Below are 56,262 nucleotides of genomic sequence, written 5' to 3'. Positions count from 1 at the left end.
GGCCGAGAAGAGGCCGCCCCTCGCCGTCCTCGACGTGGCCGACCAGCTCGCCAAAGGCCCCCTCAAGGGCCTCGGGGTCGAGGTCCTGCACGGCCGTATGCACCCCGACGACAAGGACGCCGTCATGCGCCGCTTCGCGGCCGGCGAGACGGACGTCCTGGTCGCCACCACCGTCATCGAGGTCGGCGTGAACGTCCCCAACGCCACCGTCATGGTGATCATGGACGCCGACCGCTTCGGCGTCTCCCAGCTGCACCAGCTCCGCGGCCGGGTGGGCCGTGGCTCGGCCCCCGGCCTCTGCCTCCTGGTCAGCGAGATGCCCGAGGCCGGCGCGGCCCGCCAGCGCCTGAACGCCGTGGCCTCCACCCTGGACGGCTTCGAGCTCTCCCGCATCGACCTGGAACAGCGCCGCGAGGGAGACGTCCTCGGCCAGGCCCAGTCCGGCGCCCGCACCAGCCTCCGGGTCCTCGCCGTCATCGAGGACGAGGAGGTCATCGCGGAGGCGAGGGAGGAGGCGACGGCTGTCGTGGCGGCCGATCCGGAGTTGGCCGGCCTCCCCGGCTTGCGTACGGCCCTCGACGCTCTGTTGGACGAGGAGAGAGAGCAGTACCTGGAAAAGGGTTAGAGGTGAGTACCCAGGGGCGCGGGGAACTGCGCGACCAGCCACAATGAACCGTAAAGTCGCCCACGAAGAAGGACCCCCCAATGACCCGCGTGATCGCCGGCGCAGCCGGCGGACGCCGCCTGGCCGTCCCGCCGGGAACAGGCACCCGGCCAACATCAGACCGCGCACGCGAGGGCCTCTTCTCCACCTGGCAGTCCCTCCTCGGCGGCCCCCTGGACGGCGAACGGGTCCTGGACCTCTACGCGGGCTCGGGCGCCGTAGGCCTGGAAGCCCTCTCCCGGGGCGCCGGCCACACCCTCCTGGTCGAGGCGGACGCCCGAGCGGCCCGTGTCGTCCGGGAGAACGTGAAGAACCTGGGCCTTCCCGGCGCCGAGGTCAGGTCGGGCAAAGCGGAACAGATCATCAAGACCCCGCCGCCGGCCGAGCCGTACGACCTCGTGTTTCTCGACCCCCCGTACGCCGTCTCGGACGACGATCTTCGCGAGATTCTGCTCACACTCCGCTCGGAGGGCTGGCTCGCCGACGAAGCACTCGTCACCGTGGAGCGCAGCACCAGAGGCGGCGAATTCCGGTGGCCGGACGGCTTCGAGGGCCTCCGGTCCCGTGGCTACGGCGAGGGAACGTTTTGGTACGGTCGCGCCGCCGCTACGTGCGAAGACGCACGATGACCGGACCGGAGAGCGAGGGATCACAAGTGCGCCGCGCCGTCTGCCCCGGGTCGTTCGACCCGATCACCAATGGACACCTCGACATCATTGCCCGCGCCTCCCGTCTGTACGACGAGGTCTACGTCGCGGTGATGATCAACCAGGCCAAGAAGGGCCTGTTCGAGATCGAGGAGCGGATCGAGCTGATCCGCGAGGTCACCGCCGACTACGGAAACGTACGGGTCGAGGCCTTCCACGGCCTGCTCGTCGACTTCTGCAAGCAGCGGGACATCCCGGCCATCGTCAAGGGCCTGCGCGCGGTCAGCGACTTCGACTACGAGCTCCAGATGGCCCAGATGAACAACGGCCTCACCGGCGTCGAAACCCTGTTCGTGCCCACGAACCCCACCTACAGCTTCCTGTCCTCCTCCCTGGTCAAGGAGGTCGCGGCCTGGGGCGGCGACGTCTCCCACCTGGTGCCGCCCGCGGTCCTGGACGCCCTGAACCAGCGCCTCCGCAAGGGCTGATGGGGCTACAGTCGTCCCGTCCGTCTCCAACACAGCTGTAGAGAGTGGCGAGCACAGGTGGACGTGCAGAGAAAGCTCGACGAGATCGTCTCCACGGTCTCCGGCGCCCGGGGCATGCCGATGTCGGCATCGTGCGTGGTCAACCGCGCCGACCTGCTCGCGATGCTCGAAGAGGTGCGTCAGGCCCTGCCCGGCTCCCTCGCGCAGGCGCAGGAGCTGATCGGCGACCGTGAGCAGATGGTCGAGCAGGCCCGCATGGAGGCCGAGCGGATCATCGGGGACGCCCACGCCGAGCGCGGCTCGCTGATCTCCGACACCGAGATCGCCCGCCGCTCCCAGGCCGAGGCCGACCGGATCCTCGCCGAGGCCCGCAAGGAGGCCGAGGAGGTCCGAGCCGAGGCCGACGACTACGTCGACTCCAAGCTCGCCAACTTCGAGGTCGTCCTCAACAAGACCCTCGGCTCGGTCGGCCGCGGCCGGGAGAAGCTCCTCGGCACCGGGCCCGGCCTGGACGAGAACGGCTACGAGGACGAGGACGCCCCCGAGCGCAGCCAGGACCCGGAGACCCTGCGGCACAACGCCGACGCGTACGTCGACGCCAAGCTCGGTGCCTTCGAGGCGGTGCTCGCCAAGACCCTGGAGGCCGTCGGGCGCGGCCGGCAGAAGCTGCACGGCCGGATCGCCACGGACGACCTCGGCGCCCTCGCCGAGGACACCACGACCTTCCAGCACTCCAGCGACGCCGACTACCTCGCCGACCTCGCGGCCCTGGCGGACGCCTCGGACGACCGTCAGACCCAGTCGCAGCAGTCGCAACCGCCACAGCAGGCGCCGTACGAGCAGCAGCCGGCATATTCCCCCGCCTCCGGCTACGCCCCGGCGGGCGGTGCCCCCATCGAGCAGCAGGCGGACCCGTACGCCGGCTACGCCCAGCAGGGCGCGTACGGCTACCAGCAGGCGGATCCGTATGCCTACCAGGGCTACGACCCCCAGCAGGCCGCCTACGACCCGAACCAGGCCGCTCAGCAGCCCCACCAGCCCCACCAGGTGCCCCAGCAGGGCTACGCGCTGGACGAGACGAGTCTCTTCGACACCAGCATGATCAGCGCCGAGCAGCTGCGGGCCTACGAGCAGGGCCGCGGGCTGTAACGCGGGGGCGCCGGGGGACCGGATTGGGACCTGAGCGCAAGGTCCAGTATCCTGGCTCTTCGGTCGCGCGTACGTCCGCGATCAACGCTGCCCGGTGACACCTCCGGGGCGGCGTCCCTTCGAGTGTGAAGACCGAAAGCAGGAATGGCTTCCAACGCCCGCCTCGACCACCGCAACCCCCTCGTGATCGACACGCACGAGCTGGGTCGGCGTCCTGGTGCGCTGCAGCGCCTGACCCGCACGGTCGACGCCCCCGCGGACCTCGGTATCGAGGGGGTCATCGGAGTGCCGCAAGGCACCCCGCTGGAACTCGAACTCCGCCTTGAGTCGGTCATGGAAGGGGTGCTTGTCACATGCACCGCCCGTGCACAGGCCGAGGGGGAGTGCGTAAGGTGTCTGGAGCCGGTCGAGCTGTCGCTCGAAGCGGACTTCCAGGAGATGTTCTCGTACCCTGACGCCGACGGCCGGGGCCGCGTGATCGCGGAACCGGGCGACGACGCCGAGGACGACGAGGACAGGCTCTTTGTCGAGGACGGTCTGATCGACCTCGAACCTCTGCTGCGCGATGCGGTGGTGCTCGCACTGCCGATGCAGCCGGTGTGCCAGGAAGACTGCCCGGGTCTGTGCTCCGAGTGCGGAGTGCGGCTCGCGGACGACCCGGACCACCACCACAACGCCGTCGACATCCGTTGGGCGGCTTTGCAGGGACTCGCCGGTTCGCTCGAACCCGGCGAGAAGGACGAGATGAGCGGCGCCGAAGCGGGCGTCGACGAGAAGCAGGAGAAGTAGCCGTGGCTGTTCCGAAGCGGAAGATGTCGCGCAGCAACACGCGCCACCGCCGGTCGCAGTGGAAGGCTGCGGTCCCCACCCTGGTTGCGTGCGAGCGCTGCCACGAGCCCAAGCAGCAGCACATCGCGTGCCCGTCTTGCGGCACCTACAACAAGCGCCAGGTCCTCGAAGTCTGAGCGGGCTGGTGAGAGGCACTGTGTCCAGTCCCAAGAAGGCGGAAAACCAGGCCTCGTCCCACACGCTTCTGGAAGGGCGGCTCGGCTACCAGGTCGAGTCCGCCCTTCTGGTGCGCGCGCTGACCCACCGTTCCTACGCGTACGAGAACGGCGGTCTGCCGACGAACGAGCGGCTGGAGTTCCTCGGGGACTCCGTGCTCGGCCTCGTCGTCACGGACACGCTGTACCGCACCCACCCCGACCTGCCCGAGGGCCAGCTGGCCAAGCTTCGGGCCGCGGTGGTCAACTCGCGTGCGCTGGCGGAGGTCGGCCGCGGCCTCGACCTGGGTTCCTTCATCCGGCTCGGCCGCGGTGAAGAGGGCACGGGCGGCCGGGACAAGGCGTCCATCCTTGCCGACACCCTGGAAGCGGTGATCGGCGCGGTCTATCTCGACCAGGGCCTCGATGCGGCGTCCGAGCTGGTGCACCGGCTCTTCGACCCGCTGATCGAGAAGTCCTCGAACCTCGGAGCCGGCCTGGACTGGAAGACCAGTCTCCAGGAGCTGACCGCGACCGAAGGGCTCGGTGTCCCCGAGTACCTGGTCACGGAGACCGGCCCCGATCACGAGAAGACCTTCACTGCTGCCGCCCGCGTCGGAGGCGTCTCGTACGGCACCGGCACCGGCCGCAGCAAGAAGGAGGCGGAGCAACAGGCCGCCGAGTCCGCCTGGCGCTCGATCCGCGCCGCCGCGGACGAGCGGGCCAGGGCGGCCAAGGAAGCCGTCGCGGGCGACAGCACGTCGCCGTCCGCCACCGCCTGACAGAGCAGCACCGAGCGCCCGTCCCGCCCTTCGCGTCGGGGCGGGCGCTCAGCCATCCCACGGTCCGTCCCCACGGGGGTTTCGATGCCCGAGTTGCCCGAGGTCGAGGTCGTCCGGCGGGGCCTTGCGCGCTGGGTCGCCCACCGCACGGTCGCCGACGTCGAGGTGCTGCACCCACGTGCGGTGCGCCGGCACATCGCGGGCGCCGACGACTTCGCGCACCGTCTCAAGGGCCACCGCATCGGCATGCCCAGCCGGCGCGGCAAGTACCTGTGGCTGCCCCTGGAGGACACGAACCAGTCGGTCCTGGCCCACCTCGGCATGAGCGGCCAGCTCCTGGTCCAGCCGCACGAGGCGCCGGACGAGAAGCACCTGCGCATCCGCGTCCGCTTCGCCGACGCCCTCGGCACCGAACTCCGCTTCGTCGACCAACGCACCTTCGGCGGCCTGTCGTTGCACGACAACACTCCCGAGGGCCTGCCGGACGTCATTGCGCACATAGCCCGCGACCCCCTCGATGAACTGTTCGACGACGAGGCCTTTCACCAGGCCCTGCGGCGCAGGCGGACCACCATCAAACGGGCTCTGCTGGACCAGTCGTTGATCAGCGGCGTCGGCAACATCTACGCGGACGAGGCCCTTTGGCGCGCCCGCATCCACTACGAGCGCCCGACGGCGAACTTCACCCGCCCGGCCACCGCCGAACTCCTCGGCCACGTCCGGGACGTGATGAACGCGGCCCTCGCCGTCGGCGGCACCAGTTTCGACAGCCTGTACGTCAACGTGAACGGCGAGTCGGGCTACTTCGACCGCTCCCTGGACGCGTACGGCCGTGAGGGCCTGCCCTGCAAGCGGTGCGGCACGCCCATGCGCCGCCGCGCGTGGATGAACCGCTCCAGCTACTTCTGCCCGAAGTGTCAGAGGGCGCCGCGCGTCTCGTCGTAACGCGCGCGGGCCGCGAGGACGTCGTCCATCGCGCCCTCCACGCAGTGGATGAGCGACAGCAGCCGTTCGGCGACCGAGCGGCCCAGCGGGGTCAGTTCGTAGTCGACACGGGGCGGGTTCGTGGGCTGTGCCTCGCGGTGCACCAGACCGTCGCGCTCCAGCGCGTGCAGCGTCTGGGACAGCATCTTCTCGCTCACCCCGTCGACCCGGCGGCGCAGCTCGTTGAAGCGCAGCGAGCCCTCGTACAGCGCCCCCAGGGTCAGTCCGCCCCAGCGGCCGGTGACGTGCTCCAGCGTGCCGCGCGAGGGGCAGGCCTTGGCGAACACGTTGTAGGCGAGGTCGTCCTGGTCCTGGGTGCCGACAGTCATGGCTTCAGAGTACGGCAGCGCAGCGCTAACCACCAGCTTGCACTAACCAGAAGTTAGTGCTTTCCTGTGGTCACTGCTGCTGAGCTGCTGTTCCGGCGTGCTCACGTGTTTCAAGGAGTAACCATCGTGACCAGCCCTGTCGTGTCCATCGCCTACCACTCCGGCTACGGCCACACCGCCGTCCTCGCCGAGGCCGTCCGCGCCGGCGTCGCCGACGCGGGCGCCGAGGTGCACCTGATCAAGGTGGACGAGATCACCGACGAGCAGTGGGAGACGCTGGACCGCTCCGACGCGATCGTCTTCGGCTCGCCCACCTACATGGGCACCGCCTCCGGTGCCTTCCACGTCTTCGCCGAGGCGACCTCGAAGCGCTGGATGGGGCAGGACTGGAAGGACAAGCTGGCCGCCGGCTTCACCAACTCCGGCTCCAAGAGCGGCGACAAGCTGCACACCCTGCAGTTCTTCCAGATCCTCGCCGCCCAGCACGGCATGAACTGGGTCAACCTCGGCCTGCACCCCGGCTGGAACCACAGCGCGGGCTCCGAGAACGACCTCAACCGCCTCGGCGTCTTCGCGGGCGCGGCGGCCCAGACCAACGTGGACGAGGGTCCCGACGCCGTGCACAAGGCCGACATCGCCACGGCCGAGCACCTGGGGCGCCGGGTGGCGGAGGCGGCGCAGGCGTTCATGCGGGGGCGTGCCGCCGCGTAACGGGCTGCCTCAGAAGCCGAAGTCCTCGGTCCACCATGGCCCGCCCGGCCCGAAGTGCACACCCACACCAAGGGTGTTGAAGTCGCAGTTCAGTATGTTCGCGCGGTGGCCGGGGCTGTCCATCCAGGCCTTCATGACCGCCGCCGGGTCCGCCTGGCCGCGCGCTATGTTCTCGCCGCCGAGGCCGGTGATGCCGGCCTTCGCGGCCCGGTCCCACGGGGTGAGGCCGTCCGGGTCGGTGTGGTCGAAGAAGTTCCGCGCGGCCATGTCGTCGCTGAAGTCCTCGGCCAGCTCGCTCAGCGAGGAGTTCGCCGCCAGCGCGCTGCACCCGGCCTTCGCCCGCTCCTCGTTGACGAGCTGCAGCACCTCAGCCTCGGCGGCGGCCTGCGTCGGCACCGTCACCGGCGTGGAGGCCGGCGCCGGTGCCTTCGTCGCCGGGTGGGACGGGGCCTTCGTGGGCTTCGCCGAGGGCGTGGCCGTCGGCACCGGCTTCGCGGACACCCGCTTGGTCGGCGTGGGCGACGGCGAGGCGGACGCGGAGGCCGAGGTGGAGGCGGACGGGGACATGGAAGGGGTCGGGGCCGGCGGGGTCGTCGAGCGCCGGGTGCCCCCGCCGCCCGTGGTGCCCCCACCCCGGTTCTCGGCGCTGCCGGAGGTGCCGCCCTGTGCGGCGGCGGTGTTGCTGGGGGAGTCCGCGGCCTGCACCCGGTCGCCGCCGGTGGTGCTGGTGACGCCGCCGAGCCTGTAGTTCTGCAGGCCGGGCACCACGCCCGTGGCCACGGCTGTCACGCCGAGGGCGACCGCCGCCGATATGCCGAGCAGGCTCGTGCGCACCGGCTTCGCGGGGTTCGCCTTGCGCCGGTGGGTGCGGGGCAAACCGCCGTCGGGGGTGAAGCCACCGCCTTCGGGAGCGCCCTCGGCCCCGTCCGCGCCCATCGCGTACAGGTAGGCCGTGCTCTTCGCGTTGGCATCGGCGTACGCATCGGGGTTCAGGTACGGCGCGACGCCCTCGGGCCGTCGCTCGCCCGCGTACGAGTCCTGGGGGTCGTCGCTCCCCGTACCGGAGAGGTGCGTGCGCGTGACCCCCGTGGCGCGGCTCTTGGCGGCGCGGCCGGCGGCGGAGCGTCGGTGGCGTCCCATGCCCTTGCCCTCTTCCTCGTGCTCGCGGTCGACCGGCGCCTCGCGGCGACTGACTCCTTCTGGCCAACCCGACTCACTCGATCGAGTGAGTTTCATATGAGATGTATCGGGTGGGGACGGTACCGCATGGGCCGATGCGGGAAGTGCCCCGTGCGACGGCGGCCGGTTAGGTTGCACCCATGAGCGAGGAAGTGCGACTGGTCGCCTGGGTACGCGGATACGTGCAGGGCGTGGGTTTCCGCTGGTTCACGCGTGCCAAGGCGCTGGAGATCGGTGGTCTGAGTGGTTTTGCTCTCAATTTGGCCGACGGCCGCGTCCAGGTGGTCGCGGAGGGGGCCCGCGAGGGCTGCGAGGGGCTGCTCGACTGGCTCCAGGGAGACGACACGCCCGGACGCGTGGAGGGCGTCACCGAGATCTGGGACACACCCCGCGGCGGCTACGACGGCTTCGCCATCCGCTGATCCGCTTCCGCGGAGCCGTGCCGGCCGCCGTGCGGTGAGTTGCCCGGGGCCCCGTCCACAGCAGAAACGGCCTGGTGGTTGCCAAGAACCGCTCGGCATGGCAGGCTCCGCAGGTACAGAAGATCGTCACGCCCTGTGGGCACCGCTGGAGTCACAGCGCCGCCAATTCTTCCGGCCGCGCACCCCGGTTCGCCCCCAATGCAGGGCGTGATCGTGTTGACCGTCAAACTTTTTGGTGAGACGCTGAAAGCCCCGCGCACCCTAGCTGTTTGGCATGGAGCAACAGCAGAGCAACACTCGGATGTGCCAAGCACCGCGGGTGCAAATCCCTCACGACCCACACCGCATCGGTCGGTCACTCAGTGTGGAGGACCATCCATCATGGCAAAGGCGCTTCTCGGTTACGTCGGCGGCTCCGACCCTCGACTCCTCGCCGAGATGCGACGGCTGCAGCAGCGTGTCCAGGACCTCGAATCCGAGCTCGTGCGGATCCAGGCCGAGAACGACGCGCTGACGGCTGCCGCCTCTCAGGACGGGATCATGGAGAGCATCGACGCACACCAGGCGGAGCCTGCGCTCACCTGATCACTGCATTGCTTCACGACAGCACTCGCAGCGGTTGGGCTGCCCGTAATCAACCGCAAAAGTTGTCAGAGCTACAAGGAGTTGCAAGGGACGCTTCGGCGTCCCTTCGTTCTTTCCTCCGCGCACTCTCCCCTGTTCCGCCCCCGTATCGCCCCGGTTCCTTTCCGCTGCGCACTGTCCCCCGCGCATCCTTTCAGCCTCTTTAACGTCTGGTGTGCCCTGCATGTTCAACGGCGAAACCGCGGGGTTGCGGGCATTCGTGGAGTGAGCTAAGCGCGGCGGGTAGAGTCCAGCGACGTGCACCTCAAGGCCCTGACCCTGCGCGGGTTCAAGTCGTTCGCCTCGGCCACCACGCTCCGGTTCGAGCCGGGGATCACCTGCGTGGTCGGCCCGAACGGCTCGGGCAAGTCCAATGTCGTGGACGCCCTCAGCTGGGTCATGGGGGAGCAGGGTGCCAAGTCGCTGCGCGGCGGCAAGATGGAGGACGTCATCTTCGCCGGCACCACCGGGCGCCCGCCGCTCGGCCGCGCCGAGGTGTCCCTGACCATCGACAACTCCGACGGCGCCCTGCCCATCGAGTACGCCGAGGTCACCATCACGCGGATCATGTTCCGCAACGGCGGCAGCGAGTACCAGATCAACGGCGACACCTGCCGCCTCCTGGACATCCAGGAACTCCTCTCCGACTCCGGTATCGGCCGCGAGATGCACGTCATCGTCGGCCAGGGCCAGCTCGACTCCGTCCTGCACGCAGACCCCATGGGCCGCCGCGCCTTCATCGAGGAGGCGGCCGGCGTCCTCAAGCACCGCAAGCGCAAGGAGAAGGCGCTGCGGAAGCTGGACGCGATGCAGGCCAACCTCGCGCGCGTACAGGACCTGACGGACGAACTCCGAAGGCAGCTCAAGCCGCTCGGCCGCCAGGCCGCGGTCGCGCGCCGCGCCGCCGTCATCCAGGCCGACCTGCGCGACGCCCGCCTGCGGCTGCTCGCCGACGACCTCGTACGGCTGCGCGAAGCCCTCAAGGCCGAGATCGCCGACGAGGCCGCGCTCAAGGAGCGCAAGGAAACCGCCGAGCAGGAGCTGAAGAAGGCCCTCCAGCGCGAGGCCCTGCTGGAGGACGAGGTACGGCGGCTCACGCCCCGCCTCCAGCGTGCCCAGCAGACCTGGTACGAGCTGTCCCAGCTGGCCGAGCGCGTACGCGGCACCATCTCGCTGGCCGACGCCCGGGTGAAGAGCGCCACCTCCGCGCCCCCGGAGGAACGGCGCGGCCGTGACCCCGAGGACCTGGAGCGCGAGGCCGCCCGCGTCCGCGAACAGGAGGCAGAGCTTGAGGCGGCCCTGGAGGCGGCCCAGCACGCCCTGGACGACACGGTCGCCCACCGCGCCGAGCTGGAACGCGAACTGGCCGTCGAGGAACGCCGGCTGAAGGATGCCGCCCGCGCCATCGCCGACCGCCGCGAGGGTCTGGCCCGGCTGTCCGGGCAGGTCAACGCGGCCCGCTCGCGCGCCGCGTCCGCCCAGGCCGAGATCGACCGGCTGGCCGTCGCCCGCGACGAGGCCCAGCAGCGCGCCGTCCAGGCCCAGGAGGAGTACGAGACCCTGAAGGCCGAGGTCGACGGCCTCGACGCCGACGACGCCGACCTCGCCGAGCAGCACGAGGCGGCCAGGCGGCAGCTCGCCGAGGCGGAAGCCGCGTCGAGCGCGGCGCGCGAAGCGGCCACCACCGCCGAACGCCGGCGCGCCGCGACCCAGGCCCGCCACGAGGCGCTGGCGCTGGGCCTCAGGCGGAAGGACGGCACCGGAATACTGGTGGGCGCCCGGGACCGGCTCACCGGAGTCCTGGGCCCGGCCGCGGAGTTGCTGACCGTCACCCCGGGCCACGAGGTCGCCCTGGCTGCCGCCTTCGGCGCGGCGGCGGACGCCGTCGCCGTGACCACCCCGGCCTCGGCGGCCGAGGCGATCCGCCTGCTGCGCAAGCAGGACGGCGGCCGTGCGGCCCTGCTCCTGGCGGGGGCCCCGGAGGAGCGGGCGCCGGCCGCACCACCTCAAAGAGGTACGGGGCCGTGTCTGACATGCGGCGACCGCCGCGCGGGCGCGACCAGCCACGACGAACCCGCAGACGCCCGACCTTCCGTCACCACACTCCCTGCGGAGCGCACGGCACTTCCCGCGGAGCGCTTCGCCGCCGACCTGGTGCGCGGTCCCGCCGAACTCATGCCCGCCGTACGCCGGCTGCTGCGCGGGATCGTCGTCGTGGAGAGCCTCGAAGACGCCGAGGACCTGGTCTACGCGCACCCCGAGCTGACCGCCGTCACCGCCGAAGGCGACCTGCTCGGCGCGCACTTCGCGCACGGCGGGTCCGCCGGGGCGCCCAGTCTGCTGGAGGTGCAGGCCTCCGTGGACGAGGCCGCGGCGGAGCTGGAAGAGCTGGCGGTGCGCTGCGAGGAACTCAACGAGGCGCAGCGGGCGGCGGCCGAGCGGCGCACGGAGGCCGCCGCGCTGGTGGAGGAGCTGGGGGAGCGGCGCCGGGCCGCCGACCGGGAGAAGTCGGCCGTGGCACAGCAGCTCGGGCGGCTCGGCGGACAGGCGCGCGGGGCCGCCGGGGAGGCCGAGCGGTCCGCCGCGGCTGCCTCGCGTGCGCAGGAGGCGCTGGAGCAGGCCGTACTGGAGGCGGAGGAGCTGGCCGAGCGGCTGGCCGTCGCCGAGGAGATGCCCGTGGAGGAGGAGCCGGACACCTCCGTGCGGGACCGGCTCGCGGCCGACGGCGCCAACGCGCGGCAGACCGAGATGGAGGCCCGCCTCCAGGTCCGTACGCACGAGGAACGGGTCAAGGGGCTGGCCGGCCGGGCCGACTCCCTGGACCGGGCCGCCCGCGCCGAACGCGAGGCACGCGCGCGTGCCGAGCAGCGGCGGGCCCGGCTGCGCCACGAGGCGGCCGTGGCGGAAGCCGTCGCCTCCGGTGCCCGGCAGCTGCTCGCGCACGTCGAGGTGTCGCTCGCCCGCGCCGGCCAGGAGCGGGCCGCCGCCGAGGCCGCGAAGGCCACGCGCGAGCAGGAGCTGGCCGCCGCGCGGAACGCCGGGCGTGAACTCAAGTCGGAACTGGACAAGCTGACGGACTCGGTGCACCGGGGCGAGGTGCTCGGCGCCGAGAAGCGGCTGCGGATCGAGCAGCTGGAGAGCAAGGCGCTGGAGGAGCTGGGCGTCGAGCCCGCCGGGCTCGTCTCCGAGTACGGCCCCCACCAGCTCGTACCGCCCTCCCCGCCCGCCGAGGGCGAGGAGCTGCCCGAAGACCCGGAGCACCCGCGCAACCAGCCGAAGCCGTATCAGCGGGCCGAGCAGGAGAAGCGGCTCAAGGCCGCCGAGCGGGCCTACCAGCAGCTCGGCAAGGTCAACCCGCTGGCGCTGGAGGAGTTCGCGGCCCTTGAGGAGCGGCACAAGTTCCTCAGCGAGCAGCTGGAGGACCTGAAGAAGACCCGCGCCGACCTGCTCCAGGTGGTGAAGGAGGTCGACGAGCGCGTCGAGCAGGTCTTCACCGAGGCCTACCGGGACACCGCCCGCGAGTTCGAGGGCGTCTTCAGCCGGCTGTTCCCGGGCGGTGAGGGGCGGCTGGTCCTGACCGACCCCGACAACATGCTCACCACGGGCGTCGACGTCGAGGCGCGTCCGCCGGGCAAGAAGGTCAAGCGGCTCTCCCTGCTGTCGGGCGGCGAGCGGTCGCTGACGGCCGTCGCGCTGCTGGTGTCGATCTTCAAGGCCCGGCCGAGCCCGTTCTACGTCATGGACGAGGTCGAGGCCGCCCTGGACGACACCAACCTCCAGCGGCTGATCCGGATCATGCAGGAGCTGCAGGAGGCCTCGCAGCTGATCGTGATCACGCACCAGAAGCGCACGATGGAGGTCGCCGACGCGTTGTACGGCGTCTCCATGCAGGGTGACGGTGTGTCGAAGGTCATCTCGCAGCGGCTTCGTTAGCCGACTCTCAAGATCGACTAACTCCACGTTCAAGAAGTGAACATGGAGCCCCTGGCTGTATCTCGTATCTCACAGCAGCTGAAGTATTGACTTCGAAACTTGAAGGCATAGTCTCTGCAACGTTGCTTTTACCTTCAGGTGTCAGCGCCTGAGAGGGCTCACCCCCCCCACCCGCGGCAGCGTTGCCGCGGCCCGAGGAGATACACGTGACCAGCAGAGTGCAGGCACAACCGTCAGGAGCCAGGACGGCTCAGCCCGAACACCTCGGGCACGTCATCTTCATCGCGGCTGCCGCGGCCATGGGCGGCTTCCTCTTCGGGTACGACAGCTCCGTCATCAACGGCGCCGTCGAGGCCATCCGTGACCGCTACGACATCGGCTCCGCGGCCCTCGCCCAGGTCATCGCCATCGCCCTGATCGGCTGCGCCATCGGCGCCGCGACCGCCGGCCGCATAGCCGACCGGATCGGCCGCATCCGCTGTATGCAGATCGCCGCCGTCCTGTTCACCATCAGCGCCGTCGGTTCCGCACTGCCCTTCGCGCTGTGGGACCTCGCGCTCTGGCGCGTGGTCGGCGGTTTCGCCATCGGCATGGCCTCCGTCATCGGCCCCGCCTACATCGCCGAGGTCGCCCCGCCCGCCTACCGCGGCCGGCTCGGCTCCTTCCAGCAGGCCGCGATCGTCGTCGGCATCGCCATCTCCCAGCTCGTCAACTGGGGCCTGCTCAACGCCGCCGGCGGTGACCAGCGCGGCCACCTGATGGGCCTGGAGGCCTGGCAGGTCATGCTCGGCGTCATGGTCGTCCCGGCCGCCCTGTACGGCCTGCTCTCCTTCGCGATCCCCGAGTCCCCGCGCTTCCTGCTCTCCGTCGGCAAGCGCGACCGCGCCCGGGAGATCCTCGCCGAGGTCGAGGGCAAGGACGTCGACCTGGACGCCCGCGTCGCCGAGATCGAGCACGCGATGAACAGCGAGCACAAGTCCACCTTCAAGGACCTGCTCGGCGGCGGCTTCTTCTTCAAGCCGATCGTCTGGGTCGGCATCGGTCTGTCGGTCTTCCAGCAGTTCGTCGGCATCAACGTCGCGTTCTACTACTCCTCGACGCTGTGGCAGTCGGTCGGTGTCGACCCGACGCAGTCGTTCTTCTACTCCTTCACGACGTCGATCATCAACATCGTCGGCACCGTGATCGCGATGATCTTCGTGGACCGCGTCGGCCGCAGGCCCCTCGCCCTCATCGGCTCCGTCGGCATGGCCGTCGGACTCGCCCTGGAGGCCTGGGCGTTCAGCCACCACCTGGTCGACGGCAAGCTGCCGCACGCTCAGGGCCTGGTCGCCCTGATCGCCGCCCACATGTTCGTCCTCTTCTTCGCCCTGTCCTGGGGTGTGGTCGTCTGGGTCATGCTCGGCGAGATGTTCCCGAACCGGATCCGCGCCGCCGCCCTGGGTGTGGCTGCCGCCGCGCAGTGGATCGCCAACTGGGCCATCACCGCGAGCTTCCCGTCGCTGGCCGACTGGAACCTGTCCGGCACGTACGTGATCTACGCCGTCTTCGCGGCGCTCTCCGTCCCGTTCGTCCTGAAGTTCGTCAAGGAGACGAAGGGCAAGTCGCTGGAGGAGATGGGCTGATCAGCCCCCGAACCCGAGGAGAAGGGCCAAGTCCCCGCTGCCCCTCTCCTCGCACCGTCCGCCGCCCCTGGTCCGGTCACTGCCCGGACCGGGGGCGGCGGTCCTGTGCGCACCGGTCACCAGATGAGGACGCCACCGCCGATCTCCAGGGCCTTGTGAGCGCCGGCCTCGATGATCCCCAAACGGCACTCGATACCGCCGCGGTGCTCCTGAAGCGTCCGGGGCCGCTCCGTCCCTGCGGCGACCGCGTCCAGGTTGTCCCGCAGCAGGGCGACCTCGCGCAGCAGATCCGGCACTTGCTCGTGCTCCACATAGAGATCCCTGTCGGCCAGCACGGGCAGGAGGCGGGCGCCCAGCGAGCGCACGAACTCCGATCCCCACACCGTCGTACGCCATGACTCGAAGCCGCCGGACTGGTACACCTCGTCCGGCACATCGAGAATCCGCAGTTCCCCGTCCGGCTCGCGGACGAACACATCCACCAAAAGACTCATGACGGGCAGTGGACCACCGCCGGGCCCGGCCCGGCCAGCGATTTCGCCGCAGGTCAGCCGCCCAGCGCCGGAAGCACCCGCTCCGCGAACAGCCTCAGGCTCCGCCATCCCTCCGCCACCGGCATCCCGCCCGCCAGCGGATGCAGGACGAGACTGTCGAGCCCCAGCCCCAGCCCCACGCACTCCTGCGGCGTGACGATCCGGTACACGCCCTCCGCGCGCAGTTCCCGCACCGTCGTCGCCGCCGACCGCACCGCCGACGTGATGTCACCGGACTGCCAGGAGGCGTACGTCCGCGCCTCGTGCAGGAAGTGCTCGCCGTACTCCGCCCACGCCCGGTCCGGGTCCTCGGCGAGGTGGAGGAGCGGGGTCTCGGCGGCCGGCATCAACGCCCAGCCCTCGGTGCCGTACTCGGTGAGCTTCTCCTTGTAATACGTCTCCAGCTCCGGCAGGTGCGCGCTTGGGAAGAACGGCAGGCCGAGCCGGGCGGCCCGGCGGGCGGCGGCCTTCGAGGAGCCGCCGACCAGCAGCAGGGGATGCGGATCGGTGTACGGGCGGGGGGTGAGCCGTACCGTACGGCCCCGGTAGGTGAACTCCTCGCCGGTCCATGCCCGCAGCAGCGTCTCGAGCAACTCGTCCTGGAGCCGGCCGCGCCGCTTCCAGTCCACGCCGAACAGGTCGTACTCCTCGGGCCGGTAGCCGATCCCGGCCACGGTCACCAGCCGGCCGCCGCTCAGCAGGTCCAGCACCGCGATCTCCTCGGCCAGCCGCAGCGGATCGTGCAGCGGGCCGATCACCGCCGACACGGTCACCGCGATCCGGCGGGTCGCGCCGAACACCGCGGCGGCGAAGGCGAACGGCGACGGCAGCCAGTTGTTCTGGGCGCCGTGGTGCTCCTCGGTCTGCACGGTGGTGATCCCGTGCTCGTCGGCGTACGCGGCCATCTCCAGCGCGGCCTGGTAGCGGGCGGCGAGGGAGGCGGGGGTGGCGCCGGGTTCGACCAGGTTGAAACGTACGACCGTGACGGGCATGGGAAGTCCCCCTCCGGTACTGCTCGGTGGAGGGGGACGGTAGCTGACTGAGCGTCAGACAGCCAGAGGCTCGCGCTCCTCCGCGGGCGCCTGAGCGGCCGGGGCCACCACCGCCGGCTTCGGCAGCACCAGGTACAGCAGGCCGGAGATCACGATCGTGGCGACCCAGCCGAGGCCGTACTCGCCGATCACGTTGTTCTTCGCCAGCGGGCCGGTGAACCAGTCCGAGGTGGTGAACATCAGGCCCCCGGCCAGGCCGATCGCCCAGGCGGCGACGGCGGCGGGGGAGAACCCGCCCTTGTACCAGTAGGCGCTGGCGCGCGTGGTGTCCGTCATGGCCCGGCCGTCGTACTCCGTGCGCCGGAGCATGTCCGCGCCGAAGACGCCGACCCAGGCGGAGAAGGCGACCGCCAGCAGCGACAGGAAGGCGATGAACGAGCCCATGAAGCTGGTCGCCACCAGCATCAGCACACCGCCGAAGACCAGCGAGATCACGGCGTTGACGGAGACCGCCCAGTGGCGCGGCACCTTGAAGCCGAGGGTCTGCGCGGTGAAGCCCGCCGAGTACATCGACATCGAGTTGATCAGCAGCATGCCGACGAGCGCGATCAGCAGGTACGGCACCGCGAGCCACGTCGGCAGGATCTCGCCCAGGAAGGACACCGGGTCGGTCGCCGAGGCGAGGTCCGGCGTGGACACCGCCATCACCGCGCCCATCAGGACCATGGGGAGGACGACGACACCGGCACCGCCCACCGCCGTGCCCACGATCGCCTTCGAGGAGGCCGTACGCGGCAGGTAGCGCGTGAAGTCCGGCGCGGACGGGATCCAGCTGACACCGCCCGCCGCGATCATCCCGATACCGGTGATCACCGCGGCCGTCGAGCCGGCGCCGTGGTGCATGACCTTCGACCAGTCGGTGTTCACGGCCAGGTACACCAGGACCAGCACCGAGAAGACGCCGAAGAAGTACGTCGCGTACTTGTTGCACTTCTGCACGGCGTTGATGCCGAGCCCGGAGATCGCGAAGGTGGCGACGACGAACAGCAGCAGCATGACGATGTCGAGCACGCTGTTCGCCTTGATGCCGAGCGCGAGGTCCAGGATGGTGAGCATCGCGTAGGCGCCGGTCACCGCGTTGATCGTCTCCCAGCCCCAGCGGGCGACCCAGATCAGCGAACCGGGCAGCAGGTTTCCGCGCTGCCCGAAGACGGCGCGCGACAGTGCCATGCCGGGCGCCCCGCCCCGCTTGCCCGCGATGCCGATCAGCCCGACCAGGCCGTACGACACGAGGGGCGCGGTCACGGCGACGACGAGCGCCTGCCAGATGTTCAGGTGGTACGCCACCACCAGGCTCGCGCCCATGGTGAGCAGCAGCACGCTGATGTTGGCGCCGACCCAGGTGGGGAACAGCTCGCGGGTCTTCGCGGTGCGCTCGGCGTCGGGCACCTGCTCGATGCCGCGGGTTTCGAGAGCGCCTTCGCTCTCGACGGTCTTGCTCATGGGTGTGCCTAGGAGTGGGGGGAAGGGGATCGTGGTGACTCTACGCGCGTCAACCAATTCGCCGCCATCGTACTTTGCTCCGACTCCTTGCTTTACGTGGCGTTTGTCTCCTGGAGAAAGCCACAAGCGGCCGTAACCCGGGTCTGCCGCATCCGATGGCCGATACTGGACCCGTTATGGAAACCGTCATCCTTGCTGTAGTCATCGCCGTGGTCGTGCTCGGCGCGCTCGGCGGGCTCATCGTCGGCAGCCGGCGCAAGAAGCCGCTGCCCCCGCCGCCGCCCGCCGCGCCCGACATCACCGCGCCCCCGGCCGAGCCGCACGTCGGCGACGAGGCCGAGACGCCGCGCGACGAACCGCGCCGGACCATCGAGGAGGTGGATCTCCCGGGCGGCCCCGCGGTCGCCGTCGAGGAGCCCCCCGTTGAAGAGGTTCCGGTCGAAGAAGCTCCCGCGATCGAGATCCCGGAGCCCACCGCCGGGCGGCTGGTCCGCCTGCGCGCCCGCCTGTCCCGCTCGCAGAACGCCCTGGGCAAGGGCCTGCTGACGCTGCTCTCCCGCGAGCACCTCGACGAGGAGACCTGGGAGGAGATCGAGGACACCCTGCTCACCGCCGACGTCGGCGTGCAGCCCACCCAGGAGCTGGTGGAGCGGCTGCGCGAGCGCGTCAAGGTGCTCGGCACCCGCAGCCCGCAGGAGCTGCGCGGTCTGCTGCGCGAGGAGCTGCTCAAGCTCGTCGGCACCGACGCCGACCGCACGGTCAAGACCGAGCCCGAGGACCGCAAGCCCGGCATCGTGATGGTCGTCGGCGTCAACGGCACCGGCAAGACCACCACCACCGGCAAGCTCGCGCGCGTGCTCGTGGCCGACGGCCGTACGGTCGTCCTCGGCGCCGCCGACACCTTCCGCGCCGCCGCCGCCGACCAGCTCCAGACCTGGGGCGAGCGCGTCGGCGCCTACACCGTGCGCGGGCCGGAGGCCGGCGATCCCGCCTCCGTGGCCTTCGACGCGGTCAAGGAAGGCAAGGAGATGGGGGTCGACGTCGTCCTCATCGACACCGCCGGCCGCCTGCACACCAAGACCGGCCTCATGGACGAGCTGGGCAAGGTCAAGCGCGTGGTCGAGAAGCACGCGCCGCTGGACGAGGTGCTGCTCGTCCTGGACGCCACCACCGGCCAGAACGGTCTGGTGCAGGCCCGGGTGTTCGCCGAGGTCGTGGACATCACCGGCATCGTGCTCACCAAGCTCGACGGCACTGCCAAGGGCGGCATCGTCGTCGCCGTCCAGCGCGAGCTGGGCGTGCCGGTCAAGCTGGTCGGCCTCGGCGAGGGCGCGGACGATCTCGCGCCGTTCGAGCCGGAGGCGTTCGTGGACGCGCTGATCGGCGAGTAATCACCTCAGGACCGCGAGCAGCGCCCGCTCCCAAGGTGCAGTTGGGGACGGGCGCTGCCTCCTTTGCGCCTGAACCGGCGCTGCTCTCGCGGAAGTGGTTGCTCGCCGTCGTGGTGCCTCAATCGATGGTTGCTGTGGCTGAGGGCGGAATTACATGCGTGATGTGCGCGACCGATGGGCCGCATACGCCAGCGTGCCCAGCAGCAGCCGGGCCGCCGGGGGCTGGGCCGTCGTGTCCAGTACGGGCGGGCGCAGCCAGCGCACCGGGCCCAGGCCGCCCCGGTCGGAGGGCGGCGCGGTGATGTACGTGCCAGGGCCGAGGCCGCGCAGGTCCAGGGCGGAGGGGTCGTCCCAGCCGAGGCGGTAGAGCAGTTGGGGGAGGTCGTCGGCGGCGCCGGGGGCCACGAAGAACTGGGCGCGGCCGTCCGGAGTGGCGGTGACCGGGCCGAGCGGGAGCCCCATCCGTTCGAGTCGGACCAGGGCGCGGCGGCCGGCGGGCTCCGAGACCTCGATGACGTCGAACGCGCGGCCCACCGGCAGCATCACCGAGGCGCCCGGGAGTTCCGCCCAGGCCTTGGCCGCTTCGTCCAGCGTGGCCCCGGCCGGCACCTGGGCGGCGAACTCCAGCGGATGCGCGCCCGGCGCGCGGCAGTCGGCGCGCCCGCACGAGCAGACGCCCGCCGCGGCCCGCGCGCCCGGCACCACGTCCCAGCCCCACAACCCGGTGAACTCGGCAACGGCGGTGCACTCCGAGGGCCGGCCGCGCCTGCGCGTGCCGGAACGGATCTCGCGGATGCCGCCGATCGTGAAACCCATGCCCCCTCCAACGGGTCCAGCGCGCCGGTGGTTACGACACGGAACATGACGGAAGCGGAACGTGACACCAGGGCTCCGCCTTCCCGCGTCCCGGAGCGGTCAAGGCGGCGCTTTGAAGTGCACCGGGTGGTGCACCGGGCCCCATGCGCCCTTGCGTGCATCGCTCCGCCCACTCCCCGTCGTCCTGTGTCAAGTGAATCGTGCGTAGGTGTTCATGAGTTCATTCGAAGGGGTGGCGAATGGTGGCGTTTCCGCGATCGCCGTGGCTGGAGCGGTGATCGTGGGATTACTGTGAGTGTGCGAGGCCTGGGGGCACATGCACTCGTGGGTATGCCGGTGGCAAGTCGTCAGCTCGTTCTAAGGGTGAGAACCGGAGGACGGGACGCCGTCATGCCGGGCATGCTGATAGGGCTTGGCGCACTCGGCATCAAATGGTCTCAGGGATGGGGGCGTTCCAGTGGGCGGCAATGGCGGTAGCGGGACGAACGCTGACAAGCGCCCCAACGAGCTGCTCGGCTCGTGGTTCGTGCGCAGCGGCTGGTCCAAGGGCGAGCTGGCCCGCCAAGTGAACCGCAGGGCCCGCCAGCTGGGTGCCAACCACATCTCCACCGACACGTCACGCGTGCGCCGCTGGCTGGACGGGGAGAACCCTCGCGAGCCGATCCCGCGCATCCTCTCCGAGCTGTTCTCCGAGCGCTTCGGCTGTGTCGTCTCCATCGAGGACCTCGGCCTGCGCGCCGCCCGCCAGGCACCCTCCGCGACCGGCGTCGACCTGCCCTGGACGGGCCCGCAGACCGTGGCGCTGCTCAGCGAGTACTCGCGCAGCGACCTGATGCTCGCCCGGCGCGGCTTCCTCGGCACCTCGCTCGCCCTGTCCGCCGGCCCCTCCCTCATCGAGCCCATGCAGCGCTGGCTCGTCCCCACCCCGGCCTCCCTGGTGGCACCCGTTCCCGAGTCCGACGCGGACTCCCGCCGCCCCGGCCGGCTCTCCCGGCCCGAGCTGGAGCTGCTGGAGTCCACCACGCGGATGTTCCGGCAGTGGGACGCCCAGTGCGGCGGCGGCCTGCGCCGCAAGGCGGTCGTCGGCCAGCTGCACGAGGTCACCGACCTCCTCCAGGAACCCCAGCCCGAGGCCACCACCCGCAAGCTCTTCAAGGTCGCCGCCGAGCTCGCCGAACTGGCCGGCTGGATGTCGTACGACGTGGGCCTGCAGCCCACCGCGCAGAAGTACTTCGTCCTCGCCCTGCACGCCGCCAAGGAAGCCGGTGACAAGCCGCTCGGCTCCTACATCCTCTCCAGCATGAGCCGCCAGATGATCCACCTGGGCCGGCCCGACGACGCCCTGGAGCTGATCCACCTCGCCCAGTACGGCAGCCGCGACTGCGCGAGCCCGCGCACCCAGTCCATGCTGTATGCGATGGAGGCCCGCGCCTACGCCAACATGGGCCAGCCCGGCAAGACCAAGCGCGCGGTGCGGATGGCCGAGGACACCTTCGCCGAGGTGGACGAGTGGGACGAGCCGGACCCCGACTGGATCCGCTTCTTCTCCGAGGCCGAGCTGTACGGCGAGAACTCCCACTCCTTCCGTGACCTCGCCTACGTCGCCGGCCGCAGCCCCACCTACGCCTCCCTCGCCCAGCCACTGATGGAGCGGGCCGTGGAGCTGTTCGCCAAGGACTCCGAGCACCAGCGGTCCTACGCGCTCAACCTGATCGGCATGGCCACCGTGCACCTGCTCCAGCGCGAGCCCGAGGAGAGCACCGGGTACGCCAAGCAGGCCATGGACATCGCCAAGAAGGTCCGCTCCGAGCGCGTGAACACGCGTATCCGAAAGACGGTCGACACCGCCGTGCGCGACTACGGCGACCTCGCCACCGTCGTCGACCTCACCGAACAGCTCGCCGTCGACCTGCCTGAGACCGCGGCGGTCTGAGCACCGCTTAAGAACCCAGAACCCCGGCCGCGGCCGGCCCTCCGAACTGCTCGACTCGGCTCCCCCCATGCCAGGTCATCGGAGAGGTCCGCCGCGGCCGGTCTGCTTCCCCGCGAGAGTCCTCCAGGGAAGATTGCGCCACGATAACGATCAGCGCGCCGGAGATCCGGCGGTTCATCGACGCGTAACACGCAGGGCACCTTCGTCACCCCGGCGAAACAACGAGGGGCTTCCACCGAAACCGCGCTGCGTCAATCTCTGGCGCATAACCGGCCGCCCCTCACTGACCGGACCGCTCAAGGCACCGCCCGCACGGCGCCGTACCAACCGACGAGGAGACGCCGATGGCACCAGCCATCACGCTTGCCGCGGAGGCACCCAAGCTGTCATCCGCGAACACAGGCTTCATGCTCATCTGTTCTGCCCTGGTGCTCCTCATGACCCCGGGCCTGGCCTTCTTCTACGGAGGCATGGTCCGCGTCAAGAGCACCCTCAACATGCTGATGATGAGCTTCATCAGCATGGGCATCGTCACCATTCTGTGGGTGCTCTACGGCTTCTCCCTCGCCTTCGGCACGAACAACGGCCTCATCGGCTGGAACTCCGACTGGTTCGGCCTCAGCAACATCGGACTGACGGAGCTGTGGGACGGCTACACCATCCCGATCTTCGTCTTCATGGTCTTCCAGCTGATGTTCGCGATCATCACGCCGGCCCTGATAAGCGGCGCCCTGGCGGACCGCGTCAAGTTCTCGGCATGGTCGCTGTTCATCGCCCTGTGGCTCACGATCGTCTACGTGCCGGTCGCCCACTGGGTCTGGGGCGCCGACGGCTGGGCCTACAAGCTCGGCGTGATCGACTTCGCCGGTGGTACGGCGGTCCACATCAACGCGGGTGCCGCGGCGCTCGGCGTGATCCTGGTCATCGGCAAGCGCGTCGGCTTCAAGAAGGACCCGATGCGCCCGCACAGCCTCCCGCTGGTCATGCTCGGCGCCGGCCTGCTGTGGTTCGGCTGGTTCGGCTTCAACGCGGGCTCCTGGCTCGGCAACGACGACGGCGTCGGCGCGCTGATGTTCGTCAACACGCAGGTCGCGACGGCCGCCGCCATGCTGGCCTGGCTCGCCTACGAGAAGATCCGGCACGGCGCGTTCACCACGCTGGGAGCCGCCTCCGGCGCGGTCGCCGGCCTGGTCGCCATCACCCCGTCCGGCGGCGCGGTCTCCCCGCTCGGCGCGATCGCCGTCGGCGCCATCGCCGGTGTCGCCTGCGCCGCGGCCGTCGGCCTGAAGTTCAAGTTCGGCTTCGACGACTCGCTCGACGTCGTCGGCGTCCACATGGTCGGCGGCATCATCGGCTCCCTGCTCATCGGCTTCTTCGCCACGGGCAAGGGCCAGTCGAAGGTCGAAGGCCTCTTCTACGGCGGCGGCCTGCACCAGTTCTGGATCCAGTGCGCCGGTGTCTTCGCGGTCCTCGCCTACTCCCTGGTCGTCGCCGCGGTCCTCGCCTTCCTCATCGACAAGACCATGGGGATGCGGGTCACCGAGGACGAGGAGATCTCCGGCATCGACCAGGCGGAACACGCCGAGACCGCATACGACTTCAGCGGCGCCGGCGGTGGTGTGATCGGATCTGCCGCCCACGCCCAGACCCTGGCCGCCGCCCAGAGCAAGAAGGTGGACGCATGAAGCTCATCACCGCCGTCGTGAAGCCGCACCGGCTCGACGAGATCAAGGAGGCCCTCCAGGCCTTCGGCGTCCACGGCCTGACGGTCACCGAGGCCAGCGGCTACGGCCGGCAGCGCGGCCACACCGAGGTCTACCGCGGCGCCGAGTACACCGTCGACCTCGTCCCCAAGATCCGCATCGAGGTGCTGGCCGAGGACGACGACGCCGAGCAGCTGATCGAGGTCGTCGTCAAGGCGGCCCGCACCGGCAAGATCGGTGACGGCAAGGTCTGGTCCCTTCCGGTCGACACGGCCGTCCGGGTGCGCACCGGCGAGCGCGGCCCGGACGCGCTCTGACACAGCACAAGGACAGGAGTTCCTGGGTGACGCGTACGGAAGTGCACAGCGAAGCGGACGACTCGGGACCCAGCGGCTACGCGGCGGCCCGGCTGCGCCTCCTCACCGAGGCGGCGCGGCCCGGGCCGCCGCGCCGTGCCGCGCTCGCCGAGCTGACCGACGACTGGCTGGCGGGGCTCTTCGGCGCCGGCACGGACGGGGTGCGCGGCGTCTCCCTCGTCGCCGTCGGCGGCTACGGCCGCGGCGAGCTGTCCCCGCGCAGCGACCTCGACCTCCTGCTGCTGCACGACGGCAGTGACCCCGGCGCGGTCGCCGCCCTGGCCGACCGCCTCTGGTACCCCGTCTGGGACCTCGGCCTCGCCCTCGACCACTCCGTGCGCACCCCGGCGGAGGCCCGCAGGACGGCCGGCGAGGACGTGAAGGTCCAGCTCGGCCTCCTGGACGCCCGCCACCTCGCCGGCGACGCCGGCCTGACCGCCGGCCTGCGCACCGCCGTCCTGGCCGACTGGCGCAACCAGGCACCCAAACGCCTCCCCGAACTCCAGGAGCTGTGCGCGGAGCGCGCCGAGCGCCAGGGCGAGCTGCGCTACCTCCTGGAACCCGACCTGAAGGAGGCCCGGGGCGGCCTCCGCGACGCCACCGCGCTGCGTGCCGTCGCCGCCTCCTGGCTGGCCGACGCCCCGCGCGAGGGCCTCGCGGACGCCCGCCGGCGCCTGCTCGACGTCCGTGACGCCCTGCACCTGACGACGGGCCGTGCCACCGACCGCCTCTCCCTCCAGGATCAGGACCAGGTCGCCGCCGAGCTGGGCCTGCTGGACGCCGACACGCTGCTGCGGCAGGTGTACGAAGCGGCGCGCGTGATCTCGTACGCCAGTGACGTCACCTGGCGCGAGGTCGGGCGCGTGCTGCGCTCGCGCGCCGTACGGCCGCGGCTGCGCGCCATGCTCGGAGGCGGGAAGCCCGTTGCCGAGCGGTCCCCGCTGGCCGAGGGGGTCGTGGAGCAGGACGGCGAGGTGGTGCTCGCCCGCACCGCACGCCCCGAACGCGACCCCGTGCTCCCCCTGCGCGCCGCAGCCGCCGCCGCCCAGGCCGGCCTCCCGCTCTCCCTGCACGCCGTACGGCGCATGGCCGCCACCGCACGCCCCCTGCCCACGCCCTGGCCCGCCGAGGCCCGCGAACAACTGGTGACCCTGCTCGGCTCGGGCCGCCCGACCATCGAGGTCTGGGAGGCGCTGGAAGCGGAGGGACTGATCAGCCGCCTGCTGCCGGACTGGGAGCGGGTCCGCTGCCGCCCGCAGCGCAACGCGGTCCACCTCTGGACCGTCGACCGGCACCTGATCGAAACCGCCGTCCGCGCCTCCGAGCTGACCCGCCGCGTCAGCCGCCCCGACCTGCTCCTGGTCTCCGCGCTGCTGCACGACATAGGGAAGGGCTGGCCCGGCGACCACTCGGTGGCCGGCGAGATCATCGCCAGGGACGTCGCCGCGCGGATCGGCTTCGACCGCGCGGACGTGGCCGTGCTGTCGACACTCGTACGCCACCATCTGCTCCTCATCGAGACGGCCACGCGCCGCGACCTGGACGACCCGGCCACCGTCCGCTCGGTCGCCGAGGCGGTCGGCACCCAGAGCACGCTGGAACTGCTGCACGCGCTGACCGAGGCGGACGCCCTGGCCACCGGCCCGGCCGCCTGGTCCTCCTGGCGCGGCTCCCTCGTCACCGACCTGGTCCGCCGGGTCTCCGCGGTCCTCGCGGGCGACGCGCCGGGCGAACCCGAGCCCGCCGCGCCCACGGCCGAGCAGGAACGGCTGGCGATCGAGGCCTTCCGCACCGGCGGCCCCGTCCTCGCCCTGCGCGCGCAGACGGAACCACCGACGGCGCCACCGACGGACGAGGGAGCCACCGGGGAACCCGAGCCGCTCGGCGTCGAGCTGCTCATCGCCGTACCGGACCAGCCGGGCGTGCTCCCCGCGGTCGCCGGTGTCCTCGCCGTCCACCGCCTCACCGTCCGCACGGCCGAGCTGCGCGCCCTGAGCCTGCCGGACGACGTGGACGACGCGGACGACGGCTCGGTCCTCCTCCTGAACTGGCGGGTCGCCGCCGAGTACGGCTCCCTGCCCCAGGCGACCCGGCTGCGCGCCGACCTCGTCCGCGCCCTGGACGGCTCCCTGGACATCGCCGGCCGCCTCGGCGAACGCGACGCCGCCTACCCCCGCCGCCGCGGCTGGCCCGCCCCGCCGCCCCGTGTCACCGTGGCCCCGGCGGCCTCCCGCCACGCCACGGTGATCGAGGTACGCGCCCAGGACGCCCCCGGGCTCCTGCACCGCATCGGCATGGCGTTGGAGAAGGCGGGCGTACGCGTGCGGAGCATGCACGTCAGCACCCTCGGCTCCAACGCGGTGGATGCGTTCTATGTCACGACGGGGACGGGGGCACCGCTGCCGGGGCACGACGCGGGTTCACTGGCGGGGGTGCTGGAGGAGACGTTGCGGGGATGACACTTTCCCGGTGACTTCGTCGCCGGGATACCCTGGAGGGCGATTCCCTGAAGCCATCACCGACCCCGAGGACCGCGAGCGCCGTGTTCGACACTCTCTCCGATCGCCTGTCAGCGACTTTCAAGAACCTGCGCGGCAAGGGACGGCTCTCCGAGGCGGACATCGACGCCACGGCACGCGAGATCCGTATCGCGCTTCTCGAAGCGGACGTGGCGTTGCCTGTCGTCCGGACGTTCATCAAGAACGTCAAGGAGCGGTCCCTCGGTGCCGAGGTCTCCAAGGCGCTGAACCCCGCCCAGCAGGTCCTGAAGATCGTCAACGACGAGCTGGTCACCATCCTCGGCGGTGAGACCCGGCGGCTCCGCTTCGCCAAGCAGCCGCCCACCGTGATCATGCTCGCGGGTCTGCAGGGTGCCGGTAAGACCACCCTCGCGGGCAAGCTCGCCCGGTGGCTGAAGGAGCAGGGCCACTCGCCGCTGCTGGTCGCCGCCGACCTCCAGCGCCCGAACGCCGTGAACCAGCTGAGCGTCGTCGCCGAGCGCGCGGGCGTGGCGGTCTTCGCGCCGGAGCCGGGCAACGGCGTCGGCGACCCGGTGAAGGTCGCCAAGGACTCCATCGAGCACGCCCGGACCAAGGTCCACGACATCGTGATCGTGGACACCGCCGGCCGCCTCGGTATCGACCAGGAGATGATGCAGCAGGCCGCGGACATCCGGGACGCGGTCAAGCCCGACGAGATCCTGTTCGTCGTCGACGCGATGATCGGTCAGGACGCCGTCAACACCGCCGAGGCCTTCCGCGACGGCGTCGGCTTCGACGGCGTGGTCCTCTCCAAGCTCGACGGTGACGCCCGCGGTGGTGCGGCCCTGTCGATCCGCCAGGTCACCGGCAAGCCGATCATGTTCGCGTCGAACGGCGAGAAGCTGGACGACTTCGACGCGTTCCACCCGGACCGGATGGCCTCCCGCATCCTCGACATGGGTGACCTGCTCACCCTGATCGAGCAGGCGGAGAAGACCTTCAGCCAGGAAGAGGCCGCCAAGATGGCCTCGAAGCTGGCGTCCAAGAAGGGCCAGGACTTCACCCTGGACGACTTCCTGGCCCAGATGGAGCAGGTCAGGAAGATGGGCTCCATCTCCAAGCTGCTCGGCATGCTGCCCGGCATGGGCCAGATCAAGGACCAGATCAACAACCTGGACGAGCGGGACGTCGACCGCACCGCCGCGATCATCAAGTCCATGACCCCGGGCGAACGCCAGGACCCGACGATCATCAACGGCTCCCGCCGCGCCCGTATCGCCAAGGGTTCCGGCGTCGAGGTCAGCGCGGTGAAGGGGCTTGTCGAGCGGTTCTTCGAGGCCCGCAAGATGATGTCCCGCATGGCCCAGGGCGGCGGTATGCCGGGCATGCCGGGGATCCCGGGCATGGGCGGCGGCCCCGGCCGGCAGAAGAAGCAGCAGAAGCAGGCCAAGGGCAAGCAGCGCTCCGGCAACCCGATGAAGCGCAAGCAGCAGGAGCTGGAGGCTGCGCAGCGCCGCGAGGCCGCCGCGCAGGGCGGCAACGCGTTCGGGCTGCCGCAGCAGGGCGGCGAGTTCGAGCTGCCGGACGAGTTCAAGAAGTTCATGGGCTGAGTTCTGCGCGTGCCAGGGGTTGGTCCATGTCGTAACGTCCCGATATGACCAACCCTGCGCCGCCGCGCAAGTCGCCCGACCAGCCCTGGCGTACCGAGGGCGCTCCCGAGGAGCCGCCGAGGCCGCCGGGCGGCGGGAGACTGCGCGGGGGCTGGTGGCGGCTGATCGTCACCGCGCTGGTGGTGTATCTGATCGCCAACCTGGTGCTGTCGTACTTCGATCAGGCCAACGAGCCGACGATCTCGTACACCGAGTTCAGCAAGCAGGTGAACGACGGCAATGTCGCCAAGATCTACGCCAAGGGCGACTCGATCCAGGGCCAGCTCAAGAAGGAGAAGACCCGGCCGGGCGGCGGCAAGTACACCAAGTTCAACACCGAGCGGCCGTCCTTCGCGGGCGACGACCTGTGGACGAACCTGACCAAGCACAACGTCACCGTCACGGCCCAGCCCGTCGTCCAGCACCGCAGTTTTCTCGCCAATCTGCTGATCTCACTCGCGCCGATGCTGCTGCTGATCGCCGTGTGGGTGTTCATCGCGCGGCGGATGAGCACGGGGCTGGGCGGCGCGGGCGGCATGCTCGGCCGAAAGGCGCCACCCAAGCCGGTCGAGCTGATCCCGGGGGAGAAGCGCACCACGTTCGGCGACGTGGCCGGTATCGACGAGGTCAAGGGCGAGCTGAACGATGTCGTCGACTTCCTGAAGAACCCCGACGCCTATCGCCGCATGGGCGCCAAGATGCCCCGCGGTGTGCTCCTCGCGGGCCCGCCCGGCACCGGCAAGACGCTGCTCGCGCGGGCGGTCGCGGGGGAGGCGGGGGTGCCGTTCTTCTCGGCGTCCGCCTCCGAGTTCATCGAGATGATCGTGGGGGTGGGCGCCTCCCGGGTGCGCGAGCTGTTCGCGGAGGCCCGCAAGGTCGCCCCGTCGATCATCTTCATCGACGAGATCGACACCATCGGGCGGGCGCGCGGCGGCGGCGCCTCGATGGGCGGGCACGACGAGCGCGAGCAGACCCTGAACCAGATCCTCACCGAGATGGACGGCTTCTCCGGCGCCGAGGGCGTCATCGTGCTCGCCGCCACCAACCGCGCCGACATCCTCGACCCGGCCCTGACCCGCCCCGGCCGCTTCGACCGCGTGGTGCAGGTCTCGCCGCCGGACCGGGGCGGCCGTGAGGCCATCCTGGAGATCCACACGCGGGAGATCCCGCTGGCCCCGGGCGTCGACCTCGCCCAGGTGGCCCGTACGACCCCGGGCATGACCGGCGCCGACCTGGCGAACCTCGCCAACGAGGCCGCCCTGCTCGCGGTCAAGCGGAAGCAGCAGGTGGTGACCCAGTCGGACCTCTCCGACGCCCTGGAGAAGGTCCAGCTGGGTGCGGAACGCCCGCTGGTGATGCCGGAGGAGGAGCGCCGGCGCACCGCCCACCACGAGAGCGGGCACGCCCTGCTCGGCATGCTCCAGCCGGGCGCCGACCCCGTCCGCAAGATCACCATCGTGCCGCGCGGCCGGGCGCTCGGGGTGACGCTGTCCACGCCGGATGCCGACAGGTACGCGTACACCGAGGAGTACCTGCGCGGCCGGATCATCGGCGCGCTCGGCGGAATGGCGGCCGAGCAGGTCGTGTACGGCGTGATCACCACCGGCTCGGAGAGCGACCTGGAGCAGGTCACCAACATCGTGCGCGGGATGGTCTCCCGCTGGGGCATGAGCGAGCAGGTCGGCCGGTTGTCCGCGCTGCCCAACGACGTCCAGCAGGCCTACGGGCTTGCCGCCGCCCCCCAGACCCTCGACGTCATCGACAGCGAGATGCGGCGGATCGTGGACGAGTGCTACGCGGAGGCGTGCCGCAAACTGCGCGACCACCGCGGCCGGCTGGACGCGCTGGCACAGGCGCTGCTGGAGAACGAGACGCTGGAGGAGGCGGACGCGTACCGGATCGCGGGGATCACGCGCCTGACCAAGGACCACGACGAGTCCTAGGCCGGTGGTCTGGCCCCAGCGTCGGAAGCCCTTTAGGCCCTTGTCGTCACATTCCCGTCGTCCGCCCGGAGCGCGGGCCGCGCGGCGTCTGGTGCGTGCAGTTGCAAGGCGGAGGAGGGAGTCGACGATGGGGGTCCTGCGCGCTGGCGAAGCCGAGCGTGGGGGAGCGTCGGCGACTGACGACAACGCGGCTGGGGGTCCCCCCTCTGGGGGAGTGCGTGCTAGGCATCGCGCGGCAGGCGGGAGTTCGACGTCAGGGCCTAGGGCACGCGGGCGATGAGGTACCGGAACACGTTGGGCATCCACACGGTCCCGTCCGGGCGACGGTGCGGGTGCAGGGCCTCCGTCAGCTCCTTGTCGACCTGCTTGTGGTCGGTCGCCGTGATCGCCGCGTCGAACAGGCCCGTCGAGAGCAGGCCGCGTACGGCGCTGTCGAGGTCCGCGTAGCCGAAGGGGCAGGCGACCCGGCCGGAGCCGTCCGGCTTCAGCCCCGACCGCTGGGCGACCTCCTCCAGGTCGTCGCGCCGGGCTTGGCGCCAGCTGCGGGCGCTGCGCAGCGGATCGGCGAGCTTCGTCGCCACCCGCAGCACCCCCGAGGTGGCGCAGCGCTCCGGCGGGCCCCAGCCGGCCAGCACCACGGCGGCCCCGCGCGCGGCGAGCGGCAGCGCGGACGCGAGCAGTTCGCGGAGCCCCTCGGAGTCGCCGGCGAGGCAGCCGATCGGCTCGAAGACGGTCACCAGGGTGTACGGGGGCGTCTTTGGGTCGACCGGGCCCCCGGGCGGTGCGTCCAGCAGCCGGGCGGCTTCACGCGTGCGTGCCCCGCTCGGCGCGTCCGGCAGCAGGCGCTCGCGCGCGAGCGCGAGCCGCTCGGGGGAGGTGTCGGCGCCGGTGACCGCGGCTCCTCTGGAGGCCGCCAGCAGCAGGGCGAGCCCGGAGCCGCAGCGCAGGCCCAGCAGCCGGGTGGCGGGGCCCACTTCCAGTCGCTCGTAGACGGTCTCGTAGAGCGGGACCAGCATCCGCTCCTGGATCTCGGACCAGTCACGCGCGCGTGCGCTCGGCTCCGCGTGGGTTTTCGCCTGAGCTGCCGAGTCCGCGTGAGAGGGGTGGTGCCGCACGGGCGTAGGTGTCATCGGTAAGCGCCCCAATCCGCCGACAGTTCACCGCTGTGCCCCCGTCCGTTCCCCCGTCGCGTGGCCCCAGTGCCCTGCGGACGCACGCTCCACGGTTGTCAGGTAACTCCCGGTTCGCGGCGGCGTCCAGGGGTCGTGGAGGGCCGTTTGGCGATCGCGCGCGGGTGTGGCGAGATTTCATGTCTCGGTAACCCGGGTGACCCTACGGTGGCCGCTCCCCGAGGACGGGCCGGTGCCGGGGGGCCGGGCGGCGAACGGTAACGTCCCCGTCGTCACGGACGCTGACTGAGGTGAGGTCTCCTCCCGAGAGCGGCCGAAACGCCTCTTGCGCATCCGCCGGCCGCGACCGTGCCCGGGCTACACGCTGGGGCGTACGTTGGACTACGCACCAGCTTGGTATGAGCTGTGTGGCTTCTCCGCAGATCAGCGCACCCGCCCTCGTCAGGACGCATCAGCGGCAACTGACGGGTACGTGCAAATTATTTGGGATGCCCCGGAATAGGAACACAGCGGCACCCACGCTCGTTGTCATTACGTGAGCACGACACAGACAACACCTGTACTCGCCGCAGAGCTGGCGCAGGCGTGGGCCGATATTCAGCGGTACCACCCCGAGCTGCCTGACCTTGCCGCGCCGGAGTCCCTGATCGGGGAGTCGTCGTCCGCGTGCGGTCACGAACTCTCCTTCGAACGGCTGCTCCATGAAGCAGTCCACGGCATCGCCGCCGCCCGAGGGGTCCGTGACACCTCCCGCGCCGGGCGCTACCACAACCGCCGTTTCCTCGCGATCGCCGAGGAGCTGGGCCTGGACCACCCCGAGGAGCCGCACCCGAGCAGCGGCTTCTCGCTGGTCACGCTCAACCCCGAGGCGAAGCGGCGCTACCGCCCGACCATCGAGCGGCTGCAGCGCGCGCTGAAGGCCCACACCGTGGCCACCTCCGCCGACACCTCCCGCACCTTCCGCGGCCCGGCCGCCCGGCACGGCTCGTCCGGTGGCGGCGTCCGCGTCAAGGCGGTCTGCGACTGCGGTCGCAACGTCCGGGTGGTCCCGTCGGTCCTGGCCCAGGCCCCGATCGTGTGCGGCGGCTGTGGAAAGCCGTTCCGGATCCCCGAGGTCGTCGGGGCGGCGGCGAGCTGAGACCGCGACTGCTCGTGGCAGCCGCGGTCCGCTCGTACGGACCCCGGGGACGACACCCGACGTTTCTCCCCTCCACGCCGGGTGCCGATCACGCATGCCCGAAACGCACCCATCCCCCCGCACCCGCCCCGCCCTCGGCCGAGAGCGGTCCGCGGGGTATGGCAGAATGGCAAGCTGTACTCGACAGCCGCACAGGACCCCTCTCTCCTCCGGCTGACGCGTCCATCGGGCATTCGGGTACCGCAACCCCACGCGGCAGCTCGCCGTGCCCAACCACGTCAAAACCAGGAGAATCCACTCCCGTGGCAGTCAAGATCAAGCTGAAGCGTCTGGGCAAGATCCGTTCGCCTCACTACCGCATCGTCGTCGCCGACTCCCGTACCCGCCGTGACGGCCGGGCCATCGAGGAGATCGGCAAGTACCACCCGACCTACAACCCGTCGGTCATCGAGGTGGACGCCGAGCGCGTGGCGTACTGGCTGGGTGTCGGCGCGCAGCCGACCGAGCCCGTTCTCGCCATCCTGAAGAAGACCGGCGACTGGCAGAAGTTCAAGGGCGAGCCGGCTCCCGCGCCGCTGCTCGTCGCCGAGCCGAAGCCGGGCCGTCCGTCGTTCGAGGCTCTCGGCGGTGACGACGAGGGCAAGGGTGAGGCGATCACCCAGAAGAAGAAGGCTGAGAAGAAGGACGAGGCCGCGGCTGAGTCCGAGTCGACCGAGGCCTGAGCAGCATGCTCGAAGAGGCGCTTGAGCACCTCGTGAAGGGCATCGTCGACAACCCTGACGATGTGCAGGTCGCCTCGCGCGACCTGCGCCGCGGGCGCGTGCTGGAGGTCCGGGTCCACCCCGACGACCTCGGCAAGGTGATCGGCCGCAACGGCCGTACCGCGCGTGCTCTGCGCACCGTCGTGGGCGCCATCGGCGGTCGCGGTGTCCGCGTCGACCTCGTCGACGTGGACCACGTCCGCTGACGCTTCAATGCAACCGGCTCGGGCCGGGGAGGGCCACTGGGCCGTCCCCGGCCCGTAGTCGTATGACAGGAGATTTGGACTCGTGCAGCTGGTAGTCGCACGGATCGGCCGCGCCCACGGCATCAAGGGCGAGGTCACCGTCGAGGTACGTACCGACGAGCCGGAGCTGCGCCTCGCCCCGGGCGCCGTTCTGGCCACCGACCCGGCCTCCGCCGGGCCGCTCACCATCGCCACCGGCCGCGTCCACAGCGGCCGACTGCTCCTGCGCTTCGAGGGCGTCGGCGACCGCAACGGCGCCGAGGCCCTGCGCAACACCCTGCTGATCGCCGAGATCGACCCCGAAGAGCTGCCCGAGGGCGAGGACGAGTACTACGACCACCAGCTCATGGACCTCGACGTGGTCACCGAGGACGGGCAGGAGGTCGGCCGGATCACCGAGATCTCGCACCTGCCCTCCCAGGACCTGTTCATCGTGGAGCGCCCCGACGGCAGCGAGGTGATGATCCCCTTCGTGGAGGAGATCGTCATCGAGATCGACCTGGAGGAGCAGAAGGCGGTCATCGCGCCCCCGCCGGGCCTGATCGACGACCGCGCGGTGATCGATTCGACGCGGGACGAGTCCTGATGCGCCTCGACGTCGTCACGATCTTCCCCGAGTACCTGGAGCCGCTGAACGTCTCCCTGGTCGGCAAGGCACGCGCGCGCGGCCAGCTGAACGTGCACGTGCACGACCTGCGCGGGTGGACGTACGACCGGCACAACACGGTGGATGACACGCCGTACGGCGGCGGCCCCGGCATGGTCATGAAGACCGACCCCTGGGGCGAGGCCCTGGACTCCGTCCTCGCCGACGGCTACGAGACCGGCGCCCAGGCCCCCGCGCTGATCGTCCCCACGCCCAGCGGCCGGCCCTTCACCCAGGAACTGGCCGTCGAGCTGTCCGAGCGGCCCTGGCTGATCTTCACGCCGGCCCGCTACGAGGGCATCGACCGGCGCGTCATGGACGAGTACGCCACCCGTATGCCGGTGTACGAGGTCTCCATCGGCGACTACGTCCTCGCCGGCGGCGAGGCGGCCGTCCTGGTCGTCACCGAAGCCGTGGCCCGGCTGCTGCCCGGCGTCCTCGGCAACGCCGAGTCCCACCGGGACGACTCCTTCGCGCCCGGCGCGATGGCCAGCCTCCTGGAAGGCCCCGTCTACACCAAGCCGCCCGTCTGGCGCGGCCGGGACATCCCCGACGTGCTGCTCAGCGGCCACCACGGCAAGATCGCCCGCTGGCGCCGCGACGAGGCCCTCAGGCGTACGACGGCCAACCGGCCCGACCTGATCGAGCGCTGCGACCCCAAGGCCTTCGACAAGAAGGACCGCGAGATGCTCTCCATCCTGGGCTGGGCGCCGGACCCGGACGGGGAACCGTACGGCCGATTTTGGCGCCGGGTCGAGGGCGTGGAAGAATAGGGCGCTGCTGTGCGTCCGTCCGGCGTGCGCCCCTGCCGCAGGGGGACACGACGCCCGTCCCGACCCGCACACGGCTTCTTGCAAACCCCTAGTTGCCGTTGATGACCTGTGGCATCAGCGAAGAAAGCAGACGAAATGTCTCACCTGCTCGACTCTGTCGACGCCGCGTCGCTGCGCAGCGACATCCCGGCCTTCCGCCCGGGTGACACCGTCAACGTCCACGTCCGCGTCATCGAGGGCAACCGCTCTCGTGTGCAGCAGTTCAAGGGCGTTGTGATCCGCCGCCAGGGCTCCGGTGTCCGCGAGACCTTCACGGTCCGCAAGGTCTCGTTCTCCGTCGGCGTGGAGCGCACCTTCCCGGTGCACACCCCGATCGTCGAGAAGATCGAGCTGGTCACCCGGGGTGACGTGCGCCGCGCCAAGCTGTACTACCTCCGTGAGCTGCGCGGCAAGGCCGCCAAGATCAAGGAGAAGCGCGAGAGCTGATCTCGCGCGGGCGTTCATGGCGGGTCCGGATAGCATCTGGCCCCGATGGACACCGAAGAACAGCCAACGGAACGCGACCGCTCCTCCCACCCCGGAACTCCGGGGGCGGAGGAACGGTCGCGTTTCGCGTTGGTGTCGCGGATCGCCGACTGGCTGCCGGGCGGCCGGATCACCCTCACCCTCTTCGCCTGCACGGCGTTCCTGCTGCTCCTCAACGCCTTCGTGCTGCAACCGTTCCAGATCCCGAGCGGCTCCATGGAGCAGGGATTGAGGGTCGGGGACCGCGTTCTCGTAAACAAGTTGGCGTACCGTTTCGGTGCCCAGCCGCGTCGCGGGGACGTGGTGGTGTTCGACGGCACAGGCTATTTCGGGCACGCGGACTACGTGAAACGCGTTGTAGGGGTGGGGGGAGACCACGTGGTCTGCTGCGACAAGGCGGGGAGGATCCAGGTGAACGGTCAGGCCGTCGACGAGTCGGCGTTCCTGTTCCCCGGGGACACCCCGTCCAGCGTGCCCTTCGACGTCGTCGTCCCTGAGGGGCGCCTGTTCCTCCTCGGCGATCACCGCGCCGACTCCAGCGACTCCCGCGACCACCTCGGCTCGCCCGGCGGCGGCATGATCCCGGTCGGCGAGGTGATCGGGCGGGCCGAATGGATCGTGTGGCCGTTCGCGCACTGGACGCACCTGACGCGCCCGTCCGCCTACGCACGCGTGCCCGCTGCCCCCGCGGCAGGCACCCATGGGTAACCGCGGCAAGCCGCGCGGGGTGCCCAGCACGCCCGCCGACAACCTGCTGCCCACGGGGGCCCGGCGCACCTCCATGGCCGGCGCCGGCCGCACGCGCGCGGAGCGCCGCAAGCTGCAGCGCAAGGTCAAGCGGAAGCGCCGGCGTTCAGCCGTTCGGGAGATTCCGCTGCTGGTCGGTGTCGCCGTCCTCATAGCGCTCGTCCTGAAGACGTTCCTCGTCCAGGCGTTCGTGATCCCGTCCGGCTCCATGGAGCAGACGATCCGGATCGGCGATCGCGTCCTGGTCGACAAGCTCACCCCGTGGTTCGGCTCCAGGCCCGAGCGCGGGGACGTCGTCGTCTTCCACGACCCGGGCGGCTGGCTGGCGGGCGAACAGACCGCGAAGAAGCACGACCCGGTCGTCCTCAAACAGCTCAAAGAAGGCCTCGCCTTCATCGGCCTGCTGCCCTCCGACAACGAGAAGGACCTGATCAAGCGGGTCATCGGCGTCGGCGGAGACCACGTGAAATGCTGCGACGCGCAGGGCCGCGTCACCGTCAACGGCGTACCGCTGACGGAAGGCGACTACCTGTACCCGGGGACCTCCCCGGCCGCCACCCCGTTCGACATCACCGTCCCCAAGGGCCGGCTGTGGGTGATGGGCGACCACCGCGAGGACTCGGCGGACTCCCGCGCCCACCAGAACACCCCGTATGGCGGCACCGTCTCCGAGGATTCGGTGGTCGGCCGGGCCATGGTCATCGGCTGGCCCATCGGCCACTGGACCAGCCTGGACGAACCTAAAACCTTCGCAAGCGTCGCGAACTCCGTGTCGGGGTCGACCGCGCGTCCCCGCCTGTCGCATAGGGTTGCCTCCTACGATCCGAACGGAATGACCCGGCTCCCGACCCCTGCGGAACTCCCGCTCGTTATGGGAGTGGTGGGCCTGCACCGGCTATGGGGCAGGCGGCGGCACAGAGTAAGGAGTTGGCGTGGGGGATGTGGCGGTTGGCGCACGGTCGGGACACGACGGCGAGGAGCACCGCGGGCACCCCGGGGAAGCGAACGACCCTGCCCCGGTAGACGCCGCGACGCCGGGGAACCCAGGGAACATGGCGAACACGGGGAACGGCTCCGCGGCGGCCGACGACGGCACGCCGGAGGGCGGGCAGCCGGCCCAGGACCATGAGGCCGGCGAGGTCGACAGCACCCGCCGGCCGAGCAAGCCGCGCTCCTTCTGGAAGGAGCTGCCGATCCTGATCGGCATCGCGCTGGTGCTGGCGCTGCTGATCAAGACGTTCCTGGTGCAGGCGTTCTCGATCCCCTCCGACTCGATGCAGAACACCCTCCAGCGGGGTGACCGCGTCCTGGTCGACAAGCTGACCCCGTGGTTCGGCTCCAAGCCCGAGCGCGGCGAGGTCGTGGTCTTCCACGACCCGGACAACTGGCTGGCGGGCGAGCCCACGCCGAACCCGAACCCCATCCAGAAGGCTCTGAGCTGGATCGGCCTGATGCCGTCCGCCGAGGAGAAGGACCTGATCAAGCGGGTCATCGGGGTCGGCGGCGACACCGTCGAGTGCAAGCACACCGGCCCACTGCTCGTGAACGGCCATCCGCTGAACGAGCCGTACGTCTACCCCGGCAACACGCCGTGCAGCGATGACGGCGACGGCGGCCAGTTCAAGGTGACGGTCCCCCAGGGCTACATCTGGGTGATGGGCGACCACCGGCAGAACTCCCGGGACTCCCGCTACAACCAGGCCGACAAGCACCACGGCATGGTCCCCGTCGACAAGGTCGTCGGCCGCGCCATCGTCAAGGCCTGGCCGATCAACCGCTGGGGCACCCTGCCGGTCCCGGACACCTTCGATCAGCCGAACCTCAACCAGCAGTCCCCGGTACCGGCGGCCCTGTCGGTGGCGCCGGAGGGCATCGCGGTGGCCGTGGTGGTGCCGGTGGCGGTGTGGCGGCGCAGGCAGGCCGTGAAGTCGGCGAAGGGCTGAAGTCCGCGAAGGACCGAACTCGGCGAAGGACAGAGGCGCGGCGCCCTTGTGCCCACCAGGTCGGGGGTGGGCAAGGTGCCGTACCGCCGGGTAGGGTCCCGCTCCATGAGTGGTGAGAGCAGGAGGGGCCACCGGCTGTCCGGCCTGGCCGTAGCCCTGGGCCTGGTGCTGTTCCTCGGCGGTTTCGCATGGGGAGCGGTGGTCTACCGGCCGTACACGGTGCCGACCAGCTCCATGAGCCCGACGATCGACGCCGGCGACCGTGTGCTGGCCCAGCGCGTCGACGGCGACGAGGTCCGGCGCGGTGACGTGGTCGTCTTCCGCGACAAGAGCTGGGTCACCAACGCCAAGGTGGTCAAGCGCGTGGTCGCGGTCGGCGGTGACACCGTCTCCTGCTGCACGAACGGCAAGCTGACCGTCAACGGCAAGCAGATCGACGAGCCGTACCTGGCCAAGGGCAGCCTGGCCGAGATCCAGAACTTCCCGACGGTCACCGTGCCCAAGGGCCGCCTGTTCCTCCTCGGCGACGAACGCCAGGGCTCTCTGGACTCCACCGCCCACCTCACGGACGCGGCGAAAGGCACGGTCTCCCGCAGCGCGGTGTCCGCCCGTGTCGACGCCGTCATCTGGCCCATGAACGGCATGCTCAAGCGCCCCACCGGCTTCGAGTCCCTGGGCGCACTGTCCCAGCCGGGCCCGCTGCGCACCATCGAGTGGCTGATCGTCGCCGGCGCCGTCCTGGTCCTCGCCGGCGGCGCGTACGGCCCGATCGCGAGCCGTCTGGGCCGCTCCCGGGCCCGTACGCGCCCGGAGGCGGCCGGTGCGAGCTGAGCCTGCGCCCGAGACCGCGCAGCCGGGCGAGGAGGCGTACGAGGGCGGGCTGCGCAAGGTCGCCCGGGTGGTGCTGCTCGACCCCCAGGACCGCATCCTCCTGCTCCACGGCCACGAGCCGGACGACCCCGCCGACGACTGGTGGTTCACCCCGGGCGGCGGCCTGGAGGGCGCCGAGACGCGCGAGGAGGCCGCGCTGCGGGAACTGGCCGAGGAGACCGGCATCACCGAAGTCGAACTCGGTCCCGTGCTGTGGCGGCGCATGTGCTCCTTCCCGTTCGCGGGCCGCCGCTGGGACCAGGACGAGTGGTACTACCTGGCCCGTACGGCCCAGACGGCCACGGCTGCAACGGGGCTGACGGAGCTGGAGCGGCGCAGCGTCGCCGGAGCGCGCTGGTGGACGTGTCGGGAACTGACCCGGGCACATGAGACGGTGTATCCGACCAGACTCGCCGGGCTGCTGCGTACGCTGCTCGACGAAGGTCCCCCGGCCAGCCCCGTGACCCTCGACCCGGAAATCGTCTAGCGACCCGGAAATCGTCTGAAGGTCCGTCGGACTGGCGCACAATGGTGGGATCGCACGGCTGAAGGGGAACATGCCATGAGCGCCGAGGACCTCGAAAAGTACGAGACCGAGATGGAGCTGAAGCTCTACCGGGAGTACCGCGATGTCGTCGGTCTGTTCAAATACGTGATCGAGACCGAGCGGCGCTTCTACCTCACCAACGACTACGAGATGCAGGTGCACTCGGTTCAGGGCGAGGTGTTCTTCGAGGTCTCCATGGCCGACGCCTGGGTCTGGGACATGTACCGGCCGGCCCGGTTCGTGAAGCAGGTCCGGGTGCTTACGTTCAAGGATGTGAACATCGAGGAGCTGAACAAGACCGACCTGGAGCTTCCGGGCGGGTGATGCTCCCTCCGGCGGGTGACGGAGTTTTCCACAACCGCTGAGTAACCCACCAAGATCCACTTCTCTGGGCGGGATGCGTGACGGTTGGCGCCGGAGGTGGTGCCGACATGAGCAACGCACGCAGTGCACTCGGCAGGTACGGCGAGAGCCTGGCCGCCCGGAGGCTGGCCGAGGCCGGAATGACGGTCCTGGAGCGCAACTGGCGCTCCGGCCGGACGGGCGAGATCGACATCGTCGCGCAGGACGGCGACGTTCTGGTGGTCTGCGAGGTCAAGACCCGCAGGAGCGGTACGTTCGAGCACCCGATGGCCGCGGTCACGCCCGAGAAGGCCGAACGCCTTCGGGGCCTGGCCGAACGCTGGATCCACGCCCACGGAGGAGCACCACCCGGAGGCGTCCGCATCGACCTGGTCGGCGTCCTCCTGCCCCGCCGCGGCGCCCCGACCGTCGAGCACGTGCGGGGGGTGGCCTGAATGGGATTCGCCCGTACGTGCTCGGTGGCCCTGGTGGGCGTCGAAGGCGTGGTCGTAGAGGTCCAGGCCGATCTCGAACCCGGTGTGGCGGCCTTCACCCTGGTGGGCCTCCCGGACAAGAGTCTGACGGAGAGCCGGGACCGGGTCCGGGCGGCGGTGGTGTTCCCTGTCAAGTTGTTGTGTTCAGGTTCTGGCCCTCTGCGTCAGGGTCGCGGCGGGTGGTTCGGTCAGCCGAAGCGGCGATGTGAGTGTCCTCCTGAGAGCCCGTGGCTGCCGCTGTGAGCCTCGTTCGAGGTGGGCCGAAGGGGATTCGGTCCCGCCAGCCCTGTCGATCCCCTGCTGGCTTCTGAGGCCGTTGGGCTGGCTTCGAGGCAGGAATAGCTGAGGCCCCTGGAATTAGTCCGCCACGAAGCGCGCACAGAGCACCGCCATGCCTGGCAGTGGTACAAAATCTCCCGGCCGCATTTTCAGGAACGGGCTGAACGTCCAGAAATGTTTACCAAGCCTTCGGATGTTGAAGCGCAAATAATTGAACAAGCGAACCTTCATTCAGCCCCTCGGCCATCGACTCGGCCTATTGCAGCAGGTGCTGGTCGAGGTCAAGGTGTTCGGCTCTCACATTTAGGGACGCCCCGCGGGCCTCGCGCGCGAACCTTCAGATGGACTGCGAACGACAGGCATCGCCCAAGATGCCGGCCACCGCCACCGGATGCACAATAGTGGTGCTGGCAAGTTCCGTCCGCAGGGAGTGCCATGCGTGGGGTATATACGTGGGCCAGAGCCCTCCTCATCGCGGCAGGTGCAGCCGTCGCAGTGTCGGCCGCCAGAGATATCCCTAAAGGATTCTGGACCTCTCATGACACCCTTTTCTGGGTTGCAATATGGTTGGGTGTCGTGGCGACTGCGATCGATCCAATCATAAACCGGCTGGGCTGGCGCAAGGAAACGAAGAAGGCTATAAGGAGGAGCGATGGTGTTCGGAGCGCCCTCGCAGTCCTCTTGATGGATATAATTAAGCTAACCGATGCCGACTGGAGGACTACTGGGGTCTTCGCCTATCGCGCACGGTGTCCTCGGATTCCTGTGCTCCGAATTCTGCAACCCGTGGGACATGTCCGCCTGAAAAGGCTCGATCCCATGCTCCCTCCTCCGAAGGTTCGCTACGACCATGGGATGGTGGGAACTACATGGGCCTCCGACCCTCCCGAGGCATATAGTAGATTCTGGAAGCAAGAATCTGAACAGCTCCATGACGAATTGACCGCGAAAGTTGGGAAGCATCCTCTCCCCAAATGGAAGTTCTTTGTGAGGGCAGGGGAGTATCGGTGGCGCAAGAATATGATCAAGTGGCGCTGCTGGCGGAAGATCGACAAAGAGCATCGGTGGCGACTTCGTTACTCAGAGTTCCAGTCCTCTCGGCACTATCACATTCTGGTCACATACCCGATCCGCGACCCTACGTCTGGGCGTGTGGCGGGTGTACTGTCGGTCGATGTCAGGCCCAATCCGGATCCGGAGGGTCCCGACATCAAGGCCGAACGGCTTGAGCAAAAAGACGTGGTCGCCAAGCTGAATCGTGCGGCCCTGGGCGTGTACGGCGCCTTCAAGGTCTCGTAGGAGCGTGTGGCATGGCTCAGCACAAGGTCATAGACCTGCCCCCTGCGGACGAGGTCGATCCGACCTACGTAGAGGCATTGGAAGACGCTGGAGCCCCGAAAGCACTCGTTGAGTGGATGAAGGACCAGACAAAGCCCGAGGACCCGGAGGCCGACCACTCCGAAGCGGAGTAGGCGCCATCCCGAGACGTCCCGGCGGCCAACCGCTGACTTACAACGGCCAAGGGCTACGTCCGCGAGTTCAACGCCGCCCTCGCCCCCTGGCGCCGTGAGTCGGCCGTCCGCGAGTTTCTCGATCGCACCCGCACTGAACTCGGCATCGCCGCCTGAGCACGTTCGACTTCGTCATGCACCACCATGTACGAATGTCTGTGCTCAGCCGTCCGTTCGATCTGGAACGGCCCCGCATGGCAGGTGGGCTTAGCGGGTGGGCGGAGGGAACGGGATCACGTTGTCCGGTGCCGGGACGGGTTCTGAGGGCGCGTCCTGCCCCTGGGTAAGAACGGCGCTGGCGAGGGTCAGCCTGGTCACCAGCTGGCGGAGCTCTGTGATCTCGGTCCGCTGGTTCGCGACGGTCTTCTTGAGCTTGGCGATGGTCGCCCGCAACTGCTTCTCCGTCTCTGGGACCTGCGTTGTCTCCTTGCGGATCCGATCGTGGAACTCGTTCTTCAGGTCCACGTGCCGCTTCTGCAGAGCCATGCGGTGAACACCGGACTCGGCAGCGAGGGCAAGGACGGTGAGACTCCCATTGGAGGCGGTGGCCTGCCCGGCCAACAGCCGGTCCATCGCCTCACGGATGCGGGTGCGTTCGTCTTGGTGTTGCTGGTTCATGTCGGGGCCTCGACGGTCTGGGCGGTTGCGTCGTGGGTGTCGGCGGCGGCGCGAAGCTTGTCGGCGTTGGCCCGCAGCCGCTTGCTGACCGGGCCGGGAGCGTGGGCGGCGAGGTGGTCGATCTCGCCGGCCCGCTCCCGCAGCTGGCGGGAGCGGGTGTCGGTGCGGACGGTATTGCCGCAGCCGGGTCGGCAGTCGTACTGGCGCGGGGCAGTCGCGTTGGGGTCCGGCTCGGAAAGAGCGTTGTCGCGCTTGAAGGCGCAGATCAAGAACGCGTCCGGGTTGTCGTAGAGAACGACACCGTCCCGGGCCAGGAATGTGGCGGCCTTCTTCGCGAACGTTGCGGGGACGATGCGGCCCTCGAAGCGCGGGGTCGTAGTAGCCGCGGTGAGGGCCCGGCGGGCGGCAGGCTCGGAGATCTTCTCCCCGGCGGCAGCCCGGTCACGGCGGGTGTTCTGCAACCGGACGGCCGCATCAGCGTCTGGAGGCGTCCGTTGGGGCACCCCGACCTCCGCGGCCCGGGCCGCCACCGGCAGCGACGACATCGAGGGTGCGCTTTGTTGTTGTGACGGCCGGTCAGCGCGATACCGGCGGCCAGCTCGGCCGGGTCCAGATACTGGAGCAAATCCCGCAGGTCGACCGTCGAACGTCTCGGGTCGATGGCCGGGGTGCCGGGGCGCACCACACTAGGCTGGGCGGGCTCGTCCGTCTGTCGGTCGCAGGCGCGCTGCAGAGCCAGTGCGGCAGCCGCCGCTGCGCTCCACTGTGCGGTAGGGACCACTCGCTCGTCGATCATTTCTTGGATGCCGGGCTGGCCTGGTATTCGAGCCAGGGTGGTGACGTCCTTTCATGAGGCGGCGGCGTTGCTCGGTGATTTGGGTGGCGTTGAGCGCCAGAATCCCGGATGGTCTCATCAGCGCGGCAGACCCCGCGTTGTGACTCGGCCTGTGAGTAGGGGGCATGACTGCGCCGGGCGAAGCCGGCGGTGTCGAACCCGAGCAGGTCGGGATCGCCGATCCGGGCCGGGTCCAGGAGCACCGGCTGCTCCAAATGCACGGCTGGGACTTCTGGCGGCTGACCGTCGCCGGTGTCGAGCAGTCGCTCGCCGAGTTCCGTGCCACACACGGCCCGCCGAGTGCACCGCCGTAAGCGCGGGCCCCGCCCGGGCCTGTGCTGTGTCCATACGGTCACGGGCCGCGTCGACGGGACTGGCAGCCTCCTCGGAGGCGGGCGGGCAAGCCTGCTGTTCCCCCGACATCGCCGGGGGACACCTGGGCCCGCCTTCCCGGGCTCCGGCAGTACCGTGTGTCGGCCATGATCGCTACGGATGCCCCCGGCGAAGCGAGGATAGCCCCCAGAGGCAACCGTGTATGTACGTATCATCGTGTGATCGGGGAACGCTCCTGTGCCGTATTTCCGCTCGGGGCGTCGCAAACGGGCAGGGCGGGGGCCGCGGTGCCACAACAGGGCGTTCTTGCAGTGTCCGCTGCCGATGCCGATCAGGCGGCAGCCGTGCATGGCTACGAGGTTTCCCCGTTCATGACGCGGACGGCCCAAGCCGTCGACGCGGTCTGTCCGTGGCAGCTCATCGGCTTCGCCGATGACGATGTGACCGAGCGGGCCGCGGTCGCCTGGATCATCGCCGACGCGGTGATGCACAACCGCGCCGGACATTCACGCGCGTACCGGTGGTGGCGGGATGCGGCGCTGGCGGCCAAGGCGCTGTCAGGCGAGGAAGCCCGGCTGGTCAAGCCCTTCGTGCAGCCTGTGTTCGGGCTGCCGCCCACGGGCACGGACGCCGACGATCACGTACCCGGCCACGTCGGCGAGTGGCTGTGGTACCTGCTGACGCGCGAGGAGCGCACGACCGGCCATGAGCTGGCCTTGCTGGAGGCGCCCAGCTGGAGTGTGACCGAGGGCGGCGCGGACGGATTCGCCGTCCACCGCATCGCTGCAGCAACCGACACGTCGTTGATCTTCAAGCTGTGGGAGATCAAGAAGTTCACCGGCGGCGGCTCGGTCAGCGGCACTATCACGTCGGCCGCGACCCAGTTGGCCCAGCGGGGAGACGAGTACGTCGCGAAGATCTCGTGGGCGAACTCCGCCCTTCCCGGCGATCTCGGCCTGCTCATGAGCGAGCTGACCGAGCTGTGGATGCGCGCCGACCCCCGCGGCGGGGCCGGCGTGAGCGTGTCGACCAATACGGCCAGCACACCGAAGCGCTCCGCCTTCTCTCAAGTGCCCACCTACCTCCCCAATCTGGTACATCCCGGTCAGCTGCGCGGGTTGATCGTCGCGGTCGAGGACTTCTCCGCATTCGCCTCCCAGGTGAGGGGGTACCTGTGGAGCGCACTCTGAACCTGCCTGCGCTGCGGGACGCCCTCGGACCGCCCCAGCCGGATCAGCTGCCCAGCCCCGAGGAGCTGATGCGCCTCATCGCCGACATCGAGGTCGGGGCGATCATGAACCGTTTCGCCATCGACGACGGGGTGTTGAGCACGGCCTGGTACCTCCACGGCGTGTGTGCGCTGTCTGAGGCGGCCGAGCTGTACACGCCGACGCGGCAGCGCCATGCGTTCGCGGTCAGTGCCCACATCTTCGATCTTGCGCTCGCCGGGACGGAGCGGGGACCCGCGGAGCTGCTGTCGCTCGCCTTCGCCGCGCAGGTGGGCTTTCGGCGCGCGGGTCAGGATCCCAATGCCACGGCCGTCTTTCGCCGGGTGAGCCACCTGTGCCACGGCCCGGCCGCGCTGGGAGCCGTGGAGCCCGGTGATGCACCGCGGGTCACGGTCCAGGACTTCATCGAAACGCTGGCCCTTGAGGCCGGGGTCGCCTTCCTGGGCCTGCAGACCACGGCCGTGCGCACCCTGGTGCGTTACTGGCGGGACGAGCTTGCGGATCTTGCCGAAGAGCTGCAGGAGGCGAACCTGAGCGGAACGCTGTTCGGCCCGGCCGAAGCGGTCGTCAACGCGGTCGCCGCGATGGCAAACTTCCTCACCTACGGCGCCCGGAACCGGCTGGCCAGGGCCGAGGACGCTTTGCGCAGCGTGCTCAACGGCGAAGCCGGCTCGGGGGACCTGAACGCTAGGTGGGTGGCGGCCCATCTGCTGCACCTGCTCGGAGACCTGGCCGAAGGCAGCCTGCACAGCCTCCTTCCCCCGGGCACTCCGCGTGCCGTGGCGCAGGCATTCACCCTGACGTCGCCGCCGGTGCTCACCCTGTGGCCTCCGCAGCGTGAACTGCTCACCCGGCCAGCGGCCAACCCGCTGGATCCCGCGACGGTCCGTCTGTTGGTCAGCGTCCCCACCAGCGCCGGCAAGAGCCTCGTCTCCCAGCTGATCATGTGTACCCACCTGGCGACCGTGCCCGGCCGTGTGATCTATGTGTCGCCGCTGCGGAGCCTGAGCCGTGAGATGCGCCGCTCGCTGCGCGACCGGCTGCGTGTCCTGGATCGCGAACTGGGCTTGGACACCCCGGACTTCCCGCTGTGGGGCGATGCATTCGCCGAGCAGGACGACGAGGCGGACATCGACGTGGTCACCCCCGAGCGCCTCATGCACGCGCTGCGCCACGATCCCCAGCATGCGCTCGGCGACGTGACACTGATCGTGATCGACGAAGCTCATCACCTGGCGCAGGACCAGCGTGGGTTCCTTCTCGAAGGACTGCTCGCCTTCTGCCAGGCGCACCCCGATGCCCCGCGGCTGGTCCTTTTGTCGGCGGCCATCGGCAATGGTGCGGCGCTGGCTCAATGGCTCGACCCCGACGAGCCGGACGTCCTGTTCACCTCCCCGTGGCGGGGTCCGCGGCGCCTGCACGGACTGCTCACCACCAACCCCCTGTGGGATCAGAAGACGACGGTGGCGCGCCGGTCGAAGACCAGGCCCTTGACGACCCGGGTGCCCGTCTCGGTGCGCATCAGCATCCGTCCGGCACAAGCCGCGCGCATCGCCGAACTGACGACCAGCCACGACGACCCGCTCGGTGAACTCGTCTTCGGTCAGCGCGATCCGAAGGACTGGTCCTCCAAGGACGCGAAGAGCACCCCGGCGTACAAGATGTTCGCCCGTGCCGCGAACTATCTTCTGCCCGCGGGCCCGATGCTCGTGGTGACCGGCACCCGGCAGCTGGCGCAGAACACCGCTCGGGCCATGGCGGAGCATCTGCCCGAGCACGAGCCGGCACACCTCCTCGCCGCGGAGCTCAGCGCCCAGCTCGGCGAAGAGCACCCGCTCATCGCGTGTACCCGGCGCGGCGTCGCCTTCCACCATGCGGCCCTGCCCACCGACGTGTTGGAAGCTATCGAGGATGCCCTGCGCAATGACCGCATCCGGGCCGTGGTGAGTACCACCACCCTCACCGACGGCGTCAACCTGCCGGTCCGCACGGTCGTTATCACCGCCGCGCTCAGCGAGGACCAGCGCACCCAGGACAACGGTGTTCCGGGGCTGGACGCCGCGAAGCTGCTCAACGCCGTCGGCCGCGCCGGGCGCGCAGGCCAGGAAAGCGAAGGCTGGATCCTCCTCGCGCTCAACCGCAGGATAGACGCAAGCGATCATGACCTGTTCACGCCCACCGCGGCGGACCTGGAGGTCCAGTCCGCGCTGACCAGCGAGCAGGCGTTGAACGCCCTCGCCGAAGCCGAAGAACTCATCGCTCAGAGCGCTGACGGCGTCCTGGCCGTCGCGCAGTCGCTGGCCAGTGACTTCATCTCCTACGTGTGGTTCGTCCTTGATGCCGATGAACAGCTCGCGGCGGGCGACCCGCTGCATGCCGTCGACCGGCTGTTGGCCATGCAGCAGCTCCCCGACGACATCAAGGTCAGATGGCAGCACCTGGCTGAGCAGACCCACCAGCGATTCCTGGCCACGTCGCCCACCGCACGGCGCCGGTGGACCACGACCGGCACCAGTCTCATGAGCTCCCAAACGCTCGACCGGCTCGCCCGGCGGCTGGCCGAACGCGTCCTGCGCGATTTTGATCCGCAGTCGGTGAGCGCCTGGGACATCCTCGAGCCCGACATCCTGACCCTGGCCCAAACGCTGCAGGTCCTGGACGAGGAGCGCGCCTTCGACGTGCTCCTTGAGCTACCTGAACGACGCCAGGCCTGGGTCTTTCACGACCGGCGTGCCGCCCGGGGACGTGTACGGGTGCCGGTCGACCTCCAGGACGCGATGCACGCCTGGATCGATGGCACGCCCATCCCCGAACTTGCCCGCCAATGGCTTCCCGAGACCCCCGCCGACTGGGCCCTGGAGCAAACCGTCGCCAATATCAGCGAGACCTTCGAGCACTATCTGTCCTGGACGCTCGGGGCGCTCAGCCATCTCACCAACGATCACCTCACCAAGGCGTCGGCTCCTGTGCGCTTGCGTCCCGACACTGCCTGGTGCCTGCGATACGGGGTCGACACCGAGCAGGCCATCCGCCTCCTCACCTCGGGCATCCACTCCCGCACCCTCGCGCACGCCATCGGCCGCCGGGCCGCGGTGGAAGGCATCGCTCCCACCAGCCTTCGCCGGTGGCTGGCGGACCAGCACATCACCCAGTGGCGCACGCTGTACCAGGCAAGTGACCTGGAGATCGAGGACCTCATCGAATACGTCCGCACCCGAAGGCGGAGCCTGCTGCGCGCCCTGTTGAAGGACTCCTTGGCTGAACTCGCCGTGGACGTATATGAACTCGCCGTCTACCCGCCCTGGGAGGCGTGGGGATCCGAGGTGACCCTGCACTGGCCCGAGTCCGGCCCCGCCGAAGAGATCGAAATATCCGATGCCTCGGGACAGGTCCGCGGCCGGGTCCGTGCGGGAGACCACGCGGACCTGGTGGCGGTTCTCCGCAGCGGCCTACCGCTTTCCTTCGCGCTCCACGGAGACCAACTAGTGATCTCCCAGGCGGCCGCTGAACAGTAGCCTGGGCAACCGGCCGGCCGCCTGCGGCACGTGGTTGCCCGACAGGTCGGCTGGCTTGATCGCCTGATCGGGGTCTTCGGCGCGATGGGCACCGTGGCGGTGCACCCATGAGTCCGGCTGCCCAAAGTGGCGGCGCCTTCGCTTCGCGGGCAGCATCCGTGCTGCGGCGTGGCCCCATGGCGCCCGGAGATCAGCGGGCAAGGCCGGGCCCGGCCACGGGGGGCGTTCACGTTCGAGTTACGGCGGGGTTGTCGGGGTGCTGGTGGATCCAGGCCAGGCCGATCGGGTCCAGGTGGTGGCGGGCTCGGGTGACGGCGACGTAGGCCAGGCGGGCTTCTGCCTCGTCGACGGGGCGGGGAGTGGGACGACCTGCGGCATCGACTTCGTCGGGGTTGGCGGGCGGCGTGAAGTCGGGTGCGATGCGCACCCGGGCCCATTCCCGGCCCTTGGCCTTGTGGGCGGTGGACACGGTGACCTGGGCATCGTCTTCGGGGGCGAGTCGGTCGACGGCCTGGAGGATGGCGTCTGGGCCGTGCTCGTCGACGAGGTTGGCGAAGGGCTGCAGGTCGCTGCCGGCGGGGTCGTGCGCGGCGTAGTCGCGCAGGGCCGTCCAGGTGGTGAAGAGCACGAGTTCGGGGTGGTGGGCGCGGCGCCCCTGGATGAGGTCACGGGCGGCCCATGCCAGGGCGCGCAGGGAGTCGCCGCCGCCCACCAGCGCCGTTTTGGTGCCGGTCGCGATGAGGGCGAGGACCTCGGTCATCGCACCGATGTTGGTCCGACACAGCACCGCATCCGGGCGGCCGGCGCTGAATCCGATCGTGGTGGGGATGTCGGGGCTGCCGGACAGCCGGATGGGAGCGTTGCTCAGGGCGAGCCAGCGGTTGGCCTCGCCGGCAAGCGCGGGGCCGAAGCGGAAGGAGCGGGTCAGTGTCAGGTGATGGCCGGTGAATCTCGCCATGGCATCGCGGGCGCCGCGCCAGCCGTAGATGGCCTGCGCCGAGTCACCGACCATGACGATCTGGGTGCGCTCCTGCTGGGCCAGCACGATCTGCTCGAGGACGGGATTGGTGTCCTGGGCCTCGTCCAGCAGCAGGAAGTCGCCGTGCAGCACGGGCTCGGTCAGAGCCCACATCTTCAGATAGTGGTCGTGCTCGAAACGGACCACGCCGCCGCAGGGGTCCTGCAGGTCGGCCCAGGCCTTCACCGCGTAGGGCAGGATCAGATCGGCCAGCTCCGCATGGTCCTCGTCGTCGAGGCCCCGCAGGCGTGGAACGTGATGAGGACCCAGTTCCGTGTCGGCCGACTGGCAGAAACGGGTCACCGTACGCAGCGCGGCGTTGGAGAGTGCTGCTGGCATCAGCCCCGCCTGGCCGATGTCGGCCGGGGCGTTCAGGCCCAGGTCCTGTCCGATCCGCCAGCCGGGCCGGCGGGGGCCGTTGAGGCGGCCGCGGTAGCGGTGGCCGAGGGCGGCGTAGGCCAGCGAGTGGGCCGTCTTGCACTGGACCGTCGAGGGAAAACGGGCGGCGGCGTCCAGGGCGATGGCCCGGTTGAACGCGAGGTAGCGCCCACGCCGCAGGGGCGTCTGCTCCGCGAGGAAGACGAGTGTGGACGTCTTGCCGGTGCCGGCGCCAGCCTGGATGGCGAGATGGCCACCGCTGCGGAATGCCTCCAGGGCGGCTGCCTGTTCGTCGGTCGGGGAAAAGGGCATGAACAGTTCTCTCCGGGAGCTCGAAGCCCACGCCACAGAGCTGTGGGCGCAGGGGACGGTGCCGGAGTGAAACGTGCCAATGGACCCGCCCGTCGCCTACGTACGCGCCGCCCGGTCCGCCCGATGCGGTGACGGGAAGGCGACAAGAATCCGAAATCAGGACGGCTGTGCGAAGGCGCCATCACGTTCGGGTGGCCGGCAGGGCAGCTGGGCTCAGGTATCGGATGCCGGGGGTTCGTGCCCCGTGCACAGCGGACCAAGGAGCTCTCCCAGGGGGATGGCGAAGGCGTGGGCGAGGGCATGCCAGGTCGCCAACGTGCCGATGGTTCGGCCCTGTTCGATCTCGATCAGGGTGCGGCGGGAAAGCCCGCTGCGTGCGGCGAGCTCGTCATAGCTCCACCCGCGCTGCGCACGCAGGCGTGCGAGGGAAAGTCTGAGCGCCGTCGGGTCAGGCTCCGGCGGCGGAAAGATCGTCACCCGTCCATCCGACGGTGCAGACCCCTGCCCTGGCAGTGCAGACCTCTGCCCTATTTGCAGCAGTATGGGAGGGCCTACGGCAGGGCAGGGGTCTGCACTACGGTGCCGGAGCCGCCCGGACGTCGGGGCGGCGACTGACCGATCACGACTTGGAGGGATCGATGTCCATGGCCCTGTCCGCACGCGCCTGGACCGTCACGATCAGCAGTCCGGCGGGGCGGCCGGTGCTGACGTGCAGCGCCTGTATGCAGCCCGCTGCGGCGGTGGGCGCTGCTGGGGTCGTGCAGGTCCGCCGGCATCTCGCGGGCCACCTCGTCGAGTCCCGGTTGCCGCCGCATCTGCGGATCTGTCAGTGCCGGGATAGGTCCTGCGCGTGGCACGGGCGTCAGGGGCCCTGTTCCGGTCCGCTGCGGCTCCTGCTCATCCGGGCGGATCACGGCCGGACCTGGCACCTTGCCGACACCTGTGCGGCCTGTGCCGGCGCGATCCCCTACGCCGCCACTGTCCCGGAGCCTGCGCAGGACGCGACTGCCGGCGACGTGCGGGCGCCCTCGGGTGAGGCTGCGGCGGACCTCGCTGTTGAACCCATCGAATGGGTGGAAGCGCTGTGAGGGACCGTCGCGCTCGTCGGCCCGGGCGAGCGGATCACGCTTGTCAGGCCGGAGCGTGATCAGGCCAGAATCGGCAGATGCATCGAATCTGTGCCGCCGGGCCCCATAGCCTAGACCGCTGATCAATACCGTTGGCCGGGGCTGTCCGGCGCGCAGGCGTGGAAGGGGGTCCGCGGGCATGGACGGGGGGCGCGGAGCTGCACGGGGGTTCTATTACCAGTACCTGCGCACACTGGAGCGGCTGGTCGCGGTGATCGACGATCCGGAGGCTGCCTGTGTCCGGGTGGAGGGCCCGCCACCCGGCGACGCAGGCGCGGACAAGGTCGATTTCGACGTGGTGCACGCGGACGGGACCGTGAGTATGGCGGTTCAGGTCAAGAGCCGGGCCGCGGGCGGCTCCATGAGCGGCGCCCTGGCGCTGGGCGTCTTTTTGGAGATGCTCAACAGCGCGCAGGAGGTGGGCAGTTACTGCCTACTGACTAATGCCCGCCCAGGCGCCAAGGGGGAGCGGCTGAAGGAAGTCCTGTTGGCAGGGTCCGAGCCGCAGGTGCTGCGGCACGCTCTGATGGAACTCTTCAGCGACGCCCCGCAGCGCCGGGACCAGCTGGCGAAGCTGAACGCCGAGGGGCTTGACCGGCTGGCCCGCTGCCGCCTCGAATTCGACCCGCGCGATGACGGCGAGATCCTCGAAGAGCTACGCAACTTGCTGCGCATCATCCGCAATCGCGCGCACCAAGGCCTGGGAGAGGCATCGTCCGGGCTGCTCACCGGCTACCTCATCTCTGAAATCTTCGGCCGCGCCGCCGATGTGACCGGCGAGCGGGCCGCCTTCTCCCTGGCGGAGCTGCGCAGGCTGATACTCGTCGACCCGGCGACGCTGGCGCAGTCCATCGGCACACGCGACTGGGGCACCATCGCGGGGAAGATCCCGGCCATCCCCGATGTACGCCGGCCCAAGCTCATCGATCCACTGCTCGCAGCCTTCCCTGCCAGCCAGACGCACCCCACGCGCCGGGCCACCTTGGTGGGGCCGTCGGGCATCGGCAAGTCCAGCGCCGCCGCCCTCTACATCGCCGAGCGGGCCGATGCCTACGACTTCATCGGCTGGATCGACTGCGAGACCACAGCCTCCACCCATGGCTCGTTCCAGCGGGTACTGGCCGTGCTGGACCCCGAGGCTGTCGGCTCCCCAGAAGCCCGGCCCGATGAAACGCAGCAGGCGGTGCAGAGAGCCCTCGGCCGGCTGCCAGGCCGCTGGCTGCTGGTCTTCGACAACGTGGCCGTGATGCGGCAGACCGAGACCTGGGTGCCCACGGCCAGCCGGGGCGACGTCATCATCACCACGCTGAACGCGGCCACCCATCTGGGCATCGGCGCGGTGGTGCACGTCTGCGCCATGGAACGCCCCGAATCCGTCCAGCTCTTGACCCGGCGCCTTCACCTGGGCGATACCGACGAAGCCCTGTGGCAGGACGCACTGGACCGGCTGGCACACGAACTGGGCGACTGGCCCCTGGCCTTGGAGCTCGGAGCCAGTTACTTCCATACCTGCGGGCTGGGAGTCGACCAGGTCGACCACTACCTCAAGGACCTCAAGCTGCGCTCCTACGCGGATGAGGACATGGTGCCTCTGGGCTACCCCCGCACCCTCGCGGCCGCCCACAACATGTGCATCGACCAGATCGAGGCCCGAATCCGGCCCGGTGTGGTACTCGACACCGCCGCCGTTGCCGTGCAGATGTTCTATGCGGCCGCCTACCTGGCCTCCCACCAGATACCCGCGCACCTCCTGCTCGCCGCGGCGATCAGCAGGGTCGAGGACCTCGATGCCGAGCATCACGGCCCCGTGCTCATTCCCCCGGAGACGGTCAACATCGGGGAGGCGCTGCGCGAGCTGGCCCGCTTCTCGCTCATCAAAAACGATCTCTCCTTGCCGCCCTCGTACGGCGAGACGATGCCCGGGGCCGACCGTGCCCTGTCCATCAATACGGTCAGCCAGGAACTGATGCGGGAACGCCTCGCGAAGCACCCGGCACAGTCGGCGGCGATCGATCAACTGGGCGGGCATGTGGAGCGCTGGCTCACCGGGCCCGCACAGCTGGGCGAGCTGGAACGGGTGCAGATTATGCAGTCGCACGCCGAGATGCTCCTGGAACACATCGACCGCCTCAACCTGCCCAGCGAGCGCGCCGCCCTCCTCTGCGGCAACCTCGCCGCCCCCTACTACCTGCAGGGAGATGCCGTACGAGCCGAGGAACTCTATCTGCGCGAGCTCGACTACCTGGCGAGGGCCGGCTCGCACAATGACGCCCTCGTCACCCAGACACGGTTCGCTCTGGCTGCGATGACGATCCAGGTCCACGAGCTCGGCATGGCCAGACGGCCGACGCTCAAGACCACGCTCGGCGACGCGATCAGCCACCTGGAGTTCGTCCTCCATCAGGCGCGGTCCTGGGTGTACGACTACCCCAAGGCGGCCATGAAACTGGCTATCGAGTCGCGGCTGCTGATCCAGGCATCGACTATCCCGGGGGACATCGCTACAAGGCTTGCGCTGCTCAACGACGCCTTCACAGACCTGGAGTCCCGCATCGAGCCGACTCCGTACGCCGAACAACACGCAAGCCTGCAACAAGCAGAGGACTGCTTGCGAAACCACCGCTACGCCGAAGCGGAATCGCACTGCCGAGACCTGCTGGGGCAGGGGGTATCGGGACTGCTCGAGGTAGAGGCCCGCCGTCGCCTCATTGAAGCCCTCGCGGGGCAGGCCAGTTGGGATGAGGCGATCGGTGAAGTCATCTACTGGCAGCAGGATGCGATGGCTCCGCGACTCTTCCGCTCTGCCATTGTGGATCTGATCCGGAATATCTGCGTCAGCTGCGCATCGGCTTTCGATACAGGGGATGCAGGCGCTCTGCGGCTGTTGGAGTGCGTGGTCGACTGGCCCGATCTTGACGAGTTCATCGCCGTAGGCTCCGATGCAGACCACTACGCCATCACCAGCGCCCGCGCGCTCCGGGACCTGATCCGCAATGCAGCCATGGGATGAGCCAGACCGGGCACGGTCGCGTCCGCCGTTGGCGGTGGTCATGGCGAGTTTGTGGGTCGCCCAGAAATGCTGCATCCAGTGCGGATGCGTGATTTCCCGCAGTGCGGTGCCGATATTGCCGCGCAGCAGTTTGGTGAGCTTCTTGCCGTCGAGGATGCGTTCGCGGACATCGGCGTTCTGCAGGGGACCGAGGCATTGCGCCGCGGTGAAGAGGTCCTCGGTGTCCAGACGGTCTGCAGGAATCTCTCCGGCCTCCTGGAGCGCGGTGGCGAGCTCACGGACCTGCTGGGGTGCGGGGAGGTCCCGTGCCAGTGCAGAGCGAGCAGAGCGGCCAGGGCGTCCGTGTGCGTGGGCCGCAGGACACGGCCCTCGTAGCGAACGCGTTCGGCCCACTCGACCGCCTCGATCTACCGCTGTCGACCGGTCAGTTCGGCGAGGTCCTCCTCGGCGAGCGCAGCTGCTCGGGCGGGAGTGCCCGGGCGGGTGTTGCCGTCGTAATGCCTCCAGGAAGGGCTGCCGGCGCCCCAGGACAGCGCTCGTGCGGTGACCATGGTCTGCCAGCGGGGGTCGTTCTCGCCGCGTTCAGGCGACATGCCGTGCACACCGCAGGCCGGGAGCGGACGACGGGTAGGCAGGCTTGGTGCGCGGATCGCGGAGATTGGCCTTGGCCAGCGCAGACAGCCCGCAACCGGTGGGATATCGCTTGCCGCGGATGCGATGGGCGAAGGCCGATGAGGCGGGTGACTTCGCGGGCTGCGAGGTCCAGAGGGTCATTGAGGGCCTGCGTGTGGCGCCCTCCGGTGCTGGCGAGGGGGTCGCGTACTGGCTGAGGCGGCGTGGGGTGCTGATGGGATGGATCGGCTTGGTCCTGCATGAGTCCCTGGGGCAACGCTGGGTTCCTGTTTCCCCTCGCAATACTGACGTTCCTATTTCTGGGTATGGCCTCCCTAGATAGGGTGGCCGCCTGGGATGGGCGGATGGTCGGCGCGAGCTGGCCTAAGGGGGGAATGTGATTCCAGCGCTCACAGAAATTGGTGTGCTGCCGCCGGGTCGTCACGCTGCGACATTGGCCGAGATCGAAGAGCTTTTCGTCGAGCAGGCTCCGCATGCCGAGCACCGCAGACGCATCTTCCGAGCCTTTGAGTTGTACGCCGACATGATCAAGGACGTTCTTGAACGAGGAACCTTCTGGGTGGATGGTGGGTTTTGCTCTCATAAGGCTGCTCCACCGGAGGACCTGGACTTGGTCGTGCTCATCGACCGTGACCTGCCTCTGACAGACAAGGATCATGAGCGGCTCATCCCTCTGTTCACCCTCCAAGGAGTCCAGGCCGGCCAGCCTGAGGTGTGGGCGAACCGTGTGCAGCCCATGGGGGGCTTGATAGACAGCTTCGCCGTGGTCGCCGGTGTTCCTGAGATAGAGGAGTATTGGGACGCGACGTGGTCCAGCGTCAAAGGTCCTGATGGGCAGCTCGTCCCTGGGGCGGTTAAGGGATATCTGGAGGTGAGCTGGTGAGTAACGATCTTCGCGACAAGTATGCCCGTGCCCTGCAGGCGACTGAGGGGACCGATCCGCTCTCCCGGCTCGCCCGGGCAAGCCTCCAGGCTTCGGCAGTGAAGTTCAGCGGCCTCGGGCTGCTGCAGACGGCTGCCGGACCGGGATTCAAGTTTCGGCTCGCCAACCCTGACAACGGAGGGCTGATCGCCGCTCACGAGGTGGGCGACTTCCTTCAACGCGTGCAGAAAGCCGTGGCTCGCCTGGCCAAGGCCCGACGCGTCCGCCGTGCCGACGTCGTCAGACTGCAGCCGATGGATCTTGTGGCTGCCCGGCTCGACGTCGCCGCTTCCATGGCCGGTTCGATCATTGTGGACCTGCAGCCCCACGCGCCGACAGTTGAGGACAACCAGGACGATCTGGCTCCGGCCGGTGTGTCGTGGGCTGAGATCGGTGCGGTCGAACTCGTCCGGGCCCTGCCCGAGGGGCCCGACGACGAAGCGTCGATGGACTCATTGTTCAGTGCCTCCCCGGTGATGCGGCGGGCGGTCGCGGACCTGATCGCCGACCTGCCCAACCCGAACCTGGACATCAGCCTGGCTGTCCAACGCGGAACCGGTGA

General features: G+C 69.7%; 54 protein-coding genes and 1 pseudogene (2 of these 55 running past the window's edge). 43 read left to right on the top strand and 12 right to left on the bottom strand.

The annotated features are described in order from the left end of the window. The 8 genes from recG to mutM form a co-directional block, all read left to right on the top strand. Window positions 1-625, top strand: partial view of an ATP-dependent DNA helicase RecG gene (gene recG, locus ACWD3E_RS33610; protein WP_451391315.1) — the end only. 1,598 nt of this gene lie to the left of the window's left edge; the window shows 625 of its 2,223 coding nt (coding positions 1,599-2,223); its start codon lies off the left edge, out of view; its stop codon occupies window positions 623-625. A gap of 80 nt (window positions 626-705) precedes the next feature. Continuing rightward, window positions 706-1,293, top strand: a complete 588-nt coding sequence (gene rsmD, locus ACWD3E_RS33605; protein WP_451391314.1) for a 16S rRNA (guanine(966)-N(2))-methyltransferase RsmD — start codon at window positions 706-708, stop codon at window positions 1,291-1,293. Between the two features lie 26 nt (window positions 1,294-1,319). Then, window positions 1,320-1,799, top strand: coding sequence for a pantetheine-phosphate adenylyltransferase (gene coaD, locus ACWD3E_RS33600; RefSeq protein ID WP_451354890.1), 480 nt, complete (start codon window positions 1,320-1,322; stop codon window positions 1,797-1,799). A gap of 57 nt (window positions 1,800-1,856) precedes the next feature. Beyond that, complete coding sequence (locus ACWD3E_RS33595; protein WP_451391313.1) at window positions 1,857-2,948, top strand: cell division initiation protein; 1,092 nt, start codon at window positions 1,857-1,859, stop codon at window positions 2,946-2,948. Window positions 2,949-3,092: 144 nt separating this feature from the next. Continuing rightward, a complete protein-coding gene (locus ACWD3E_RS33590) occupies window positions 3,093-3,737 on the top strand; it encodes a YceD family protein (RefSeq protein ID WP_451391312.1) in 645 nt (214 codons plus the stop codon). A 2-nt stretch (window positions 3,738-3,739) separates the two neighbouring features. Beyond that, window positions 3,740-3,913: a 50S ribosomal protein L32 gene (gene rpmF, locus ACWD3E_RS33585; protein ID WP_003951102.1), complete on the top strand. Its 174-nt coding sequence runs from the start codon at window positions 3,740-3,742 to the stop codon at window positions 3,911-3,913. 8 nt (window positions 3,914-3,921) lie between these two features. Further along, window positions 3,922-4,713: a ribonuclease III gene (gene rnc, locus ACWD3E_RS33580; protein ID WP_451391311.1), complete on the top strand. Its 792-nt coding sequence runs from the start codon at window positions 3,922-3,924 to the stop codon at window positions 4,711-4,713. An 84-nt stretch (window positions 4,714-4,797) separates the two neighbouring features. Further along, window positions 4,798-5,658 (top strand): bifunctional DNA-formamidopyrimidine glycosylase/DNA-(apurinic or apyrimidinic site) lyase, encoded by an 861-nt coding sequence (gene mutM, locus ACWD3E_RS33575; protein WP_451391310.1) that lies wholly within the window; start codon window positions 4,798-4,800, stop codon window positions 5,656-5,658. Here the strand turns inward: mutM and ACWD3E_RS33570 are convergent. Further along, window positions 5,631-6,026, bottom strand: coding sequence for a winged helix-turn-helix transcriptional regulator (locus ACWD3E_RS33570; protein WP_451391309.1), 396 nt, complete (start codon window positions 6,024-6,026; stop codon window positions 5,631-5,633). The genes mutM and ACWD3E_RS33570 overlap by 28 nt on opposite strands. A 126-nt stretch (window positions 6,027-6,152) precedes the next feature. Here ACWD3E_RS33570 and ACWD3E_RS33565 point away from each other — a divergent pair, with 126 nt between their 5' ends. Then, the gene (locus tag ACWD3E_RS33565) at window positions 6,153-6,737 is read left to right on the top strand and encodes a flavodoxin family protein (protein ID WP_451391308.1); all 585 of its coding nucleotides are present in this window, start codon (window positions 6,153-6,155) and stop codon (window positions 6,735-6,737) included. 9 nt (window positions 6,738-6,746) lie between these two features. On the opposite strand, the gene ACWD3E_RS33560 is transcribed toward ACWD3E_RS33565, so the two are convergent. Next, a complete protein-coding gene (locus tag ACWD3E_RS33560; protein ID WP_451391307.1) occupies window positions 6,747-7,877 on the bottom strand; it encodes a CAP domain-containing protein in 1,131 nt (376 codons plus the stop codon). 179 nt (window positions 7,878-8,056) lie between these two features. Between ACWD3E_RS33560 and ACWD3E_RS33555 the strand changes: the two genes are divergently transcribed. The 4 genes from ACWD3E_RS33555 (at window position 8,057) to ACWD3E_RS33540 (ending at window position 14,520) form a co-directional block, all read left to right on the top strand. Then, window positions 8,057-8,338 carry an acylphosphatase gene (locus tag ACWD3E_RS33555; RefSeq protein ID WP_451391306.1) on the top strand — a complete coding sequence of 94 codons (282 nt, stop codon included), beginning with the start codon at window positions 8,057-8,059 and terminating at the stop codon, window positions 8,336-8,338. A 381-nt stretch (window positions 8,339-8,719) separates the two neighbouring features. Next, window positions 8,720-8,923 (top strand): hypothetical protein, encoded by a 204-nt coding sequence (locus ACWD3E_RS33550; RefSeq protein WP_451354881.1) that lies wholly within the window; start codon window positions 8,720-8,722, stop codon window positions 8,921-8,923. A gap of 297 nt (window positions 8,924-9,220) precedes the next feature. Continuing rightward, window positions 9,221-12,895 carry an AAA family ATPase gene (locus tag ACWD3E_RS33545; protein ID WP_451391305.1) on the top strand — a complete coding sequence of 1,225 codons (3,675 nt, stop codon included), beginning with the start codon at window positions 9,221-9,223 and terminating at the stop codon, window positions 12,893-12,895. Window positions 12,896-13,101: 206 nt separating this feature from the next. Then, entirely contained in the window at window positions 13,102-14,520 is a 1,419-nt protein-coding gene (locus ACWD3E_RS33540) for a sugar porter family MFS transporter (RefSeq protein ID WP_451391304.1), read from the top strand. A gap of 116 nt (window positions 14,521-14,636) precedes the next feature. Here ACWD3E_RS33540 and ACWD3E_RS33535 read toward each other — a convergent pair whose 3' ends face one another. Genes ACWD3E_RS33535 through ACWD3E_RS33525 form a run of 3 tightly spaced genes read right to left on the bottom strand, consistent with a single transcriptional unit; the run spans window position 14,637 to window position 17,548 of the window. Further along, entirely contained in the window at window positions 14,637-15,014 is a 378-nt protein-coding gene (locus ACWD3E_RS33535; RefSeq protein WP_451391303.1) for a hypothetical protein, read from the bottom strand. A gap of 53 nt (window positions 15,015-15,067) precedes the next feature. Next, window positions 15,068-16,045: an LLM class flavin-dependent oxidoreductase gene (locus ACWD3E_RS33530; protein WP_451391302.1), complete on the bottom strand. Its 978-nt coding sequence runs from the start codon at window positions 16,043-16,045 to the stop codon at window positions 15,068-15,070. 54 nt (window positions 16,046-16,099) lie between these two features. Beyond that, window positions 16,100-17,548 carry a cytosine permease gene (locus ACWD3E_RS33525; protein WP_451391301.1) on the bottom strand — a complete coding sequence of 483 codons (1,449 nt, stop codon included), beginning with the start codon at window positions 17,546-17,548 and terminating at the stop codon, window positions 16,100-16,102. Between the two features lie 176 nt (window positions 17,549-17,724). Here ACWD3E_RS33525 and ftsY point away from each other — a divergent pair, with 176 nt between their 5' ends. Continuing rightward, window positions 17,725-18,939, top strand: a complete 1,215-nt coding sequence (ftsY, locus tag ACWD3E_RS33520; RefSeq protein ID WP_451391300.1) for a signal recognition particle-docking protein FtsY — start codon at window positions 17,725-17,727, stop codon at window positions 18,937-18,939. A 150-nt stretch (window positions 18,940-19,089) separates the two neighbouring features. Here ftsY and ACWD3E_RS33515 read toward each other — a convergent pair whose 3' ends face one another. Beyond that, window positions 19,090-19,755, bottom strand: coding sequence for a bifunctional DNA primase/polymerase (locus tag ACWD3E_RS33515; RefSeq protein WP_451391299.1), 666 nt, complete (start codon window positions 19,753-19,755; stop codon window positions 19,090-19,092). A gap of 457 nt (window positions 19,756-20,212) precedes the next feature. Between ACWD3E_RS33515 and nsdA the strand changes: the two genes are divergently transcribed. The 6 genes from nsdA to ftsH all read left to right on the top strand — a co-directional run bounded on the left by nsdA (window position 20,213) and on the right by ftsH (window position 29,819). Beyond that, window positions 20,213-21,688 carry a transcriptional repressor NsdA gene (gene nsdA, locus ACWD3E_RS33510; protein WP_451391298.1) on the top strand — a complete coding sequence of 492 codons (1,476 nt, stop codon included), beginning with the start codon at window positions 20,213-20,215 and terminating at the stop codon, window positions 21,686-21,688. Between the two features lie 344 nt (window positions 21,689-22,032). Then, window positions 22,033-23,373 (top strand): ammonium transporter, encoded by a 1,341-nt coding sequence (locus ACWD3E_RS33505; RefSeq protein WP_451391297.1) that lies wholly within the window; start codon window positions 22,033-22,035, stop codon window positions 23,371-23,373. Continuing rightward, the gene (locus ACWD3E_RS33500) at window positions 23,370-23,708 is read left to right on the top strand and encodes a P-II family nitrogen regulator (protein ID WP_086730248.1); all 339 of its coding nucleotides are present in this window, start codon (window positions 23,370-23,372) and stop codon (window positions 23,706-23,708) included. The genes ACWD3E_RS33505 and ACWD3E_RS33500 overlap by 4 nt, the downstream gene beginning before the upstream one ends. Window positions 23,709-23,734: 26 nt before the next feature. Then, window positions 23,735-26,206, top strand: a complete 2,472-nt coding sequence (locus ACWD3E_RS33495; protein ID WP_451391296.1) for a [protein-PII] uridylyltransferase — start codon at window positions 23,735-23,737, stop codon at window positions 26,204-26,206. An 83-nt stretch (window positions 26,207-26,289) separates the two neighbouring features. Beyond that, complete coding sequence (gene ffh, locus ACWD3E_RS33490; protein WP_451391295.1) at window positions 26,290-27,837, top strand: signal recognition particle protein; 1,548 nt, start codon at window positions 26,290-26,292, stop codon at window positions 27,835-27,837. Window positions 27,838-27,881: 44 nt separating this feature from the next. Beyond that, window positions 27,882-29,819: an ATP-dependent zinc metalloprotease FtsH gene (ftsH, locus tag ACWD3E_RS33485; protein WP_451391294.1), complete on the top strand. Its 1,938-nt coding sequence runs from the start codon at window positions 27,882-27,884 to the stop codon at window positions 29,817-29,819. 260 nt (window positions 29,820-30,079) lie between these two features. Here ftsH and ACWD3E_RS33480 read toward each other — a convergent pair whose 3' ends face one another. Then, window positions 30,080-30,949: a class I SAM-dependent methyltransferase gene (locus tag ACWD3E_RS33480; protein ID WP_451391293.1), complete on the bottom strand. Its 870-nt coding sequence runs from the start codon at window positions 30,947-30,949 to the stop codon at window positions 30,080-30,082. A gap of 535 nt (window positions 30,950-31,484) precedes the next feature. On the opposite strand from ACWD3E_RS33480, the gene ACWD3E_RS33475 reads away from it, so the two are divergent. The 16 genes and pseudogenes from ACWD3E_RS33475 to ACWD3E_RS33400 all read left to right on the top strand — a co-directional run bounded on the left by ACWD3E_RS33475 (window position 31,485) and on the right by ACWD3E_RS33400 (window position 41,731). Continuing rightward, window positions 31,485-32,087 (top strand): hypothetical protein, encoded by a 603-nt coding sequence (locus ACWD3E_RS33475; RefSeq protein ID WP_386576485.1) that lies wholly within the window; start codon window positions 31,485-31,487, stop codon window positions 32,085-32,087. Between the two features lie 302 nt (window positions 32,088-32,389). Then, the gene (gene rpsP, locus ACWD3E_RS33470) at window positions 32,390-32,809 is read left to right on the top strand and encodes a 30S ribosomal protein S16 (protein WP_451391292.1); all 420 of its coding nucleotides are present in this window, start codon (window positions 32,390-32,392) and stop codon (window positions 32,807-32,809) included. Window positions 32,810-32,814: 5 nt separating this feature from the next. Continuing rightward, complete coding sequence (locus tag ACWD3E_RS33465; protein ID WP_005479813.1) at window positions 32,815-33,054, top strand: RNA-binding protein; 240 nt, start codon at window positions 32,815-32,817, stop codon at window positions 33,052-33,054. An 82-nt stretch (window positions 33,055-33,136) separates the two neighbouring features. Then, window positions 33,137-33,679 carry a ribosome maturation factor RimM gene (rimM, locus tag ACWD3E_RS33460; RefSeq protein WP_451391291.1) on the top strand — a complete coding sequence of 181 codons (543 nt, stop codon included), beginning with the start codon at window positions 33,137-33,139 and terminating at the stop codon, window positions 33,677-33,679. Beyond that, window positions 33,679-34,512, top strand: a complete 834-nt coding sequence (gene trmD / locus ACWD3E_RS33455) for a tRNA (guanosine(37)-N1)-methyltransferase TrmD (RefSeq protein WP_451391290.1) — start codon at window positions 33,679-33,681, stop codon at window positions 34,510-34,512. The genes rimM and trmD overlap by 1 nt, the downstream gene beginning before the upstream one ends. A 135-nt stretch (window positions 34,513-34,647) precedes the next feature. Continuing rightward, the gene (gene rplS / locus ACWD3E_RS33450) at window positions 34,648-34,998 is read left to right on the top strand and encodes a 50S ribosomal protein L19 (RefSeq protein ID WP_059252839.1); all 351 of its coding nucleotides are present in this window, start codon (window positions 34,648-34,650) and stop codon (window positions 34,996-34,998) included. A gap of 45 nt (window positions 34,999-35,043) precedes the next feature. Further along, window positions 35,044-35,745 carry a signal peptidase I gene (lepB, locus tag ACWD3E_RS33445; protein WP_451391289.1) on the top strand — a complete coding sequence of 234 codons (702 nt, stop codon included), beginning with the start codon at window positions 35,044-35,046 and terminating at the stop codon, window positions 35,743-35,745. Then, window positions 35,738-36,913: a signal peptidase I gene (gene lepB / locus ACWD3E_RS33440; protein ID WP_451391288.1), complete on the top strand. Its 1,176-nt coding sequence runs from the start codon at window positions 35,738-35,740 to the stop codon at window positions 36,911-36,913. Before lepB (ACWD3E_RS33445) ends, lepB (ACWD3E_RS33440) begins: the two co-directional genes overlap by 8 nt. After that, window positions 36,837-37,727, top strand: coding sequence for a signal peptidase I (gene lepB / locus ACWD3E_RS33435; RefSeq protein ID WP_451391287.1), 891 nt, complete (start codon window positions 36,837-36,839; stop codon window positions 37,725-37,727). Before lepB (ACWD3E_RS33440) ends, lepB (ACWD3E_RS33435) begins: the two co-directional genes overlap by 77 nt. A gap of 105 nt (window positions 37,728-37,832) precedes the next feature. Next, window positions 37,833-38,558 carry a signal peptidase I gene (lepB, locus tag ACWD3E_RS33430; RefSeq protein ID WP_451391286.1) on the top strand — a complete coding sequence of 242 codons (726 nt, stop codon included), beginning with the start codon at window positions 37,833-37,835 and terminating at the stop codon, window positions 38,556-38,558. After that, window positions 38,548-39,084, top strand: a complete 537-nt coding sequence (locus ACWD3E_RS33425) for an NUDIX hydrolase (protein ID WP_451391285.1) — start codon at window positions 38,548-38,550, stop codon at window positions 39,082-39,084. The genes lepB (ACWD3E_RS33430) and ACWD3E_RS33425 overlap by 11 nt, the downstream gene beginning before the upstream one ends. A gap of 75 nt (window positions 39,085-39,159) precedes the next feature. Continuing rightward, window positions 39,160-39,468: a DUF2469 domain-containing protein gene (locus tag ACWD3E_RS33420; RefSeq protein WP_008745401.1), complete on the top strand. Its 309-nt coding sequence runs from the start codon at window positions 39,160-39,162 to the stop codon at window positions 39,466-39,468. A 107-nt stretch (window positions 39,469-39,575) separates the two neighbouring features. Beyond that, window positions 39,576-39,941, top strand: a complete 366-nt coding sequence (locus ACWD3E_RS33415) for a YraN family protein (protein WP_451391284.1) — start codon at window positions 39,576-39,578, stop codon at window positions 39,939-39,941. After that, window positions 39,942-40,160: pseudogene (locus ACWD3E_RS33410) on the top strand (magnesium chelatase domain-containing protein); the annotation flags it as partial. Between the two features lie 534 nt (window positions 40,161-40,694). Then, window positions 40,695-41,558: a hypothetical protein gene (locus ACWD3E_RS33405; protein WP_451391283.1), complete on the top strand. Its 864-nt coding sequence runs from the start codon at window positions 40,695-40,697 to the stop codon at window positions 41,556-41,558. Between the two features lie 11 nt (window positions 41,559-41,569). Next, on the top strand, window positions 41,570-41,731 hold the full coding sequence (locus ACWD3E_RS33400; RefSeq protein ID WP_451391282.1) for a hypothetical protein: 162 nt from the start codon (window positions 41,570-41,572) through the stop codon (window positions 41,729-41,731). Between the two features lie 246 nt (window positions 41,732-41,977). On the opposite strand, the gene ACWD3E_RS33395 is transcribed toward ACWD3E_RS33400, so the two are convergent. Both ACWD3E_RS33395 and ACWD3E_RS33390 read right to left on the bottom strand, forming a co-directional pair. Next, window positions 41,978-42,388 carry a hypothetical protein gene (locus ACWD3E_RS33395; protein WP_451391281.1) on the bottom strand — a complete coding sequence of 137 codons (411 nt, stop codon included), beginning with the start codon at window positions 42,386-42,388 and terminating at the stop codon, window positions 41,978-41,980. Further along, window positions 42,385-42,933 (bottom strand): hypothetical protein, encoded by a 549-nt coding sequence (locus tag ACWD3E_RS33390; RefSeq protein ID WP_451391280.1) that lies wholly within the window; start codon window positions 42,931-42,933, stop codon window positions 42,385-42,387. The genes ACWD3E_RS33395 and ACWD3E_RS33390 overlap by 4 nt, the downstream gene beginning before the upstream one ends. Window positions 42,934-43,348: 415 nt before the next feature. On the opposite strand from ACWD3E_RS33390, the gene ACWD3E_RS33385 reads away from it, so the two are divergent. The 3 genes from ACWD3E_RS33385 (at window position 43,349) to ACWD3E_RS33375 (ending at window position 48,300) form a co-directional block, all read left to right on the top strand. Then, the gene (locus ACWD3E_RS33385; protein ID WP_451391279.1) at window positions 43,349-43,537 is read left to right on the top strand and encodes a hypothetical protein; all 189 of its coding nucleotides are present in this window, start codon (window positions 43,349-43,351) and stop codon (window positions 43,535-43,537) included. Between the two features lie 237 nt (window positions 43,538-43,774). Continuing rightward, window positions 43,775-44,746 (top strand): hypothetical protein, encoded by a 972-nt coding sequence (locus tag ACWD3E_RS33380; protein WP_451391278.1) that lies wholly within the window; start codon window positions 43,775-43,777, stop codon window positions 44,744-44,746. Window positions 44,747-44,814: 68 nt separating this feature from the next. Beyond that, window positions 44,815-48,300, top strand: a complete 3,486-nt coding sequence (locus ACWD3E_RS33375) for a DEAD/DEAH box helicase (protein WP_451391341.1) — start codon at window positions 44,815-44,817, stop codon at window positions 48,298-48,300. A gap of 226 nt (window positions 48,301-48,526) precedes the next feature. Here the strand turns inward: ACWD3E_RS33375 and ACWD3E_RS33370 are convergent, their stop codons facing one another. Both ACWD3E_RS33370 and ACWD3E_RS33365 read right to left on the bottom strand, forming a co-directional pair. Then, the gene (locus ACWD3E_RS33370; RefSeq protein WP_451391277.1) at window positions 48,527-50,008 is read right to left on the bottom strand and encodes a UvrD-helicase domain-containing protein; all 1,482 of its coding nucleotides are present in this window, start codon (window positions 50,006-50,008) and stop codon (window positions 48,527-48,529) included. Between the two features lie 213 nt (window positions 50,009-50,221). Continuing rightward, window positions 50,222-50,485: a helix-turn-helix transcriptional regulator gene (locus ACWD3E_RS33365; RefSeq protein WP_451391276.1), complete on the bottom strand. Its 264-nt coding sequence runs from the start codon at window positions 50,483-50,485 to the stop codon at window positions 50,222-50,224. A 161-nt stretch (window positions 50,486-50,646) separates the two neighbouring features. Here ACWD3E_RS33365 and ACWD3E_RS33360 point away from each other — a divergent pair, with 161 nt between their 5' ends. After that, on the top strand, window positions 50,647-51,096 hold the full coding sequence (locus ACWD3E_RS33360; protein ID WP_451391275.1) for a hypothetical protein: 450 nt from the start codon (window positions 50,647-50,649) through the stop codon (window positions 51,094-51,096). A gap of 178 nt (window positions 51,097-51,274) precedes the next feature. Continuing rightward, window positions 51,275-54,145 (top strand): hypothetical protein, encoded by a 2,871-nt coding sequence (locus tag ACWD3E_RS33355; RefSeq protein WP_451391274.1) that lies wholly within the window; start codon window positions 51,275-51,277, stop codon window positions 54,143-54,145. 407 nt (window positions 54,146-54,552) lie between these two features. Here the strand turns inward: ACWD3E_RS33355 and ACWD3E_RS33350 are convergent, their stop codons facing one another. Beyond that, entirely contained in the window at window positions 54,553-54,738 is a 186-nt protein-coding gene (locus ACWD3E_RS33350) for a hypothetical protein (RefSeq protein WP_451391273.1), read from the bottom strand. Between the two features lie 416 nt (window positions 54,739-55,154). Here ACWD3E_RS33350 and ACWD3E_RS33345 point away from each other — a divergent pair, with 416 nt between their 5' ends. Then, entirely contained in the window at window positions 55,155-55,661 is a 507-nt protein-coding gene (locus ACWD3E_RS33345; RefSeq protein WP_451391272.1) for a DUF6932 family protein, read from the top strand. Next, on the top strand, window positions 55,658-56,262 hold the 5' portion of the coding sequence (locus ACWD3E_RS33340; RefSeq protein ID WP_451391271.1) for a hypothetical protein. It continues 355 nt past the right edge of the window; the window shows 605 of its 960 coding nt (coding positions 1-605); its start codon is at window positions 55,658-55,660; its stop codon lies off the right edge, out of view. Before ACWD3E_RS33345 ends, ACWD3E_RS33340 begins: the two co-directional genes overlap by 4 nt.

Source organism: Streptomyces sp. NPDC002676, from assembly GCF_053592455.1.
Note: the sequence above shows the minus strand (reverse complement) of the source record. Positions and strands in the feature narration are given on the sequence as shown.

Excerpts from the sequence above, each read along its gene's own strand:
- rsmD (WP_451391314.1), top strand. The coding sequence starts at position 706 with ATGACCCGCGTGATCGCCGGCGCAGCCGGCGGACGCCGCCTGGCCGTC.
- ACWD3E_RS33590 (WP_451391312.1), top strand. The coding sequence starts at position 3,093 with ATGGCTTCCAACGCCCGCCTCGACCACCGCAACCCCCTCGTGATCGAC.
- mutM (WP_451391310.1), top strand. The coding sequence starts at position 4,798 with ATGCCCGAGTTGCCCGAGGTCGAGGTCGTCCGGCGGGGCCTTGCGCGC.
- ACWD3E_RS33570 (WP_451391309.1), bottom strand. The coding sequence starts at position 6,026 with ATGACTGTCGGCACCCAGGACCAGGACGACCTCGCCTACAACGTGTTC.
- ACWD3E_RS33560 (WP_451391307.1), bottom strand. The coding sequence starts at position 7,877 with ATGGGACGCCACCGACGCTCCGCCGCCGGCCGCGCCGCCAAGAGCCGC.
- ACWD3E_RS33555 (WP_451391306.1), top strand. The coding sequence starts at position 8,057 with ATGAGCGAGGAAGTGCGACTGGTCGCCTGGGTACGCGGATACGTGCAG.
- ACWD3E_RS33550 (WP_451354881.1), top strand. The coding sequence starts at position 8,720 with ATGGCAAAGGCGCTTCTCGGTTACGTCGGCGGCTCCGACCCTCGACTC.
- ACWD3E_RS33535 (WP_451391303.1), bottom strand. The coding sequence starts at position 15,014 with ATGAGTCTTTTGGTGGATGTGTTCGTCCGCGAGCCGGACGGGGAACTG.
- ACWD3E_RS33530 (WP_451391302.1), bottom strand. The coding sequence starts at position 16,045 with ATGCCCGTCACGGTCGTACGTTTCAACCTGGTCGAACCCGGCGCCACC.
- ACWD3E_RS33525 (WP_451391301.1), bottom strand. The coding sequence starts at position 17,548 with ATGAGCAAGACCGTCGAGAGCGAAGGCGCTCTCGAAACCCGCGGCATC.
- ftsY (WP_451391300.1), top strand. The coding sequence starts at position 17,725 with ATGGAAACCGTCATCCTTGCTGTAGTCATCGCCGTGGTCGTGCTCGGC.
- ACWD3E_RS33515 (WP_451391299.1), bottom strand. The coding sequence starts at position 19,755 with ATGGGTTTCACGATCGGCGGCATCCGCGAGATCCGTTCCGGCACGCGC.
- ACWD3E_RS33505 (WP_451391297.1), top strand. The coding sequence starts at position 22,033 with ATGGCACCAGCCATCACGCTTGCCGCGGAGGCACCCAAGCTGTCATCC.
- ACWD3E_RS33500 (WP_086730248.1), top strand. The coding sequence starts at position 23,370 with ATGAAGCTCATCACCGCCGTCGTGAAGCCGCACCGGCTCGACGAGATC.
- ftsH (WP_451391294.1), top strand. The coding sequence starts at position 27,882 with ATGACCAACCCTGCGCCGCCGCGCAAGTCGCCCGACCAGCCCTGGCGT.
- ACWD3E_RS33480 (WP_451391293.1), bottom strand. The coding sequence starts at position 30,949 with ATGACACCTACGCCCGTGCGGCACCACCCCTCTCACGCGGACTCGGCA.
- ACWD3E_RS33465 (WP_005479813.1), top strand. The coding sequence starts at position 32,815 with ATGCTCGAAGAGGCGCTTGAGCACCTCGTGAAGGGCATCGTCGACAAC.
- trmD (WP_451391290.1), top strand. The coding sequence starts at position 33,679 with ATGCGCCTCGACGTCGTCACGATCTTCCCCGAGTACCTGGAGCCGCTG.
- rplS (WP_059252839.1), top strand. The coding sequence starts at position 34,648 with ATGTCTCACCTGCTCGACTCTGTCGACGCCGCGTCGCTGCGCAGCGAC.
- lepB (WP_451391289.1), top strand. The coding sequence starts at position 35,044 with ATGGACACCGAAGAACAGCCAACGGAACGCGACCGCTCCTCCCACCCC.
- lepB (WP_451391288.1), top strand. The coding sequence starts at position 35,738 with ATGGGTAACCGCGGCAAGCCGCGCGGGGTGCCCAGCACGCCCGCCGAC.
- lepB (WP_451391287.1), top strand. The coding sequence starts at position 36,837 with ATGGCGAACACGGGGAACGGCTCCGCGGCGGCCGACGACGGCACGCCG.
- lepB (WP_451391286.1), top strand. The coding sequence starts at position 37,833 with ATGAGTGGTGAGAGCAGGAGGGGCCACCGGCTGTCCGGCCTGGCCGTA.
- ACWD3E_RS33420 (WP_008745401.1), top strand. The coding sequence starts at position 39,160 with ATGAGCGCCGAGGACCTCGAAAAGTACGAGACCGAGATGGAGCTGAAG.
- ACWD3E_RS33415 (WP_451391284.1), top strand. The coding sequence starts at position 39,576 with ATGAGCAACGCACGCAGTGCACTCGGCAGGTACGGCGAGAGCCTGGCC.
- ACWD3E_RS33405 (WP_451391283.1), top strand. The coding sequence starts at position 40,695 with ATGCGTGGGGTATATACGTGGGCCAGAGCCCTCCTCATCGCGGCAGGT.
- ACWD3E_RS33400 (WP_451391282.1), top strand. The coding sequence starts at position 41,570 with ATGGCTCAGCACAAGGTCATAGACCTGCCCCCTGCGGACGAGGTCGAT.
- ACWD3E_RS33395 (WP_451391281.1), bottom strand. The coding sequence starts at position 42,388 with ATGAACCAGCAACACCAAGACGAACGCACCCGCATCCGTGAGGCGATG.
- ACWD3E_RS33390 (WP_451391280.1), bottom strand. The coding sequence starts at position 42,933 with ATGTCGTCGCTGCCGGTGGCGGCCCGGGCCGCGGAGGTCGGGGTGCCC.
- ACWD3E_RS33385 (WP_451391279.1), top strand. The coding sequence starts at position 43,349 with ATGACTGCGCCGGGCGAAGCCGGCGGTGTCGAACCCGAGCAGGTCGGG.
- ACWD3E_RS33375 (WP_451391341.1), top strand. The coding sequence starts at position 44,815 with ATGCGCCTCATCGCCGACATCGAGGTCGGGGCGATCATGAACCGTTTC.
- ACWD3E_RS33370 (WP_451391277.1), bottom strand. The coding sequence starts at position 50,008 with ATGCCCTTTTCCCCGACCGACGAACAGGCAGCCGCCCTGGAGGCATTC.
- ACWD3E_RS33360 (WP_451391275.1), top strand. The coding sequence starts at position 50,647 with ATGTCCATGGCCCTGTCCGCACGCGCCTGGACCGTCACGATCAGCAGT.
- ACWD3E_RS33355 (WP_451391274.1), top strand. The coding sequence starts at position 51,275 with ATGGACGGGGGGCGCGGAGCTGCACGGGGGTTCTATTACCAGTACCTG.
- ACWD3E_RS33350 (WP_451391273.1), bottom strand. The coding sequence starts at position 54,738 with ATGTCGCCTGAACGCGGCGAGAACGACCCCCGCTGGCAGACCATGGTC.